We start from the raw sequence: 56167 nt of genomic DNA, 5'->3' as shown, positions 1-56167 counted from the left end.
CTGCAGTTGTCGCCCCGATCGCCATGCGCGGTCCGAAGTGATCTGCCAGGTAGCCGAACAGCGGAGATGCGATGCCTCCCACGGACATCGCGAGTCCGAGCGTCACCCCACTTGCTGTGCCGGGGCGATTCGGTAGGTAGTCCTGCGCCAATGTCACCTGTGGCGCGAAGGGCAGGAACATAGCAAATCCGAGACAGACGATTCCCAATTCGGCAACTGCAACGTTCGGAGCGGCAGCGAGCAGCGCCAGTGAAGGTACCGCAAGCAGGTAGCCGAGTCGGATGGATGCGCGTCGACCACGACGGTCCGCGAGGACTCCTCCCAGTAGCGTTCCGGCCGCTCCTGCCAATGTGAAGGAGGACAACACGATTGCAGCGCTCGAGGACGATCCGTTCAGTGCGTTGAGCACGAACGGTGAGACCAACGACAGTGTGGTCACGTACGGAATTGACCAACAGACCGTTACCAGCACGAGTCGTGTGAACGAGCGCCAATCGTCTGACACGGGACCGTTCGCTGCCAGTTGCGCACTCAACGACTGGGCTGACTCGGCCGCACCCGTGTTGGCCGATCGCGACTGGGCGACCATCCACCAAATAGCCGCCACCACTGCAGGAACTGCGAGTAGATAGCCGCCGGACAAACCGAGTGAGCCAACCACGAGCGTGACAAACGGTGGCGCCAGCGAGGCGCCCAACGTACCGCCCACGGAGAACACGCTCATGGCTTTCTGTGAATGACCTCCAGCCGCGCGTGCCAAATTTGTGGCGGGAGGATGGTATGCGGCGATGCCGATGCCGGCCACGGCAATTGCCAGCCAAGTGACGATGTAGGTGGTGCTCATCGCTGCCACGACAATGCCTGCTGCGGCCGTCACAAAACCTGTGGGTACCAGCCAGTTTCGGCTCTTTCGATCGACCAGCATGCCGAATGCAGGTTGCACGACACTGGATAGTCCGGTCGCGGCGAGCGTGATTCCGGCGACCGCGGAATAGGAATATCCGCGTTCGAGCATCATGAACGGCAACAGCGCAGGCACAGCCCCCTGGTACAGATCGTTCACGACGTGTGTGCCGGTGAGAAATGCAACTTGCCCCTTCTTCATCTCCTTGGGCATCCCTTCGTTCAGGTCTTCAAGTCCTCAGGTCCTCTGAGGACTTGAAAGCTATCACGAACCCGCGGGCGCACGGTTGCGTTGGAGACCTGGATCTCATTCGAGACGACTGACTAACTCTCAGCAGTCGCGGCGTTGCGGGCGGCGAGTTGCGCGAAAGCGTGGGTAAGTTCTGCCGGGCCGACGACATCGATGTCGGTGTCGAATCGGTTGAAGGAGGCTGCCAGCGCCGTCCAAGACCATGATCCGGCTTCGAGACTGCACTGCTCGGGGCCAAGATCTTCGACGATGCCTTCCCCGACAAAGGGAAGAACATAACTGGCTGGTCGATGGAGAACGACCTTGCCATGGCACGGCCAATTGTTGATATGTTCCGATCCTTTGAAGCGCGCGGACACGTATTCGCTGACGTCGCCGCCGGGGATTTCCTTCGGCGTGAACCGGGGACCGTTCGGGGTGCGTGGGGTGATGCGATCGGCGCGGAAGATTCGCCAGTCGTCTCGCGCGAGATCCCACGCGACGAGGTACCAGCGACGCTTGGAGGTCACCAGATGATGCGGCTCCACTCGGCGCGGGGGTGTTATTTCGCTGTTGTCGGTTGAGTGGTCGTTCGAGTAATCGAAGCGGAACACCTCGCGAGCGCGGACTGCAGCGGAAATCGCTACGAGCACCTCTGGGGACACGGAGTCTGCGTCGCCGGAACCGGCCGAAATCGTGGTGAACGTGAGCGCGTCGAGGCGATGGCGCAGACGCGACGGCATCACTTGCCGCACAGTGGTCAACGCTCGAACCGCATCCTCTTCGATACCGACGCCGGTCAGCGTCGCCGCCTGCAGCGCAACTGCCAGTGCGATGACCTGATCGTCGTCGAACAGCAGGGGTGGCAGCTCGCTGCCGGCGTCGAGTCGGTATCCGCCGTCCGGGCCCATGGTCGCCGCAATGCGGTAACCCATCTCCCTGAGCCGGTCGATATCGCGGCGGACCGTGCGATGGCTGATGTCGAGCCGCTCGGCGAGTAGAGCGCCCGGCCAGTCGCGTCTCGTCTGCAAGAGGGACAGCAGATTCAAGAGTCGAGTGGTGGTCGCCATGCGGTGAGACTACGACGAGTCTAGGACGAAAACAGTCCTATACGGCTGTGAGAGTCGACGTTGTCAGGGAAAACCCGAGCGACGTTCGTACCAGGAGCAGACATGAGCATCAAGACAACGACCCACCTCAACTTCCGCGGAGACGCCCGCGAGGCTCTGGAGTTCTACCAGTCCGTCTTCGGTGGCCAGGTCACGATCGCAACCTACGGCGACTTCGGGATGCCCAAGGAGGTGCCCGGCGCTGAGAACGTCGTGTTCGGCCAGGTGGAGACAGAGGACGGCTTCTGTGTGATGGCATACGACATCCCTGGACAGTCGGGCGGCTCGGCCGACAACGCAGGCTCGACACACCGCGAGAACGGCACCACGATCACTGACCAACCGTTCTTCGTCTCGGTTCGCGGTGAAACCCTCGAAGAGGTGCAGAACTACTGGGCCAAACTCTCTGCTGGTGCATCGATCATCGAGGGTCTTGCCGCCGCGGCGTGGAGCCCCGGTTTCGGCATGCTCACCGATGCGTTCGGGGTGACGTGGATCCTCGACGTCGCTGCCGGCGAAAACCCGGCCTGATCATTCAGACGACGAAGCCGCTGGCACCGAAAGGTGTCCAGCGGCTCCAGCGCGTCGGTGCCCGTCTTGCGCCTCTCGGCAAGTGGCCACTCGAAGTGGCAATTCTGGGGTGGTACCCGGGGCAAAGAACCGAACACCGACACCATCTCCAACGAACCTCCACACGGAGTTATTCCATGCTGACTTGTGCCGCGGTCAATCGTGGTCCTGCTCATCGCTCAGCTCCAGCAGAGCTGGCGACAACGGCTTCGATTCTCTGAGGTGCGCGTCGTAGCACCTCGAGGATTGCCTGGGTATGAGATTCCCTGGTCAGTAGGCGAAGCACGAGAACGGCTCAGGCCCTCATCTCGGTGTGAGATGGGGGCCTGAGGTGAGGATCTGAATCAGCCGGTGACACCGGTCAATTCGTTGGGGGCGTGATCGAGAGTGGTCTCGGTCAGGATGCTGCCGTCCTCGAGGTCGACTGCGATCAGCTTCTTCGACGCTGGGTCGGTGACGTAAGCGGTGTGATCTTCTACGAAGAGCGCGGGCCTGGGCTCTTGCCATTTGGTGGGCTCGGTCCATGCGTCTATGACGGCGATCTTCTTGGTGACGACGCCGGTGTTCGGGTCGATGACGTGGATGGCGCCGTCGGTGCCGAGCACCAGTGCCTCTCCGTGTGGTCCGCGGCCGAGTGAGCGGAAGGTGTAGCTGGTGCCGAGGTCGACGAGCTTGAGTTCGGACGTCGTCGTGTTGGTCAGCGAGATCCGTTGCGGACGTTCGAGTTCGGCGTCCTTGTCGGTCTTGTAATCACCCAGCACGATGTCCGACTCCTCCGAGCCTGCCTGATTTCCGATGCGGCCGTATGCATCCGGACTCTGGACCTTGGTGATCGCTCCGTTCTTGTACACGAGCAACCCGTCCTGGCAGCCCAGCACGATGGCTTCGCCGGCAGCGACTGCTTCGCCGTGGACACCGGGGCACTGTTCGTTGCGCAGGATTTCCTTGCGGTCGGCATCGAGGATGGCAATGCCGTTGCGGGACTCCGAATTTCCGATTGTCGTCAACAGACTGCCGTCGGCAAGTGCGACCGCAACGCCGTGATGGGGTTCTGGCGTGGTGTACGTCTCGACGCGGGGTTGGCGTTTTGCCAACTGCGCCGGATCGAAGATCTCGACGAGTCCCGAGCCGTCGTTGAAGAGAACGGTTTTTCCGGCATGGCGTACAACGTGTCCGGGTTCGTTGGCTGCGAACTCGACCTCGGACATCGCGGGATCGGCTGTGTAGTAATGAGAATGATCACCGTGAGCCGAAGACCACGTGCCGGTGTCGAGCACCTTGAATGCTTCGCCGGCAGAGATCATGACGTGGCGACCGTCGCCGGCCGGGTTGAGTCGGGTGAAGCCGTCGATCTCGGTCTCGCCGACCACGTCGAGGGAAGTTGCATCCAGCACCAGGACGCCGCCGTCGTACGACACGGCGAGACGTGGTGTTGCCGAGGCCTGTTCGGTTGGTGCGGCCGACGTCGTGGTCGTGGTTTCGGACTGGGCGGAGTCCTTGTTGTCGGACGAGCAACCCGTAACGAGGGCGAGTGAGAGGCCTACTGATGTGGCAAGGGTGAGGCGCCGCGACATGCGGGTGTTGAGGTGCATGGGTATAGATCTACTGCTTAATGTAAATGATTGTCAAAGTCGAGTATGCGAATATTCGCATGTCAGGTGTAGTCGGCTCGTTCGAGCATGCGCGAGGCGATGACCCCGAAGACGAGTCCCCAGAAAGCGGCTCCGATATTGAGTAGTTCGATGTCGGAGATCGTCACGAGGAACGCGATCAAAGCGCCGAAGGTGAATTTCCCGCCGAATGCGGTCACGAAGGCTCCCTGTAAGGCCTTGAGCATGGCCAGACCACCCAGAGTGACGATGAATGCCGTCGGAGTTCCCAACATCATCGCGACGAAAGTCGGGGCGAACAGTCCGAAGACGACGGCGAGTAAGCCGCAGAAGATTCCGGCGGTGTATTGGCGTGTCCGCTCTCCCGACGCCGTGAGCAATGCGTTCGTCGGCCCGGTAAGGCACGTCGAGACACAACCCACCGCCGCGTTCACGAGAGAGAACACACCGCAGGCAACCGTTGCCGCCCCGATCGGCGGTTGATGACCCGCTGCGCGGAGGACTGCGATTCCTTGGCCGTTCTGGACGACGACGACTGTGATCGCCAGCGGTACAACCAGTTCGATCATGGCCTGCCAAGACCAGGTTGGCGTGGTCAGTATCGGATGCGCCAGCCACTCGTGCGCGTCGCCGGCGGAGTTGAATCTTCCGGCCGCGAGTATCACGACCACGCCGACGATCAACGCGCCGAGAACGGGCGGAACGAATCTTCCCAGCTTGGTGAACACGCTCAGAGCGACAAAGGTGGCGATCATCGGCAGAGCGATCACCGCGTCGTGGGCGGGCGCTTCGACCAAATCCGTTCCGAAATGAAGGAAAACGCCTGCCACCATTGCCATTACGATGGGCAAGGGTAATGCGGCCATGATCGGTGTGACCCACCCTGTCAATCCCAACATCAAGATCAGTGCGCCGGTCGCGAAGAACGCTCCGAGCACTTGCTCCCACGGCAGATGCTCCAACGACGCTCCGACGACAACGGTTCCGGGAATCGTCCAGAAGAAGGCCAGCGGCTGCCGGTACAGCCAGGAAGCCGTGATGGTGAGAATGCCGTTGACGAAGAAGGCACCGAAAAGCCAAGAGGCCAATTGGGCTTGACTCAGTCCACCCGCCAACCCCGCAGCGAGAATGACCGCCACCGGCCCGGTGGCCGAGAAGACGATGCCGATGATTCCGTTGGCAATGGACGTTCCGCCGAAGTCGCGCAAGACCCGCTTCGGGCCGTAGAGCGGTTGCGGGAGTGGCTCGGTGACGACGCGAACGGGCGCGGTCGTCGAAGTGTCCGGCATGTTCTCAGTTCTCCTGATGCGGATCCGAAAGCCCTCGGTCGCGGAACAAAGCCGCGAGTTCGCTCCGTGATCGCAGTCCGAGTTTCGCGTACGCGCGCGTGAGGTGATATTGAATGGTCTTGACGGAGAGGAACAATTCGCCGGCAGCTTCCTTGTTGGACTTGCCCGCTGCGACAAGGTCGGCGACGGCTCGTTCTTGCGGGGTCAGGTCGGTGATTCCCTTCTCCGTCCGCGAGAGGTTCAACCCGCCCGCGCGGAGTTCGCGCTCGCAGCGCTCGACGTAAGTAGCGGCGCCCAACGAGTGATACAGCTCGCGGGCGGCGCGGAGGACGACGTCGGCCTCCGCGCGTTTCCCGGCCCGGCGGAGAGTTTGGCCGTAGGCAAAATTGATTCGGGCTCGGTCGTAGGGGAGCGGCAGCGTCTCGATGCCGAGTAGTGCAGCATCGAAACTTTCTCTTGCCGAGTCGAGTTCGCCCCGTGCGCCGTGGATCCGGCCGCGAACGTAGCCGAGACGTGCCGCAGCTGAGCGGTGCTCCCGACGTCGTGCGGTCTGCTCGTGTGGTTGCAGAAAGGCGTCGGCATCATCAGCTCGCCCGACCATGACCAATGCATTGGCGTAGAGATCGACCCACGGCCAGAAGCCCGGCTCGTCGAGCCATTGTTGCGCCTTGCTCGAGGTGAGCGGAGCCAGCGCCACCAGAACTTCGGCGTAGTCGGCGGCGGCCTCGGCAACCTGGGCCCTGGCGAGAAGTGCAGGAACATACATGATTTCGTAGGCGTGAATGCCGGCGTACGCACGTCGCACATGGTCACGGGCCAGTTCCCAGTTGCCGCGCAGAGCGTGAATCTGTGCTCCCGACCAGTGGACCAACGGCCGGATGATCTCGATCTCGAACCGATCCACCTCGGCACCGGCGCCCTCGACGGTCGAGAGCGCTTCGTCCCAGGCGCCGAGAGCGAATTGAGTGCGGGCGAGCCAGGCCTGTGCCCACAGTGAGATTCTTGCCGAACCACTGGAAAACTCTGTGGACACCGCACTTTCGAGGTCGCGTCTGGCGGACTCCGGGTGGTCCAACGCAAGCTCGAGCCATCCGCGTCCCATCTGGAAGCGCTGTGCTTGGGCTCCGGGGCGGACACGATCGGAGAGTTCGGCGTATGCCGCGAGCGCATTCTCGGTTCTTCCGGTAGCACCGAGCCCGAGACCCTTGATCGCTTCGGACTCCACTGCTGCGGGATCAGAAGGGCCCACCAATTCGACTGCACGGTCAACCCATTCGACGAGCGCCGTGCCATCGAGCCGAGCCAGAGAATGCAGGACCATTCGTTGGGCGATCATCGCAGCGATGCCTGGCTCACGATCCACGCTGCAGCTGTCCCACGCTCTGGTCAGAAGATCGGCGGCCTCGGTCGGTCGCCCTCTATGGATGGCGAGGTAGCCGAGGACGGCGTCGCGGAGAGGCCCGCGCGAAATACTCTCGATCTCCGGCACGAAGACCATGGCGCGGGGGATGTCACCCGATCCGGTCAGCGCGTCGACTCCGCGGAGCAGTCGGTCCTCGTGTTCGGTTCGGGCCGTGGTGAGACGGCTTGCCGTGACCATGGCGTCGGCGACTTCCGACCACGCGCCGTCGGATGCTCGTAGTGATGCGTACGCAACGAGTTCGGCGGCGAGGTCCTCGTCATGGGTGGTGCTGGCAGCGGCAAGGTGGAAAAGCCGTTCACCTTCTCCCCAAGCGATCTCGGCTGCGCGTGTGTGCAGCAGATGCAAGTGCGCGGGTCCCAACGCCCCGCGCACTGCGGCCGTGACCATCGTGCTGCTCAGTGACACCTCGGTGCTGCCGTGCTGCTCGTGGACAGAAAGGAGGCCGCTGGCGAAGGCGCTGTCCAAGGCGCCGACCACGTCGTCGATTTCGGCTAGCTGAGCAAGATGCGACAACGTAGTGCTGCGCCCGACAACTGCTGCAGCTTCGATCAACGTTCGTGCTCCCGCCGAACACGTAGCGAGGGCGGCGGCGATCGACACTGCACGATGGCGAGGGACGGGCAAAGTTCGGTGCCACTGGGTCCAATAGGTAGGTGGCAGCTCGTCGAGAAGCGAGACGATGTCGAGTGTGTTGCCCGCGGTGAAGTCCTGAAGGGCAAGCGCGACGCCGGAACTGAGATCGATTCCGCTTCGCATCCGGGCGATGTCGATGATGACGGGTGCGTCGATCGGGCTGATGTGCAAACGCGTCGACCAGTGCAGGTCGAGAATCTGCCTGACATCCTCGCGCAGGAACGGCGTTTCCTCGGCGACGAGGACGAAGAGCAGTGGTGCCGTTCGGCCTCGATGGAGGGCAGAGGTGATTGCCTGAAGCGAGCTGACATCGCTGTGATGGGCATCGTCGACGACGATCAGGGTCAGTTGCTCCGCTGCGTCGACGATCTCGTGTGCGACGGCGACCGGGTCCGAGTTGGAAACCGGACGTTCGAGTAGTTGTTCGATCACTCCGAAGGCAGTGTTCGATTCCCACTCCAGCCCACGAGCGCGGCGGAGCGTATGAGCGGAAGAGATTTCGGCGAACCGGTCGACGAGAGTGGACTTACCGCTACCGGCATCGCCCTCGACCAGCACGAGAGTCGGCACTCCTGTCTCTGCCGCGGCCAAGGCTCGGCCGAGAACGGCGAGCTCGCGTTCTCGGCCGAGCAACAGGTCACGAAGTGTCACCCGACTACCGTAACGCCGGGCTCACCACGGGTTTCCTTTTCGGCACGGTCTCCATCGGATCGAAGTGCAGTGGCACCCAGGTCGGGTGCTTGCTTCGGCACGAAGAAGGTGACGATGGCGCCAATCACCGCGATGCCGGCGAAGACGTAGAACGCCGATTCGGAACTGATTCCGGCGCTGATCAAACTCCCGCCGATCAGTGGCCCGAATATCCCGCCCAGACGTCCGAATCCGGCGCACCACGCGACACCTGCAGCCCGAGCGGCCGTCGAATAGTAGTTGGACACGAATCCGTAGATCAGAACCTGAGTACCGATGGTTCCGACACCCGCGATGGCAACGGAGGCGAGGAGTACGGGAAGCGGGAACCCGAATGTGAACAGGAGCAGGGCGAGTGCGGCCAGGCCGAAGGTGGTTGCGACAACCCGCTGCGGACCGGTGACGTCCGCGATCTTGGAGGCGAGAAGTCCACCGATGATGGCACCGCCGTTGAGTACCAACAGGAACGAGAGCGAACCCTTCGCGTTGTATCCCGCGTTTTCCATGATCTTGGGCAGCCAGGTGTTCAGTCCGTAGGTCAGGAGGAGGCCGGCGAAGCTCATGAGGCCGAGAAGCGCGGTGCCCCAGACATATTGTCTGCTCGCCAACGCTCGGAAGCCGACCTTCTCAGCTACGGCGTCGTTGGGTCGATCTGTACCGGCAGGCAATGGAATTCCGGTTTTCGAGGAAATGGCGCGAGCTTCGTCGACACGTCCGCGAGCAATCAGCCACGCGGGAGACTCGGGCAGTTTGAACCAGGCGAGTGGGAACAGGAACACCAATGGCAGGGCGCCGATGAGGAACAGTCCGCGCCATCCGATGGAATCACGGAGAACGATCGCCAGGACGGAAGCCATGACGCCACCGGCCGGGACACCGCTGTAGACGATGGCGTTGAACAGATTGCGGCGTCCCGGCGGCGCGAACTCGGCAATCATGGCTCCGGCGGTGGCGACAAGCCCACCGACTCCGATGCCGGTGAAGAACCGCAGCAGACCGAAGGTGGTGATGCTGGTGGCGAACGCTGCCAGTGCCATTCCGACCGAGAACCAGATGATGTTGACCAGCATCATCTTTCGGCGACCGAAGTGATCGCCGATAGCTCCACACGTCAGTGCGCCGACCATCACTCCGACGAGTGCATACGAACCCAACGCGCCGGCCTGAGATGCGGTCAAGGTGCCGATATGGCTGGGGTCGTCCATGAGTACGGGCAGGATCGTGCCGTACACGACCAGGTCGTATCCGTCGAACAGAATGGCAATGGCGGCGATGGTGACCACCCACAACACTGACGAGCGATGGCGGGCACTGGCCCAGGAACCACGTTCGATCGAGGACATGGCGAATCTCCGTTCGAGAGATCAGGAATCGGGGGAGGCTGGATTCAGCCGAGGTCGCCACCGGCGACGGGAAGAACCGTTCCGGTGACATACGAAGCCTCTTCGGAGGCAAGGAAAGTGATAGCAGCAGCCTGTTCGTCCAGGGTGCCGTAACGCTTGAGTAGCGACGAGTCGACGGTCTGGTCGACGATCTGCTGGTACCAGGCTTTCTCCTCGTCGGTCTCGGCACCCGGCCCGCGTGCCACGACGCGTGGTGGCGCCTCGGTTCCGCCGGGAGCGGTTGCCACGACCCGTATTCCGTACTGCGCGACTTCCATCGCCAGTGCAGCGGTGATCGCGCTGACCCCGCCCTTGGCCGCCGCGTAAGGAACACGGTTGACACCGCGGGTGGCGACCGAGGAGACGTTGACGATGGTGCCGCTCGCCTGCTCGATCAGATGGGGCAGTACGGCGCGACACGTCCAGAGCGTGGGGAACAGTGATCGTGTGACCTCGGCTTGTATCTGCTGCGGCGTGTAGTGCTCGTAGGGTTTGGCCCAGATGGTCCCACCGACGTTGTTGATCAGGACGTCGATGCGTCCGAAGCGCTCCAATGCGGAATCTATTGCATTCTGGGCACCTTCGAACGTCTCGAGGTCCGCGGTCACCGAATGGGAACGCTCCAGCGGTGTCGCGATGTCGTGAACCAGTTCAGCTCGATCCACAAGCGCGACGGAACCACCTTCTGCGGAAACTCTTTCGGCAACGCTGCGCCCGATCCCCTGAGCCGCTCCGGTGACGACCACGACCCGGTCGTCGAACCGGCCGGCGAAGAATCTCGTGCTCACGACGCCACACTTTCCCGAGCGTCAGTGATGGCGCGGTGCATCGTCGACTTGGCGTGTTCGCTGTGCTGGACGATCAGATCACGGGCCGCGGTGCGATCATTCTGCTCGAATGCACTCACGATACGTGAGTGATCCTCCGCGACATGTTCGTCCACCCAATCGGCGGTGCGGAGCACTCGGTTCATCAGTTGTGTGACCTCGAGACGGTGGTATGCCTGCAGCAGCACTTCGTTTCCGGTGCAGCGGAAGAGGAAGTCGTGGAACAGGGCATTGGTTTCGGTGAATGCCGCTGCGTCCGTGAAGTGATCGCGGTCGATGGAAGCAGCCGAGTTCTCCGCCAGAATGCGGTACTCCGTCAACTGTGCCGGAGTGAGGCGGCCGATCGTGAGTTCCATTGCTCCGAGTTCGAGGGCCATCCGAGCGTCGAACTGTGCGTCCGACTCCGTGACCGGCAGATGTTCTTCACCGATCTCGTACGTGCCGGCAGCTGATTCTTCGGCCGAGGCTGCCGGTGAATCAGCCGGTGCTGCCGCATTGTTGAACTTTTCGAAGTAGAAGTTCGTGGGTGTGATCGATACGTCCTTGAAGTGCAGACGTACGGCTTCGACCATCGGCGGCGGGCCGCACAGGTAGACGTCTACGTTGCCGTCGTCGAGGTGATCGGGCTCGATCAAGCCCGTGACATAGCCCTTGTTCGGTGCTGTGCTGTCGGGATCGGATACGCAGTAGTCGAAGGTGAACTGGGGTAGAGACTCCGCGTAGTCGTGCAGTTTGTCGAGTTCGACGAGATCGGTGTCGGAGCTGACGCCGTAGACCAGATGGACGGGCCGAGTGGAGCTTTCGGTACGCATCTTCTCCAGTATGGAGAGCAGCGGGGCCAAGCCGGTTCCACCGGCAAGCAGTAGGGCTCTCCGTTGACCTGACCGGAGGAAGAAGCTACCCATCGGTCCGGTCAATTCGAGAGTGTCGCCTACCTGCGCACGCTGACTGAGATACTCGGACATCAGACCACCCGGGGTGATCTTGACCAGGAACGACGCCGACTCGACCTCAGGGCCGGAGCTGAACGAGTACGACCGCGTCGCTTCGGTTCCGGGAACGAGGATGTTCACGTACTGACCGGGGAGGAAGACCAGATCTGCGCGGTTGTCGACTGCGACGGTGAAACCCACCGTGGAATCCGAATGGCGAATGATCTCGGTGATGGTGGACGTGTACGAACCGGCAGTGGTCTTGGCGACCGCCGACGTGGTGGGAATCTGCAGCACGAGATCAGATTCCGGCACCATCTGGCACGGAAGGCAGTATCCCTGCTCGGCCTCGTCGTCCGTCAGGGCCTCCTCGATGTAGTCGCCGGCGTCGAAAGTGCCTGACTCACAGAGTGATTTGCAGGTGCCGCAAGCTCCGTCGCGGCAGTCGAGCGGAATGTTGATTCGTGCGCGGTACGACGCGTCCGCGACGGTCTCGTCGGTGTTGCATTCGACGAAGCGGGTGATGCCGTCTTCGAAACTCAGGGCTACTTGAAAGGTTGGCGCAGCTTGAATGCTCATGGGAAACAGCTCGATTCGAAGGGAAGTCGTGTCAGAAGTGGTAGATGTCGACCACGTGATGGATGTAGTCGTTCTTGAGGACTACCTTCTTCTTCATGATCAACGGCTGCTCGCCCGAGAAGTCGATCGTGTAGTGCGAGGTGCCGAAGTAGGTGTCGACTGTGTTGTAGCGGAAGTACAGCGTGAACCAATTGAAGCGGACGTCGACGACGAAGCCGCGTTCTTCGATCACTTCCACGTTGGTGATGTTGTGACCGGTGCGGGGCTCGGGAAGGCTTGTCGCGCTGGAACGGTCAGTCCTGATTCGGAACACGCGGTCCTCGATACCGCCGCGATTCGGGTAGTAGATCAGGGAGATCTCTGCGGCCGGGTCCGTGGTCAGCTCGCCGTCGTCCGCCCATGCGGGCATCCAGTACTCGGAATCGGGGTGGTAGCACTCGATCCACTTCTCGAACTCGCGATCGTCCAGATAGCGAGCCTCACGGTAGAGAAACTGCTGCACTGTTTCGAGGGCGACGGCATTGGTGGTGGTGACAGTCATGGTGATCGTCCTCAGATGGTCCGGTTGGAAGCGGCTTGCTCGGCATCTACGGCCGCAAGCATGGCGTCGCGCCAGTACCCGTGCTGAATGGGATACAAGCCTTCGTCCTCGGTCTTGGCTCCGCTCGAGAGCACGCGATTCATGCCGAGATCCTTCGCGACGTCGTTCGGACCGGGAATCTGGTGTGTGACGCCACGGCTGAGGTCGTTCCACGGGGCGCCGGCTGCCTGGTAGGTCTTCTGGCAGGAACGGAACTCTTCGAGATCGTCCGGGGTGGCCATACCGCTGGCATTGAAGAAGTCCTCGTACTGACGGATGCGGTTGCTGCGCGCTTCGGCGCTCTCTCCCTTGGGCGCGATGCAGTAGATGGTGACTTCGGTCTGGTCCACGGAGATCGGACGGAAGTGCCGGATCTGGCTGCTGAATTGATCCATGAGGTAGACGTTCGGGTACAGGCAGAGGTTCCTCGACGCACCGACCATGAATTCGGCCTTCTTGGAACCGAACTGAGCCTCCAGTTCTGCTTTGCGTTCGAACAGGGGTCGGTCCTCGGGATTGCCCCACCACATCCAGAGCAGGAGGTGGCCGTAGTCGTAGGAGAAGTATCCACCGCCCTGCTTCCCCCAGGTGCCGGCGTCCATGGCTTTGGTCTCGTTGGACGATTCACCGGCGGTGCGGCGAGCGGTGGTAGCGGCGTAGTTCCAGTGCGTCGAAGACACGTGGTAGCCGTCGGCACCGTTCTCGGTCTGCAACTTCCAGTTGCCGTCGTAGGTGTAGGTGGATGCACCGCGCAGAACTTCGAGTCCGTCAGGTGACTGATCGACGATCATGTCGATGACCTTCGTGGTGTCACCGAGGTGCTCTTCGAGTGGCAGCACGTCGGGGTTGAGGCTGCCGAAGAGGAAGCCGCGATAGTTCTCGAACCGCGCCACCCTGGTCAGGTCGTGTGAGCCGTCTTTGTTGAACTGCTCCGGATAGCCACCGGTGCGAGCGTCCTTGGCCTTGAGGAGTTTTCCGCTGTTGTTGAAGGTCCAGCCGTGGAACGGGCAGGTGAAGGTGGTTCGGTTGTCGGTCTTACGGCGACAGAGCATCGCACCGCGGTGGCTGCATGCGTTGATCAGCGCACCCAATTCGCCGTCCTTGTTGCGGGTGATCACAATGGGCTGACGGCCCATGTAGGTGGTGAAGTAGTCGCCGACGTTCGGGATCTGGCTCTCGTGCGCGAGGTAGATCCAATTGCCTTCGAAGATGTGCGTCATCTCGAGTTCGAACAGTTGCTCGTCCGTGAAGACGCTGCGCCGCACCTGGTAGCGGCCGGTCTCCGGGTCCTCGACGAGCGCGTCGTCGAGGACGGCGCGGATGTTCGCGAACTGGTCGGTGCCGCGGGCAGCATCCAACATATCCGTCATGGGTGTCCTCCAGATAAGAGTGGGCGCCTACCGAGAAAGCCGAGGGCTGTCGGACCAAATCGGTGGGACCCGCTTTCCGGACGGGGCTGCGTCCGGTACTGAATTCACCTTGACATCGTGTGTCTCGGGTCACACTAGGCAATTGCCTAGTCCTGACCAAGGGTGCAGTGTTCGTCGAATTCTGCTGATGGGCCATGCCTGCTGAAGACGACGACCAGGGCGGACTCGACATCGCGAGTCCGCCCTACCTGCCGAGGGGGTTACCGGTTCTTGAAGAACGAGACGTCGTCGTTGCCGATGAGGTCAGGGACCGTCCAGCCGTCGAGGTCGTATTCACTCAGGCACTGCTCGGCCAGTCCCTTCATGGAACTTGCGTGTCCACGATTCTGCGCTGCGAACAGCAGTTCCGCTTTGACGTTCTCGTGATTGCCGGAGTAGTTGCGCTCGTAGAGTTCGTGTCGGCCGCCGAACTCGGTCCCGATCGAATCCCACAGCGCCTTCATGACTTTCACGCGGTCGACAGCGGTGATGCCATCGGAACCGCGAACGTACTTGTCGAGGTACGGACGCACGTCCGGGCTCTTGAAGTCTAGTGAACTCGAAGGCAGGTAGATCAAGCCCGACGCGACGTCCTGTTCGATGATCTCCTTGATCCGCGGGTACCCCTGGATCATGAACATTCGATAGGTGAGGCCGTACTCGAGCTTCGGGATCACCGAATCGCCGACCCACTGTTCGGGATCGCGTGCCATCGATTCGGTCAACGACCAGAAGAGGTTTCGCCACCCGATCACCTCACCGACACGGGTCTGGACTCCGCGGAAGCCGCCGGCGCCGGTGGCTTCGAGTGCCTTCATCAACAGTCCGGCGATGAAGTCGAGCTTGACGGCCAGGCGAGTGCAGCCCTGAAAGGTGAAGCGCGGCAGGAAGCCCGATTGAGGGAAGAATGCGTTGATCCGGTCGACGTCGCCGTACATGAAGACGTTTTCCCACGGAACCAACACCTTGTCGAAGACGAAGATGGTGTCGTTCTCGTCCATGCGACTCGACAGCGGATAATCGAACGGACTGCCCATCACCGCAGCATGTTCGGTGTACGAGGTGCGGCAGATCAGCTTCACACCCGGCGCGTCCATCGGTACCGTGCAGATCAGGGCGAACTGCTTCTTCTTGATCGGCAGACCGTAGTGAGCGATGAAGTTGTAGTTCGTGATCGCCGATCCGGTGGCGACCACTTTGGCGCCGCTGACGATCAAACCTGCGTCGGTTTCCTTCTCCACCTTCATGAAGACGTCACCGACCTCGTCCGGTGGAAGTTGGCGATCCACCGGGGGATTGATGATCGCGTGGTTCCAGTACAGAACCTTCTCCTGCGATTCGCGGTACCAGCGTTCGGCGTTGTCCTGGAACGGTGCGTACAACTCCTTGTTGGCGTGGAGGGTGCCCAGGAAACTCGCCTTGTAGTCGGGGGAACGGCCCATCCAGCCGTAGGTCATACGAGCCCACGTCGCGATGGCGTCGCGTTCCTTGAGCAGATCGGCCGAGGACGTCGGAGTGCGGAAGAATGGCATGGTGACACCGCCGTTGCCCGTGTCCGTCGGAACGGTCAAGGCGTCCACGTGCTCGCCCGTATGCAGAGCGTCGTACAGCCTCGCGGTCATGCGGATCGGATTCCGGAACGCGGGGTGTGTCGTGACGTCCTTGACGCGATCACCGTGAAGCCAGATCTCGCGACCGTCCTGCAGGCTCGAGATGTACTCGTCACCGGTCATCGGTCGGGTGGCGAAGTTCTTCGTGCGGTTGGCTTCGCAATCGGCGGCCGGATTGACCTGTGGCGCTCCGGAATCTGCGGGATCGACGCCGGTGGGAGGAATTTCGGTGGTCGTCATGGCAAAGCCTTTCAGATCGTTTGGGGTGCGGGCTGAAGATGAATCGGGGTGAACGAAGTGGTGGCGTCGAACCAGCCGCTGTGGGGGTCGTCCTGACTTCCGTTCCAGACTGTGGTCGACGAGGTAGCGCCTAGATCGTGAAAAGTGCTTCGGTAGAACAGAAGCGGATCCTTGCCACTCGACTGAGCGTCGACGATCTCGCCGATGAAGATGATGTGGTCACCGCCGTCGTACTCCCTCCACGGGACGCACGAGATGGTTGCTGCGGCGCCGTCGAGCAGGGGAGCGGTCGGTCCGTCGATCCACCTCGGCTCGGTGCGCTGCGGTCGGCCGGCAAAATGCATGGCCGTGTCCACTTGGTCGGAGGCAAGGATGTTGACCGCAAACGGCGCGTTGCCGAGGTAGCCGCACGCCTTGGACTTGCGAGTCATCGTGATCTGGCACAGCCGTGGTTCCAGGGAAATGGCCGTGAATGCGGTGACGGTGGCTCCGTGTGGTTGACCGTCGGCATTGGTACAGGTGATGACGGTGACGCCGCTCGCGAATTGACCGAAGATTCCTCGAAGCTGATTTTGTTCCATGACCGGACCTCCTTGTCGGATGGCGGTTGAGTGAGAGTGCCGCGAAGTGCGGGAGGGAAGTAGTGGGCGACTCGCGCCGGGAGTGAAGACGAACGTACGGCGGGCGCAGGCTTCGGTCGATCCGTACAGCGCGGTGGCTATCCGGATTGCGCACCCGATCGCGGCCCGTACCCGTTTTCTCTTGGAAGTGACCGGGGACACAGTGTTCAATGATGTTCAGCGCCCTTGCTCGGCAATGTGGCTGGTCACGGGTTTGGAAGGTGAAGAAGGACGATGGTCGACTCCATGATCGGTACAGCTCCCCGCGACTGGGACGAGGCGTGTCATGCGGTTTCGGACGCCTACTTTCCGCACTCGCTGACGCCGTTGTCTCGGCATGCGGCCAGTGGAGTCGGGGTGTGCACCACCGAGTTGGGACCGCTGAGGATCGCTCATATTCGGTGGGGAGCTGACGTCGCCGTCGAATCCGATCATCCCGGTGCCTATGGGGTGAACATCCCGCTCTCGGGCGAGCTCGAGTCGGTGTTCGCGGGCTCTCACGTGCTCTCGACGCAGGGTGTTGCGACGGTATGTCCACCCGACATCACGACGAGAATTACGCGGTGGAGTGCGGACTGCGAGATCGTCGGAGTCCGGATGGACCGTCAGTACCTCGACCGTGAGATGGAAAAGGTTCTCGGTCGACCCGGAATGCACTTGCCTGATCAGGTGGATCTTCGGGGCGACGACGGAGCCAGATGGCTGAAATTTGTTCGCTCACTGTCGGATCAGATACTCGGCCCGGTCGGCGTGCTGCACAACGAACTGGTGGCAGGTCAGCTCTCCGGCGCCGTGGTCACGGCATTCGTCCTTGCCGCAATGCCCGAAAGCGAGGACGCGGTGCGAAACGCCAGGCCACGCATCGTCAAGCGGGTGCTCGACGAGATGCACGACGACCCGGCCCGCGTGTGGACCGCAGCCGAGATGGCGGAGGTGGCGGGCGTCAGCGTACGGAGATTGCAGGAGGGATTTCGGCAGTATGTGGGCCGGAGTCCGTCGGAATGCCTGCTCGACATCCGTCTCGAGCGGGTCCATGCAGATCTGGTGGATGCCGACGACGCGACGACGGTCACCGATGTCGCTGTGAGATGGGGTTTCACGCACACCGGACGGTTCGCGTCGTCCTTTCGGCGTAAGTACGGATTGCTGCCTTCCGAGGTGTTGAGGCGCTAGCTTCGGTACCCCATGTCCGCGCTGAGTTGGTTCGCCTTCTCGACGAGGAAAGGCGCGACGTCGGCGCGGAAAGCTTCCGGGGATGTTCGTCCGGCCGAGGTCGAACACGCTGTCACTCCGACGACGCTTCCACCGGCGTCGCGGACGGGAGCAGCGAGGGAAATCAGGCCGTCTTCCAGTTCCTCCGATGTGAGCGCGTATCCCTGCTCGCGCACCACCCGGAGGGCGGTATGGAATGCGCCTTCGTCGGTGATCGTGGTGGGTGTGAGGGCGTCGAACGTGGAGTTCGCGATGACGTTGTCGACGATTTCGGTTGGCGCCCAAGCTAGCAGGGCTCGACCCATGGAGGTGGCATATGCAGGCACTCGGGTGCCGACGCTGACGTTGATGCTCATGATCCGCCGGACGGGTACACGCGCGGCGTAGACCACGTCGACACCGTCGAGCACCCCGAGCGACGCCGACTCGTGGGTGTGTTCTGCGATCTCCAACAGACGAGGGAGCGCCGCCTCTGTCAAAGCATGTGATGCCGAGAAGTGCTGCCCGATACTCAGAACGCGTGGGGTGAGCGACCACCGACTGTTGTTGCCGGTGACGTATCCGAGCTTCTGCAGCGTGAGGAGGATGCGCCGGACCGCGGGGCGGGAGAGACCCGTTTCGGCGGCAAGATCGGCGAGCGACGGGTTGGGGTTCTTCTCGTCGAAGGCCGTCAGCACAGCAAATCCACGCTCGATGCTCTGGATGTAATCGCGATCGTTCTCGCTCACGGAATGGCCTTTCATCTGCGGGTATGCCCGATCGACGCCTTCGAAGGTTGACAAACCTTGTGACTGGGCGCACAGTACAAGCGTACGCACAGCGTAACAGATGTACGCAGAGCGTACAGCCCAAACTTGGGGAGCCGACGCAGCCCAGCAGTACGGCACCCACCCGGTAACAGCCACATACGGCCCCGAGGAGGACCACATGACCACTTCCGAGAGCCCCACCGCAGTAGGTTCGGGTACTGCCGCCACCGACAAGTTCCTCCAGGAACGAGTCAGCGCGGACACCCCGCCCGAACGCGTCTCGGCCATCGCCAAGGACGTGCTCGAGGCACTCGCAGGCGTCATCGACAAGCACGGCATCACCTACCCCGAGTACCGCGTCCTCAAGCAGTGGCTCATCGACATCGGCCAGTTCGGCGAGTGGCCCCTGTGGCTGGACGTCTTCCTCGAGCACAACGTCGAGGAGGTTGCGTACCGCGGCCAGCACGGCACCAAGGGAAGCATCGAGGGCCCGTACTACGTTGCCGATGCCAAGACGTTGCCTGCCAAGTGTGAACTTCCGATGCGTGACAACGAGGTTGGATCGAAGCTGGTCTTCGAGGCCCAGGTTCGCGATCTCGACGGCAAGGGGTTGGGCGGTGCAACCGTCGAACTCTGGCACGCGGACGACGAAGGCTACTACTCCCATTTCGCGCCGCACATCCCCGACGGCAACCTCCGCGGAACGATCGTCGCCGACGACGAGGGACGCTTCGAGATCACCACGATTCAGCCTGCGCCGTACCAGATCCCGACCGACGGCCCCACCGGCTGGTTCATCGAGAAGGCCGGCTGGCACCCGTGGCGTCCGGCTCACCTGCACCTCATGGTGAAGGCTCCCGGTAAGCGCACCATCACCACCCAGCTCTATTTCAAGGATGGAGAGTGGATCGAGAACGACGTGGCAACGGCGACGAAGCCCGAACTGATTCTCGATCCGAAGCCAGGTGCCGACGGAACCAACCGGGTCACATACGACTTCGTGCTCGATCCGGCCTGATCCACAACTGCTCTGAAGAAAGTGATTTGATGACAGACCTGTCGATCGTCTCCATCGAGACGACCATCCTCGACGTTCCGCTGGTTCGCCCCCACAAGTTCGCCACCACGTCGATGACGGCGCAGCCGTTGTTGCTGGTCGCGATTCGCACCTCCGACGGGGTGATCGGATACGGCGAAGGAGTCGTTCCGGGCGGGCCGTGGTGGGGTGGCGAATCGGTGGAGACGATGCAGGTCATCATCGAGAAGTACATCGCGCCGGTGGTGGTCGGCAGGCGCGTGGATCAGATCACCGTGATCATGGCCGACATCGAAAAAGTTGTTGCCAATGCACGATTCGCGAAGGCCGCCGTCGACGTGGCGTTGCACGACGCCTGGGCGCGTAGCCTGGGAGTCCCCGTGCACACGCTCCTCGGCGGGGCTTTCCGCGAGAGTGTCGACGTCACGTGGGCACTGGGTGCTGCGCCGGCGGACGAGATCATCGAGGAAGCTCACGAAAAGCTCGAATCCCGGCTCAATTTCAGCTTCAAACTCAAGATGGGAGCACTCGATCCAGCAGTCGACGTTGCGCGCATCGTCAACATCGCGCAGGCGCTGGACGGCCACGCCGGAGTCCGTGTCGACGTCAACGCACGGTGGGATCGCTTCACTGCCCTGCGGTACTTGCCGCAACTCGCCGAGGGTGGAGTCGAACTGATCGAACAACCCACTCCGGCAGACCAAATCGAGGTCCTCGCCGAACTCAGTAGGCTTCTACCGATTCCGATCATGGCCGACGAGAGTGTGCAGACCCCACACGACGCTCTGGAAATCGCCCGCCGGAGCGCCGCCGATGTCATCGCCCTCAAGACCACCAAATGTGGTGGCCTCCAGCGCAGCCGCGACATCGTCGCGATTGCCAAGGCCGCCGGTATCGCGTGCCACGGTGCGACGTCCATCGAAGGCCCGATCGGCACCGCCGCTTCGTTGCACTTCGCGTGCGCCGAGCCCGGAATCAACTTCGGAACAGAGCTTTTCGGCCCACTGCTCTTCAGTGAAGAGTTGCTTCAGGAACCCCTGAAGTATTCCGAGGGTCAGTTGCACCTCCCCGCCGGACCTGGCCTGGGAGTCGAACTGAACATGGACGCCGTCAAGACCTGGACCAGGAACTAGAGGATAGAAGAACATGGCACTCTTTCACGTTCGGATGGACGTCGATATTCCGCGCGACCTGGATCCGGAAGTCCGCGCCGATACCGTCGCAACGGAGAAGGCGTACTCGCAAGACCTTCAGCGACAGGGAAAGTGGGTGCATCTGTGGCGAATTGTGGGACAGTTCAGCAACATCAGCATCTTCGATGTCGAGTCGGCTGACGAACTCCATGAGATTCTCTGGAACCTGCCCCTGTTCCCGTACATGACCATCGAGGTCATGCCGTTGACGCAGCACGGATCTTCGATCAAGTAGCCCGCCATGTCTGCCGTGTCTGCCACGCCTGCGAGCCTGCCGGAATCTGTGCAGCAGTGGCACTGCGAGATGTCGGAGACCTTCGGTGGCCTGTGCCCCGAGAGTTCCGTCGATGCCGCGCCTGTCGGTACGGTCAGCGGCGTAAGTCTCGGGGACGTAGGCGCTTTCGACATCTCCGGTTCACCGCAGATACTGCGGCGGAGCGCACGCGCAGCAAAGCGACACGGTAGTGATCTGCTCAAGATCTGCACGGTCCGAACCGGGAGCGCGATACTGCGCCAATCGGACCGCGAGTTGACGGCCCCGCCCGGCGCGATGATTCTCTACGACGTCGAGCATTCGTACGCGCTGCGTTTCGACGGTCACTGGTCGTGCACCGTCATGACCCTACCGCGCAGTGCGGTGAGTCTGACCGAGCGAGAACTGAATTGCGCGCTCGAGCGCACCCACGACGGTCGGCGTGGGTCCGGTGCATTGCTGGAAAATTTCATCTCGGGCGCTGTTGCATCCCAGGTCGACGGCAGCGCAGCCGGGCTTCTCGGAGATGCTGGAGTCAATCTCGCTTCGGCAGTTCTGATGCAAGGATCTGCGCCCGCGACACCCGGACGTTCGACGCGAGAGGAGATCTTGCGATATGCGCTTCGGAATCTCGACTCACCAGACCTCTCGGTCGCGTCGATCGCCGGTGCGCTGCACCTGTCGCCGCGAACCGTTCAGCGTCACTTCGGTGACGGGGATCTGACCCTCAGTGCGCTGATTCGCCGCGAACGGTTGATCCGCGTACGCCGCGATCTCACCGACGTCTCACTGCGGGGTCATTCGATCTCCATCCTGGCTGCACGATGGTGTTTCCATGACGCACCAGCGTTTTCGCGTGCGTTCAAAGCGGAATTCGGTGCGGCGCCGTCGGAAGTACGTAACTCGCCTGATCCGAACGCCCGCGAACGTCACTGATCTGTCGCATCCGAACAACAAACGTGTCCGATCACGACAACTGGGAGCCCGAATACCGGGGCAGAGTGTGTTCCAGATCGCTTTTTCAGGCTCGCGAAGAGCTCAGGTCCACGAACAGCGAGGACCGCAGCGAAAGCTACGAATCGAGGAACGCATGACGAATCTGCTCGCTCATCAGCAATGGCACGGAAAGATTTTCGACGGCCAATGGATCGACGGAGGCGGTGACACCGTCGAGTCGCTCGAACCGGCTACCGGCGAGGTGCTCGGTGTGATCGGCACGGCGACTGCTGCGGATATCGATCGAGCGGCACACATCGCGTCGGCCGCGCAGCCGGCGTGGGCGGCGACGATCGGGCAGGCTCGCGCTTCGGTGATCCGTAAGGCAGCGCAGATTTTGGAAGCCGAGCGAGCCGAGGTGGAGCGCTGGTTGATCCGTGAAGGTGGTTCCGTACCAGGGAAAGCCGCATTCGAAGTTGATCTTGTCATCTCCGAACTGTGGGAAGCCTCGGCACTGCCGACACAGCCGTTCGGGCACCTTCTGCCCGCCAGCCAGGAGGGGCGCACGAGCATCGCTCGCCGGGTGCCCCTGGGTGTGGTCGGCGTGATCAGCCCGTGGAATTTCCCGCTTCTCCTCGCCATGCGCGCTGTCGCCCCCGCCTTGGCGCTCGGAAATGGCGTCGTTCTCAAGCCGGATGTTCAAACCGCGATCAGCGGGGGTGCGGTCATCGCGGAATTGTTCACGTCCGCAGGTCTTCCCGAAGGCCTCCTGCATGTGCTCGCCGGTGACGCGGAACCTGGTCAGGCATTGTGCGAGAGCCCGAGCATCGCGATGGTGTCCTTCACGGGTTCGACCGCCGTCGGCCGTCAGGTCGGGGCAACTGCCGGTCGCACGCTCAAGCGTGTCTCGCTGGAACTGGGTGGGAACAATGCGCTGATCGTCCTCGACGACGCAGACCTGGATGCCGCGAGCTCGGCGGGCGCGTGGGGTTCGTTCCTGCATCAGGGGCAGGTCTGCATGACCGCAGGCCGCCACATCGTGTTGGAATCGGTCGCCGATCAGTACCTGGACCTGCTGGCCAAGCGCGCAGCGGTCCTGCCGGTCGGGGATCCCAATACAGGCGACGTCGCTCTCGGACCGCTCATCAACGCGCGGCAGATTGCGAACGTCGATCGAATCGTCCAGGGCACCAAGGCGGCCGGCGCCGAAATCCGCGCCGGTGGAACATACGAAGGGCTCTTCTATCAGCCGACCGTCCTGGCCGGAGTCACCTCGGACATGCCCGCGTTCCGTGAAGAAATCTTCGGGCCCGTGGCGCCCGTCGTGATCGTCAAGGACGAAGACGAGGCAGTCAGGTCGGCCAATGACAGCGAATACGGTCTGGTTGCTGCCATTCAAACAGGATCGGTTGAACGCGGCGAGCGGATCGCGGACCGACTGCGTACCGGCATCGTGCACATCAACGATCAGACTTTGAACAACGATGCCTATGCACCATTCGGTGGCACGGGTGCCTCCGGAAACGGCGCGAGATTCGGAACTCAAAGCAGTTGGGACGAATTCACCACCTGGCAGTGGCGAACCAGCCGGCCAGCGGCGCAGACCTTCCCCTTCTGAAGTCGAAAGGTACTCCTATGCACACCATCTCGGCTCACGATCTTCCCATCGTGTTGCAGGACGGCGAATTCGAATTGCGGATGCGAGAAGAAGGCGACATGATCGTCAACTTCGTCAAAATTCCTGCTGGTGCAGACTTCGCCGAACCGTTCGCACAATTGGAAGGCGGGCGCTGTCAATGTCCGCACTACGGATACGTCTTGAAAGGAAGGATCTACACAGATTCCGAAGCAGGTCGGCAAACCTACGATGCCGGCGACGTGTTCTACTGGGCACCCGGTCACGTTCCCGGAGCGATCGACGACTCGGAGTATGTCGACTTTGCTCCCAAGGCTGAATTCCTCGAACTGATCGACGGAGTGCGTAAGGCGATGGGCGGCTGAGCTGTTCGGCCGCCACCGAGGTCAGCGTATTCCGTCGCGACGTAGTGCGACGGACACTGCGGCAGAGCGGGTATCGACACCGAGTTTGGCGTAGATGTGCCCGAGGTGTGTTTTCACCGTCGCTTCGCTGATGAAGAGTGCTTTACCCAGCTCGCGGTTGGTCATCCCCTCGGCGAGCAGGCTGAGCAGTTCGGACTCACGGGCGGTGAGCGCTTCCTGCGGGCGCTGCATCTGCTGGACGAGACGAGAGGCCACGGCGGGGGAGAGGACGCTGCGCCCGGCGACCGCGCCGCGCACCGCGCCGAAGATCTCGTCAGGAGTCGAGTCCTTGAGTAGGTAACCGATGGCACCGGCGTCCACGGCCCGCACGACGTCGGCGTCGGTGTCATACGTCGTGAAAACCAGTACGGGAACATCGACACCGTCGCTTCGCAGGCGTTTGATCGCTTCTGCACCGTGCATGCCGGTGCCCATGTCCAGATCCATCATCACCAGATCCGGTGAGGCCGACGGTATCGCCGTGGCCGCCTCCTCGCCGGACGATGCTTCGCCTACTACTTCGACGTCCGGCTGAGTGTTCAGCAGCGCTCTCAGCCCGGCTCGCACGACCAGATGATCGTCGACGAGGAACACGCGAATGGTGGTGGTCACCGGATCCTCCGTTCGAGAGGGAACTGGGCCGCGACGACGGTGCCGTCTCCCGGTGCACTTTCCACGGTGAACGATCCGCCGAGCTGTGCGACGCGGCTTCGCATCGCACGCAGGCCGTATCCACCGTACCGAGAATGGTCGGCGAGCTTTCCCGGATCGAAGCCGACGCCGTCGTCGAAGATGTCTACGGAGACGGAGTGGTCGAGATACGTGATCGTCACGCCCGCCGTTTCGGCGCGAGCGTGGCGGGCGATGTTGGAGGACGCGCTCGAGACCACTCGCACGACGGCATGAGCTACGTCCGAGGGCAAGATGACGGCTTCACCGACGGTGCGGATCCGAACGGCCGGGACGAACTGGCGGGCGGCGGCCACGACCAAGGCGTCGAAGTCGCCCGTACCGCCCTTGGTCGGCGCCAGATCGTGGACGAGGTCGCGACTCTGCATCAAGCTCGTTCGGATGTTCTCTGCTGCGGCATCGACATCGGCTCGAGACGGCGAACCCGTTGTATTCCACGTTTGTTCGGCTGCCTCGAGCCGTAGAAGGGCGCTCGCCAGTCCCTGGGTAACGGTGTCGTGGATTTCGCGCGCGAGGCGCTCTCGCTCAGCGGCAACGCCGGCAGCGCGTTCGGTATCTGCCAATGCAGATTGCGCTTCTGCTACCTGACGCAGAAGCCGAAGGCGTTCTCGGGCATCTCGTTCCATCTGCCCATACGCGGCCGCGACCAGTGCCGCGGTGCACAGCGGCCCGAGAAGTGTCACCAATTCGGCACGACCGGTGACCCGGTAGAACGCGACACCGGCGAGGACGCCCAGGATCCCGACGAGGGGGTAGGCGATCTTGCTCGGATACAGACGAATGCAGAGGAAGAGAACGGGAAACGCACACCACGCGAAACTCGGGGCAAGCCAGACCAGCGCTGCCCATGCGCTCAGTACCGGCCACATCCACAGCCGTTGGCGAACGACATCTCGCGAGGACACCGTGGCCATGACGGCGTAGAGCAGGGCGAGGACCACGGCCAGGACGAGTACAACCCCGAACCGACCGCTGGTCCCGTGGACTGTGACGTACCGAACTCCCGATGTAGACAGCAGTACGAAGAACGACGCGTGGATCGCATACGCCAACGGGCCGCGTAGGCCGCGTTCGGCGTCGGCGTTCATGGCTCCGTTACTCATCCCTCGAATGTTACGGAGGGCACCAGGCCGTCGTATCAACCATTCGGATGATATCCGGGTAGCCGTAGGGGGCACGGTTCGTCACCCGAGCGCCCGATGTGCGCACCCGCACCCGGACGCGACGCTGTAGTGGACGGTTTCGAATCATTCGACTGAAAGTGTGCCCGATATGAACCACCGCATTTACACACGACTTCCCCGTACGCTCGCTGTCGCCGTTCCGGTTGTCGCAATCCTTGCCAGCGCCGCATGCTCGACCACCGAAACACCGGTGGCGAACGCATCGAGCACGACGTCGATCACTGCCACGCAGCAGCCTGCCGCGACCGGTGATTCGGCGATTGTCACTCAGAATCGACTCAGTGCCGACGCAGCAGTGAAGGCTGCTGGTGCGGCCCTGGCGAAATGCCGCGCCGACGGTCTCGGCTTCGTCACCGTCTCCGTCGTAGACCGCGCGGGAAATGTCATCGCCATGGTGCGCGGCGACAACGCAGCCCAGCACACGGTGGAAGCCTCACGCGAGAAGGCATACACCTCTGCAGCTTTCGGAGCCGACACCAGTGACCTCTCGCAGCGTACCAAAGGCGAAGGATCAACCATCGCCGACCTTCCCGGCACTCTCTTCCTTGCAGGTGGAGTCACATTGAAGGCTGGAGCCGGGTCGATCGCCGGTATCGGTGTCGGTGGCGCTCCAGACGGAATGCAGGACCAAGCGTGTGCTGCCGCAGGTCGTGATGCGATCGCTTCGTCACTCGGCTGAGTGAGCGCATTCAGCGTGCTTCGTGAATTGTGTTTTTCGCCACCTGGATTCGCTCGGCACGACAGTTGTCCGATTGTTGCGATGACCTCGACTTTGTAACACCGGAGCCCCCGGAAAGGGACAAACACGTCGACAGTGGAACCGACGATGCACTTACCGAAGCGAGTTTCTTGATGCGCAGTTTCGGGGAAAGACACAACCTTGCAGAGAATCAGATTCACGTTGCCCGAACGCAATACACGGCGGGTGCGGGTGCTCGTAGCGGCGTTGTTGTCGATATTCCTGCTCGGCGGTATGTTCGGTCCGACCGCTGCGAGTGCTACTCCGGCGCGCTCGGCGCCATGGGGTGGGTACGACGAGTTGTGGGTCCCGTCTTCGATGGGAAACATCAAGGTTCAGGTGCAGTGGGCCGCGCGCGGTGGCAACGCCGCGTTGTACCTGCTCGACGGTCTTCGCGCGCAAAACGACAGAAATGCTTGGAGTTTCGAAACGAACGCACTCGATCAGTACCGCAATGACAACATCACGTTGGTGATGCCGGTCGGCGGTGAGTCGAGTTTCTACACGGATTGGTACGCGCCGTCCAATTTCAACGCTCAGCCGATAACGTACAGGTGGGAAACGTTCCTCACCCGCGAGCTTCCGGACTTCCTTGCAGGGTATGGTGTTTCACCAACCAACAATGCGATCATCGGGTTGTCGATGGGCGGCAGTGCCGCGTTGAACCTGGCGGGGCATCATCGGGATCAGTTCAAGTTCGCCGGCTCGCTGTCCGGCTACATCAATATCTCGGGTCCGGGTATGCGTGAAGCGATCCGCGTAGCCATGTTCGACGCCGGCCGGTACAACGTCGATTCGATGTGGGGCCCGCCGTGGTCATCCGGATGGCTTCGCAACGACCCGTTCGTCAACGCGGAATCGCTTCGCGGACTGTCGATGTACATTTCGTCGTCCAACGGCATCCCGGGACCGTACGATCATCCCTCTGCGCCGATCGATTACTTCCACACGGCGACGGGTATGGGGCTCGAGGCGCTCTCGTGGGTGCACGCGCGTGCATTCGAAATTCGCCTGAAATCCTTGGGAATCCCAGCGACGTACAGCTTTCCGCCCGCCGGAATTCACTCGTGGCCGTATTGGTCTGCTGAATTGTGGATGGCCAGAGGACAAATCCTCGACACCATGAACGCCTGGTGAAGCTGTAGTTAGGATCTCTCCGGACTTGCTCTCGATCGAAAGTCCGGAGAGAACTCGCTCAGAAGGCGATGATTCCACGGAGGTTGCGACCGGCATGCATGTCGGCGAAACCGTCGTTGATCTGGTCGAGGGTGTATCGGTTGGTGATCAGTCCGTCGAGTTCGAGCTTGCCGCTGGTGTAGAGATCGATCATCCAGGGAATGTCGGCGGTGGGATTGGATGCACCGAACAGGGATCCCTGAATTCTCTTCTGGTACAGCGTGAGTTCCATCAGGCTCACGGGAATTCCGACGTCCGTCATCTTCCCGAGGCCGGTGACGACGCAGGTTCCTGCCTTGCGGATCGACGAGAATGCCTGCGCGACATGTTCTCCGGTGGTGACACCGACGGTGACGATGGCCGAATCCGCGCCCTGGCCGTTGGTGAACGAGCGCGCTATGTCGGTGGCTTCCTCCATGGTGGCCACGGCATGGGTGGCGCCCAACTTCAATGCACTGTCGCGCTTGAACGCAACCGGGTCCACCGCGATCACGTGGGCGGCGCCGGCATGCGAGGCGCCCTGCACCGCGTTGATTCCGATTCCGCCGACGCCCATGACGATGACCGTCTGCCCGGGATACACCTGAGCGGAGTTGACCGCGGCGCCCCAACCGGTTCCGACGCCGCAGCCGAGCAGACACAAAGCGTCGAGTGGCAGGTGCTTGTCGACTTTCACAGCCGAGAGAGTGCTGACCGTGGTGTATTCACTGAAGGTGGACAGGCCGCAGGTTTGTGCGACGGGCTGACCGTCGAGAGAAATTCTGTAACTCGAGGTTTCGCCGGGTCTGCTGCCAGTCATGATGGCGGCGCCGTTGTCGCAGAGGTTCTGGATTCCGCTTGCACACCAACGGCAACGGCCGCAGGCGGCGAGGAACGAGAACACGACATGATCGCCCTCGGACCATCCTTCCGTGTTCGGCCCGACCTCGACGACGATTCCGGCGCCTTCGTGTCCGCCGCAGATGGGGTAGCGGCCGACTCCGTGGTCGCCGCTGGCGATGTGATCGTCCGAGTGGCACAGGCCTGAGGCGACCATTTTGACAGTGAGTTCGCCGCTGCGCGGTGAATCGAGTTCGAGATCGACCACCTCGTATGTGCCTGGTGCTTGGCGAATGACGGCTCCACGAGTGCGCAAGGTATCTCCTGAGGTAAGAGTTGTTCTTCGGCTTCCTCAGTTGTCTACTCGAGAGTTCAGGACGGGCTCGAGGCCTATCTCACTGATCGGACGTTTCGTATCTTTCAGACTCGTCCGGGGTGCGTCCCAAGATGGCGAGTTGCAGTTCGGTGAGCAGTCGCGTATCCGGCTCGTCCAACGAAATGCCCATGATCTGTTCAGCGCGCCGAATGCGGTAGCGCAGCGTGTTCGGATGTACTTTCAGAGACGAGGCGGCCTTCTTCACATCCCCGAAAGCTGTCAGGTAGGCCGTGAGCGTGAACTGCATGTCAGAGGTGTTCTTGTCGTCGTAGGAGACGAGTCTGTCGATACGAGGGTCCCGCAATCGCTCGTGATCAGCAACGAGGTCGAGTATCTCGCCCAGCAACACCGCGGTGCGTGACGCCGCGAGTGTGGTGACCTTCGAGGTTTCGTGATCATCGGTGGTATCGAGCACGCGGTCCACTTCTCGACGCGCCTCGGGTACGCCGTGCAATCGCGCGATCGGGACCGCGACGGCGGCGCGCACGCTGATGCCCGCACGGGCCTCGACTACTCCCACGGTGTCGTAAGCCCAGTCGCTGATCGCGACCTCGTGTTCGGCCTGAGGAAACAGCACGTAGATCCGGTTGTCGATGATCGTTGTGACCGCGTCGCTGCGGAATGCGCTGGCGCGCAGGCGCAAGGCGTTGGTGATTCGATCGAGATTCGATCCGGGCGCGAGTGATGTCGCAAATCCGATGACCGCAGACGGTCCGTCGGTGTTGATGCCGAAGGAGCCGGCCAGCGAGTGCATGTCGACTCCGCCGGAGCGAACGCCGAACAGCCTTTGCAATTGGGCATTCTCGCGGCTGGAGGCGTCCAAGGTTCGCAGGAGAATGCGTGCGGCGACTGCCGCTGCACCCCGCAATACCGCTTGGGCGTCGTCGGAAAGAGGTTCAGAGGCGCGCTGCACCCAGATGCTGCCGAGATTGTGTTGGTGTGCAACAGAACCCGTCGGCGCTGACAGGTCCGGGCGGGTGATGCTCACAGCCAACCTGTGCGCGGCTCCGATGCTCGGCTCGGCGGGCAGACTGATGACCTCGTCCGATCGCCTGAGATGCTCGAACACGCCTCTGCGCTCTATCCATTCGGTGTATTCGATCGGCCACTCCCGGCCCAGTATGGAGAGCTGACGGAGTTCGTCTTCACCTTCGTGAGCAGCTGAATATGCGATGACATGGAGTGCCGTGTCGTCGATCGTCACGAGTCCGCCGGTCAATTCGGCGATCGTCTCCGAGAGCGCGAACAGATCCGAATCGCCACCGGCCACAGCTCCTGAGACGGCCCGCGAACGGTACATGCTCTGTGTCAGAAGTCGTTGTACGAGTGAATAGACGTGTCCGGAACTAGCCTGCGGATGTACCGCGGCCACTGCGATTCCGATGTTGCGTGCGGCGGTGAGAAGCGTCGTCGCCTCGCGCGCATTCTTGACGAGCAAGAGCTTCGGACGACGCCTCGCCGGCCTGCCTTCGAACTTTCGCAACCACTGCGTCAACGTCGATTCGGGAACCCCCACGGGGAGGTAGATGTCGGAGATCGCACCACGGCTGTCGGTGCCGTCGATATCGGAGGACTCGACGAGGGCGATCGAACGGATTTCGACATCGAGTCCGTCCGGGCTTTCCAGAAGCTCGATCACGGACTTGTCCGTGGAATGCATGAGGGCGCCGAGGGTGGTGCCGACACTCGGCCCGTTATTCCTCGGACCTGTCGACGCTTGCGGGAGGGCTACAGAAAGTGGCTGCACATTTGCTCCTCGGCCAGTGGGTCATTACAGGCTAACCCCGACAGACGAAATGCAGAATAAGGAAATAGGGGACAAATTTATTCGTCAGGCATGGTGATGCCGAGTTCCTGCACCTTTTCGGCGACTGCCTCTGGAAAAACGTTCTTGAACAGATAAAGGTCTTGTCCGATCACCCAACCAGGTGCCAACGCCGTCGCATATCGCTCGAAGTATCCGAGTTGTTTACCGAAAAGAACCAATTCCTCGGGACTCGCAACACCCCACTGCTTGCCCAACTGAATCAGTGCCATGATCAATTCACTGAGCTTGAGTTCACCGAGGTCACGGCCGAGAATCGGGGCCAGAGCCGTTGCGACCTGCATACCGAGCTGATCGTCGTCGACTTCGTAGTCGGTTGCATATCCCAAGGATCGAATTCCGCGGGCGACACGGGCGAAATCACCGTCGATGAGGGTGGCTCGGAACATGTCGGAAAGAATGGATCTCCAGGTCTCGGGAAGGACGCCGACGATGCCGAAGTCGAGCATCGCTATCCGGCCGTCGTCGAGGACCCACAAATTTCCCGCGTGTACATCTCCGTGGAACGGACCGTGAACGATGACTGATTCGAGCCAGACCTTCACTCCGCGCCGGATCAGCATGCGGGCTTCGTCGATGCCGTCCGGACCGGCGACGAACCGATCCAGTGGAACGCCGCGCATGCGTTCCATACAGATGACGCGGGGACCACAGTAGTCCCAGTACACCTCCGGTGTCGTGACTCCTTTGTTGTCACCGAATGCACTGATGTTGTTCCGGAAAGTGGTTTGCCGGTCGGCCTCGACCGCGCTGTTCAACTCCGTCATCGTTGCGTTGTGTAGATCGCGAATGATGGCGGTGGCATTGGCAATTCGAAGGAACTCGACAAACTTCTCGAGGATGTTCGCGCCCCAGTACGCCGCCCTCAGGTCGATCAGCATCCGCGCATAGATGTCCGGACGCTGGATCTTGATGACGGCCTCGCGGCCATCGTGCAGAACGCACGCGTGTACCTGCGCTACCGACGCGGCCGCGAGAGGTACGTCGTCGAATTTCGCGAACAGGTCGTCCACGGAGTAACCGAGGTCCTTCTGCACGACGCTTCTGGCCTGCTCGGCCGGGAAAGACGGAACATCGTCGAGGCAGCGTAGGCATGCATTGGCGACGGGGGCCGGGAACAGGCCGGACGACGACGCGACCAGTTGGCCGAGCTTGACGAAGGTGGGCCCCAGCGCGATGAAGCCGTCGACCATCCCGTCGGAAGCAGCGTCAGCCCACGTGCGGCCACGCTTGCGGAAAGGCCACACGATCAGTGCCAGCATGATCGACGTCGACAACACGACGGCGATGATCGCGGAACGCCACAACTGGGCGAGGCCGAAGCGTTCGAGGTCCGGCATGCGGACTTCGAGGGCAGTGGCGGGCACTCCTGACGAGTACGGCCCGACAGGTCGCGTTGGATCCAGCACAGCTCTCCCTCGTTCAACGAGCGCATCCAGCATTTTGCCGTGAGATCACTTACGCGACCCCTTCCGTTAGTCAGTATGCCAAGTCACACATAACTGCCGGAACCGCCTACGCATTCAGCCTACGATCGGTGAATGCGTGAGCACTTGATCCCGATCGGCGAGGTTGCAAAATCGTTCGGAATCGCGGCGTCGACCTTGCGTTATTACGAGGACGAAGGACTGCTGTCCGCGCGGTCGCGAACTGGCGGTAAACGCTGGTACGGGCAGCGTGAGCTGCGCCGGCTGGCATTGATCCGGATGTACGCCGAGACGGGAATGTCATTGGAGCAGGTGCGGTCCTTCATCGAAACCGACACCACGTCCGAGCAGTTCTTCACAGTTCTCGCAGATCAAGTGTCGACGCTCGAGGCACAGATCTCCGCAGCCAACCGAGCGAAACTGATACTCGAGCATCACCTGACGTGTCGGCAAGAGCGTCCGATGCAGTGCCCGTGGTTGCTCGAGCAGCTCGACATTCGTGTCGAAGCGGCGCTTGACTTCAAGTTCACTTGAACCTTCATAGTTAGGGCGCACTTACCGCCCTACCCGGAGGTTGACCATGTCGGCACGACGATGGCTGCCGCTCATCGCCGCATGCATCGGAACTTTCCTGTTACTGACGTACGCCACGATCACAACGATCGCGGTGCCGGCCATCGCAGTCGGTTTGGACGGCAGTACGGGCGCGATGTCATGGGTCGTCGACGCCTACACGCTGGCTCTTGCCGCGCTTCTTGTGGGCATGGGCGCACTCGGCGATGCGTGGGGACGCAAACGCCTCTACATCTGCGGACTGGTCGTGTTCCTGGTTGCAACGGCCGTGTGCGCGATTGCTCCGGACGTCACGGTTCTGGTCGTTGCTCGCGGCGCGCAAGGAATTGCCGGTGCGGCGATGTTCGCGACACTCCTGCCTCTTCTCGGCGACGCATATTCGGGCCGCGATCGGCACGTGGCATTTGCCGCGTGGGGTGCCGTCGCTGGATTGGCGGCGGGAATCGGCAATGTTGCAGGAGGGCTGCTGACGCAGTTCTTCGACTGGCGTGCGGTCTTCTATTCCGGAATCCCCGTGGCCGCAGTGGCGCTCGCAATGGCTGTGTTCTGTTTCGCCGACAGTGAGCGCGGCGACGACAACATCGACTGGGCCGGAATCGTTTTGTTCACCCTCGCTGCCGTTGCCGCGGTTCTCGGCGTGACGTGGGGCGGCGACATCGGGTGGGCTTCGTCGTCGACAGCTCTTGCCTTCCTGATCGCAATCGGTGCGCTGACGGCGTTTGTGTTCTGGCAGCGTCGAGGCAGCAGTCCGATGCTCGATCCGGCATTGTTCCGATCCCTGAAATTCGACGGCGTCCTCGTCGCTGCTTTCGGGTACTACCTCGCGGCCTACGGCCCGCTCGTAGTCCTTTCACTGTGGCTGCAGAACGGGCTGGAACTGTCGGCATCGGCGGCCGCACTCGTGCTCTCGATTCAACCGCTCGCTTTTGTCTTCGTATCGGCCTTGTGTGGATCACGGCTTCAGCGCGTCGACCTTCGACTGTCGCTCGGATTCGGGACGATCCTTTGCGGAATCGGTTGCGTGGCCATGCTGTACGTTCTCGCCGAGCCGGTCTGGCCCGCACTGATCGCCGGGCTGATTCTGACCGGTGTCGGTTCGGCGATGGTGTCGCCGGTGCTGCCGGGTGCCGCGATGTCGGACGCCCCGGCAGAGCGCGCCGGGACGGCTTCGGCAACAGCCAACTCGTCGCGTCAATTCGGGCTTGCCGTCGGAATTGCGTTGTGCGGCTCGCTCTTCGTCGGTCCGGACGAGTTCGCCTTGCTGTGGCCGTTGGTCTTCTGTGCCGGCGTCGGAATGCTCACGGGTTTGGTGTCGATCCTTCTCTTTTCTCGTTCGTCAACTCCTGAAACAGTTCAACCAATCGCCGAAAGGGCACACACATGACCACGCTGTTCACTCCACGACCGCACCGGCGTATCGAGATGGACTGGAATCGCCGCAGGTTCCTCGGCGCTGCAGCAGGATTGGCTGCTGCGCTGGCAGCGGCCGGTTGCTCGCGTTCGGACGCAGACGCCGGGGGCGAAGGCGACGCAGGCTGGTCCTTCACCGATGATCGCGACAATCTGATCGAATTGGATTCACCACCAAGGACATTTGTCACCTACACCGGTATCGCGGGTGCTCTGTGGGATTACGGACTGGTGCCTGTCGGAGTTTTCGGGGCACTGACACGATCGCCGGGATCAACGGACACCAGCATCTCCGGCAATTTGGATTTCGCGAAGACCGACATGGTCGGGCAGCTCTGGGGACAAGTGGAACTCGAGAAGATCGCTTCGCTGGAGCCGGACGTCGTCATAGTCCCTCAGCTGCGTGGTTCGGCACTACTCGACGAGGCGAACTTGGATGCGGTGAAAGGCTTGTCGACAGTACTGTTCGTGGAAACGGCAGCAGGAACCATCGACCGAACCGTGCAAGAGATCGTGGAACTGGCCGTGGAACTCGGGGCGGACCAGGATATGGAGGCTCAGCGAAAAGACTACGACGCTGCGCGTGCACGGATCTCCGAAGTTGCTTCTTCGCTGAATAATTCACAGGTTCTGTTCGCGTCCGCAGATCCGGACACGATTCGTGTCAGTCGTTCGGGCTTCCCGATCCTTGCAGATCTGGCGGGATTGGGCCTTGCCGTCGTCGATCCGGCCGAGGGATCGTCGGTCTACGTCGAGAAACTGGCTTGGGAGATGGCGGACCACTATCCGGCCGACATGATCTTCCTCGACGATCGCCCGTCCAGTTTGCAACTGGATACGCTCGGAACCAATCCTGCGTGGTCCAACTTGCCCGCGGTGAAGGCGGGGAAGATCGGGACCTGGAATCCGGAACCCGTGCTCAGTTATGCCGGGATCGCCCGTACGTACAACGATCTGGCTGACCAGCTGCTGGCATTCTCACATTCCTGACCGCCGCGTCGTCTACGACGTATGGACCTCTTCACCGCTCTGTCTGCTCGTGTTGAATCCCTCGATTGGCCTGCGCTGATCGAGGGAATCGACTCCAGTGGGTGTGCCCAGACGACGCCGATACTCGACGAGTCGGAATGTCGCGAAATTGCTTCCTGGTACTCGGAGGTCGACCGGTTCCGGAGCACCGTCGACATGGCTCGATACCGTTTCGGCCAAGGGGAGTACCGGTACTTCGGTGATCCCGTACCGGAGCCGATCACGGCTATGCGATCCGCCTTCTACCGACACCTCCTGCCCGTGGCGCGGGAGTGGGCGTTCAAGCTGGGCGAGGGTGCACCGTGGCCGGATTCTTTCGAAGAATGGATCGATCAGTGTCACGACGCCGGTCAGAATCGCCCTACCCCGATCCTTCTGTCCTACGGACCTGGTGACTGGAATGCATTGCATCGGGACTTGTACGGAGAGTTGGTGTTTCCCTTGCAAGTCGTGATCGGGCTCGACAGACCTCGCATCGACCACGTCGGCGGCGAGTTCTTGCTCGTGGAACAGCGGCCGCGCGCCCAGTCGAAAGGGACGGTGACAGTTCTCGGGCAAGGTCACGCTTTGATCTTCACCACGCGGGATCGACCGGTGCAGAGTTCTCGTGGGTGGTCGAGAGCCCCTGTGCGACATGGTGTCAGCGTGGTGCACTCGGGTACGCGTCGAACATTGGGATTGGTGCTTCACGATGCCGAGTAAGACGTACATTCTCCGCGACGCTCGCAACAAACCCTACGAGAGTTCGACGCCCGGTGTGCTTGGCGGGCACCGGAAAACGAAGATCTACGGGCGACTCGACTGTCGAGGGGCCGCGCAGGCAATCGCGCGTGGCGGGTATGTCGCCAGTCGGGTGTTCTTCGCGGACGAGCCGACCGCGATTGCGGCCGGCTATCGCCCCTGTGCCGTCTGCATGCCCGAAGGTTACGCAGCCTGGAAGGCAGTTGCTACGCGCCGAAGCGGTCGCGGTACTCCTTCGGAATGAGCGGCTTGTCGCCGCGGACCTTCAGCTGCTGGACAGCCCAGGTATTGCCGTCCGGGTCGGCGAATCCGAAGAAGGTGCCCCCGTCACGCTCGTCGAAGACGGTGACCTCACTGGCATCGACGCCGCGGCCGATGAGCTCTTGGCGAGCCGCTGCAGCGTCGGCCACGACCAACTGCAATCCCTTCAACGAACCAGGGGTCATCTCGGTCTGCGACGGCAGGTTCCCGATGACGATCGAGCAGCCCGAACCACGCGGAGTGAGCTGGGCGACCGTCATGTGTTCGTTGACGGTGTGGTGGTCGAGATCGAAACCGACCTTGTCACGGTAGAACTCGATGGAGCGGTCGAGGTCACTGACGGGAACGATGACTACTTCGAGGGTCCAGTCCATGAAACTGCCTTTCGCTGAGGAGGTTCGGGCAAACAGGTGGTCAGAGTTGCGCGACGATCTTGTCCAGGCGTTCGTAACCTTCGGTGACGCCGAGCTCCATATTGCTCTCGATCATTCCGTCTCGCGCTTCGAGGCTCGGATATACGGAATGGCCGGAGAGGCGGGTGCGTCCGTTGCCCAGATCCTCGAACGTGATCGATTCGATGCTGACGACGTCGGGAAATCCCTCGTATTCGAAGGTCTGGATGGCAAAGTCGTTCTCGCGAACGACGTGAAATACACCGTTGAACCGGAACTCTTCGCCCTCGGGGTTGCGATGGACGTACTTGTATCGACCGCCGCTCACGAACTCGTATTCGTCGATCTCCATCTCGTATCCGTTGGGGCCGAGCCACTGCTTGACCAGATCGGGATTCGAATGAGCTGCGAAGACGGCACTGACGGGTGCGTCGAATTCGCGGGTGATGTCGATGTACGGCACGCCCTCAGGAGCCGTGATGGTGACGGGATTGGTGGTAGCCATGGCTAAGTCTCCTTCTGTGTGGTGCTGAGTAGGTGATCGAGCTTGCGGAACTGTTGTTCGTGGATCAGTCGATAGCGGTCGATCCAGGCGGTCAAAGCCTCGAGAGTTGCGGCGTTGAGATGTACCGGCCGCCTCTGGGCTTCGCGGCTGCGAGTGACCAAACCCGCGGCTTCGAGTACCTGAATATGTTTGGAGATGGCCTGTTTCGTGATCTCGAACGGCTCGGCCAACTCGTTGACCGTTTGGGGGCCGGTGCTCAGGCGGGCGATGATCCGCCGTCGTACCGGGTCGGCAAGCGCCATGAACGCTTTGTCGAGACGCTCGTCTGCCCCTGGATCCACGATCACTTGTCAACCATCTCCTTTATCAACCAACCTGTTGATTACGATACGAGCCCATGCCGAGGGTGTCAATGCTTCGAAACCGATTAGCGTGGAAACCATGAACGCTCTGATTCCTCGGCCACGATTGGAAGTGGCGCCGGGGGCGATCCTCGTTCCGGATTGGCTCAGCGTCGAACAGCAACGCTTCTTGGTGGCCGAGTGCCGACGGTGGGCGACCGCACCCGTACCGATGCGCTCCGCTGTTGTCCCTGGTGGGCACAAGATGTCGGTGCAAACAGTCTGTCTCGGTTGGCATTGGCAGCCGTACAAGTACACGCGCATCGCCGACGACGTGAACGGTGCGCCTGTCGCAGCGGTGCCTGACTGGCTCGTCGATCTCGGCCGGGCCGCAGTTGCCGCTGCCTATGATGATCCGACTGCGGGGGAGCGGTACACGCCGGACACCGCGCTGATCAATTTCTACGACGAGGGCGCTCGGATGGGAATGCACCAGGACAAGGACGAGCGCTGCGACGCTCCCGTCGTCTCACTGAGTGTCGGGCAGAGTTGTGTCTTTCGATTCGGGAATTCCGAGAACCGGAACAAGCCGTACACCGATGTCGAACTCCATTCGGGTGATCTCTTCGTCTTCGGTGGAGAGTCTCGGTTCGCATATCACGGAGTGCCGAAAGTTATTGCGGGAAGTGCAAGTCCCGACATAGGTCTGCCGTCCGGACGGTTGAACATCACGCTGCGCGATACCGGAATGTCGTGACTGTCTCACCCCTGCTGTGCCACTGGTGCAGCAGGGTCGAAGTCTGCGCTCGAAGGTCCGTCCCCGACCATCTCGATCAACTCGGTCGACGGTGGAGTTGGCAGCGTGCGCCAGCGCTCTCGTTCGAGGTTGTGGGGTTGTGTCTCGTTCATGCCCTCATTATCGACTTCCGGCTCCGATCCACCAGTCGGGGATGGGCCGGGTGCAATTCGGTAGGCCGTTGAGCGCCCCGCTCTCTCGTCGACATCCTCGGACCTCAGCACGTCGACGACAGTTCGGGTCGCGGCACGGGTCTGGGGAGGTTGGTGGGTGGATTCGAGGCGACCGTGGTTCGCTTATCCCAGTGTCTTGTTGCGGCCGGCGAGGGAGCCGAAGACGAGTTGCACGGCCAGCAGCACCAGCAACGCGATCAGCGGAGTCGTCCAGGAATCGACGGCGTCGTGCAGTGCACCGAAAACGAGGGGACCGGTGGCGGCCAGAAGGTATCCGACGGACTGTGCCATACCCGAGAGTGCCGCTGCTTGACCGTGATTGACAGTGCGTATTGCGAAGAAGGACAAGGCAATGACAATCGATCCGCCGATGCCGATGCCGAGGAATGCATTCCACAGCAGGGCCCAGGAGGGGAGGAGGAGTTGGCCGAGAACTGCCACTGCGGCGACCGACACCAGCCCGAGGACGGCTCCTCTCTGATCCTTGGGCAGTTTGTGCAGGAGCACTGCTGTGAGGAGGCTGCCGACGATCGAGAATATTTGCATGATGCCTTGATGCAGTCCGGCGGTAGCCGCGGTAGTGCCGTGTGATTCTTCAATGGTGGGCCACCATGTCAGAACGGTGTAGAAGAAGAGAGATTGGACGCCCATGAATATTGTGATCTGCCACCCGAGTGCTGAGCGCCAGGGGGAGCGATGGCCGCCTGGATGGGAATCCAAAGCCGCAGCATGATCGTGTTTCGGAAGCGTGCGTCGGCGAAGTTGGGGAAGGAACACCCCAAATCCTATGAGAGCCATAGCAGCCCAGATTCCGAATGCGATCCGCCAACCGTGATCGGTGAGACCGGCGATCGGCACGGCAAGTCCGGATGCGGTTGCGGCGACGGCTGCAGAGACCGCCGAGAAGATGCCGGTCAAACGGCCGGCTTCGGTCGGGAAGTCTCGTTTGAGGAGCGCCGGCAGTAGAACGTTCATTGTTGCGATGGACATGCCGAGCGATACGGTACCGATCCACAGCGCAGGCATCCACGGAACAGAGCGGATCACGATCGCTAAGGCGAGCATGCCGAGTGCTGCTGCGAGTGTCCGTTCCATTCCCCACCGAGCTGCGATGACCGGGGCAACGGGGGAGAACACTGCGAAGCACAGCAGTGGAAGGCTGATCAGCGCTGATGCTGTTGTCGACGAGATATCGAGATCGGTGCGTACCTCACCGAGTAGCGGGCCGACGACTGTGATTGAGGCTCGAAGATTGGCTGCGATGAGAAGAATGCCAGCGATAACGAGTCCTCGGCGCATTATCGGTATCGCGCTCGGGGCAGACGCCACGTTTTCGGTGTCGGAGATGACGTTAGCCATAGGTGTGCCCTTCTGAGATTGTCTGTGCGCTGAACCTCTTGTGTGTCAGCTACTTCGGCATGTTTTGCAGAAAGAGGGATCGGCTGTGGTCCATCAGTCGGACCACTGCGGCGGCTGCGCCGTCCGGATCGCGGTCACGGATGGCCGCAAGCAGCTGCCGGTGTGGGTCGTCGTCGGTCCAAGGTCCGATGAACAGCTGTCGAGTCTCCTTGTCGGACTTACCTTGTGGGAGGCTCATGGTGTCAGAGCGATCGAGACTGCGGTAGATGTCCGTGATCAGTTGGTTCCCGCTCGCTGCGAACATCTCCAGGTGGAAGTCGAGGTCGTACTCGACGGATTTGGCGACGTCGGGCTCAGCGTCTCGGCCATCCAAAGCCCGAGTCATTCGGTCGATGTCTTCGGGCAGGGCTCGTTCGGCTGCGAGTCGGGCGGCGTAGAGCTCCAAAGCTTCACGGGCTTCGAAGATTTCGAGCACGTTCTCCGCCGCTGCACGTCTTTGAAGTGCAATTTCGAGTTCTGAGCTCGCGCAGACGTAGGTTCCGTCTCCCGGGCGTGCTTCGAGGAGGCCGGCATGGACGAGGCCGCGAATGGCCTCCCGGACCGTATTGCGGCTCGCGCCGGTCATTTCGACAAGTTGATGCTCGCCGGGGATCTTCTCCCCTAATTCCCAGTTGCCAGAAGTGATCTGGGACCGCAGTTGTTCCGCGATCTGCACTGAAAGTGGGATGTTGCGTGCGGTGGGTGCGATACGGGAATCCGGCATGAGTCAAATGTAGGACATTTGGCGATTTGTGGATAGGTTTACCTTTGTGATCTAGGGCACTCGGGTTCGGATCGGCCTGGGCGGGGTACCGCCCTTCCGCATGTCTGCGTGCACGTGAGTGCTCCTGCCGACCGCGCACGGGGCAGTTGACTCGACTCGAAGGGCAACTGCGATCGATTCCTCACGGAACCTCATGCCTAGCAGACCCTCACGTGCGAGTCATTGCTGCGATTCCAGCGTCCATGCGGGCTGGTCGGTCACTTCCGGGCCGTCGTGCAGCACCCAAGCACACGGCTCGGAAATGTAGGTGGCAGCATCGGTGAACCAGTATGTTTCGTCGGGTGCCCAGCCCGCGATGACGCTCGCCGTCTCGGCATCGACCTCGATCGCGGTTCCTGCTGCCGCGAGGTATGCCGTCACGGTAAGGTGCACTCCCTCAAATCTTTCCGCGACCTGCACCCAGTCGGGGATGACCCACCTGCCTGATCGGCCGGTAGTCCGATACCAAACCTGCCGCGTTTCTGCGGTGACCTCGAGCGGGAACCGTCTGCACAGCTCCGACCAGGCTTGCGCGCTGTCGATCTCGTAGATGCGTGCGCCAGTCGGTGGCCGCAATGCTCGGACGACGACCCGTTCCCATCCCATGCTGTCTTCGACGAACCACAAGCCCGCCGGAGTCCCGTCGAACAGCGCCCTCGTCGAACCCTGAGTGGGTGGATTCGACCACCAATAACCTGACCAGTTCGCCGCGGGGTCCACCGGGCGGTCACGTTCAGCTCTCGCTTCCGATTCCAGGGTGCTCGTGCGCCACTCGCTGAGGAGTTGTTGCGCAGCAGGCACTTCGTCTGTGTCCGGAGATTCCTCACCTCTGCTCAGAATCGACCATTGGTCGGATGAGGCGAGCGAGGTTGACCACCACCGCGCGCATTCGGAGCCGGCGATGTGCTCGGCGACGCGTCGAAGCTCATCTCGCATAACTTCGGTGGCGACGAGGACGTCTTCTCCGTCGGGATCCTGCCAGTAACGCGCCGCATCGACCGCTTCTGCGAGGGCGGAGCGTAGATCGACGGCGGTGACGTCGGGGAGCGATATTTCCGTGAGGCTGCGCGCCACGCCCTCCGCGGTGACTATGGTCTGCCGGGCCTCTTCGGCGCCCGGGCCGAACAACACTTGGGAGGTTCCTTGTCCGATGTCGAGGTGATACGCCGCCCGGTGAGCGTTGATGCGGAACATGTCGTCGCCTGGCTCGGGACGCAGGGCGCGTTCGGCGTCGATCGCATACGCGAGCAGCATCCGGCGTCCGCGCGGGCCCGACAGCAAAATATCCGCAGTGAGCATCTGTTCTCCCGTTTTCTGGTTCAGATGACGGTAGCCGAGGTCGTTGAGACGGAGAACTTTCTCCTTTGATGTCGGAAATCCCGACGGTCCCGTCGCGCACGACATGATCGCCACACACTGCATTCGGCGGCGAAGGCGGACGGAAGGGAGCCCCAGGCTGCTGCCAGTCGCGTGAACGCCGCTTCTTTGGTGTGCGCGATCACTGCCGTCTTTGCGTAGCTGTGGTTTTCGTCGATCAGAGCTCTCTGTTTGCCTGTAGTGACTGCGAAATAGGTCGTATTGATTGCTGAGGCTGAACAATAGAGAGGGCTGAAAAAGTTGGGAGACAGGTGTTTTGGCAGGAGTGATCCGTGTGCCATCAGTACAGTCTCGACCGGAACCAGTGATCGAGGCTGATCATGTCGATCTGGTGCATGTCGAGACTCAGCTGGGCAGCAGCTTTCACCGCGTCGGCGCGGGGGATAGAGTTCTGGGGCAGAGTCCAGTTGGTCTCCCGTGCATGTTGCTCGAGAAGGTCGATGACTGTCCGCGGGACAGGCTCGTTGACGTGAAGTGTTGAGCCGTAGCGAAATTGCTGTTCTATCGACAACTCGTAGATGGATCGGGCGAGTAGGTCTACGTCGACTACCGACAGGACAGCGCTACCGCCGTCGATGATCGAGTCGAGGCGAGAGACAATTCGCGTCAGTGTCGGAAGAAACCATCTGTCGCCGGGTCCGTACACGAGATGCGGCCGGACGACCAGGCCTCCGGCGTCGCGCACGAACTTCTCGGCGAGAGCGCGCGTGCGACTGGCAGGTGAGAAGGGGCTGAGAGGTGCGCCGTTGACCGGCAAGTCTCGAAACGGTCCCGGCCCGTACACGGCCGCGGTACTGACGTAGAGCAAGCGTTCGACGCCGACGTCGGCGGCCATCGACGCAACGTTCTGTACGCCGTGTTGGTTGACGTGAACGCACTGTTGTTCGTCGTCGCCCACGTACGACACGCAACAGATGACGGTCGACGCCTGACTCATTGCAAGTCGTAGAGAAGCACTTTCGTTGATGTCGCCGATCACGGTGGCGATTCCTTCACGGCCGAACTGTTTGGCTGCGGTGGCCGTGCGAACGAAACCGATTGCAGCGTTTCCGTCGCGGGAAACCAGCTGTTTCATCACTGCGGAGCCGATGAAACCAGTGGCCCCGAGTACCAGAGTCGTCACGGTGTGTCCGTGTCGAGAGCGTTGCTGCGGGCTCTTTCGACGTATCGTTGAGATTCATTCCGTCGGCAACGAGAGCTGGGTAGATCATGCAGGAGCGTGCTGTCCTGACGCGCCAGGCCGTCATTTTGGGTGCTGCGAAGAGCTTCGAGAAGTTCGGGTACTCCGCCAGTTTGGGCACGATCTTGCAGCACGGGGGTGTGTCGAAGGGGGCGATGTATTTTCATTTCGCGTCCAAGGAGGAGCTTGCGCACGCGGTCATCGCAGCGCAGCACGGTATGGCGATGGAGGGTACCCGGCGGGTTGCTGCGCACTCCGACATCGCGGTCGAAACCCTGGTGCTCGTTTCGCAGGAGATGGCTCGGCAGCTTGTGACCGAGCCCATCGCGCGAGGTGGCATGCGGTTGACGATGGAGATCGGCAGTATTCAAGGCCCCATCGAACAGCCGTACCTCGATTGGATCGAGGCTATCAAGCAGGTGGCAACCCAAGCGGCCGAAGCCGGCGATATCGTCCCGGGCACCGATATAGACGCGTTGGCTCGATTTGTGGTGGGGTCGTTCACCGGAGTGCAGATTCTCTCGGAAATGCTGACGGGCAGAACCGATCTGTACGAGCGGTTGAGTCAGATGTGGAACCTGGTGCTGCCAACGATCGTCCGCGAGGACAAGTTGGCGCACGTCATGCAACTGGCGGCGCTTGCACCGAGAGAGTGGGAAGCACCGAGCGCTTGACGTGGAAGACGCGACGAGAAGAACGTGTTCGTTCCCTCTCATGATTGGTCCGCAACTGTAATTTCGAGTTCCGCGGTGGTTTCCAGTTCTTGAGTGAACCGAACTCGGTGCACATGGCCCGACGCGTCAAGGGGGATCGTTGACATCTCGCACGGCGTTTCCCATTCAGTGAACCTCGGAAAGACCGCCGAGAGTGAGGCGATCTTTGTTGCTGGGTTGCCGATGTGAAATCGGAGCGCTTGTCGGGCGGCCTCGAAAAGTATCATTCCTGGGATGTGGTCGACGGGGTGGTCGAAAAGGGAGTGGTTGCGCGGATCGGGAGCGCAGAACATCGCGTGCCGAGCAGGATCAGTGCTGATGAGCACATCTCCATCGGTTAGGCGTCCGACTCGCTCCGATCCGACCACCGCGGCTCCGGAAGGAAGGATGCGCCGGCTCGGGCGGTGGTCTTCTCGTCCTTGCCGAATTCGACGGTATCCCTCGGGGCTGACTCCTCGCGCAACAGCGTTGCATCTGGCGACGTGCCGGTTGCCCTCGCTGAGGATCCCCGACACTTCGACCCCCGAAACCGCTCCGTCGCGATGAGTGAGGTTGTCCACTGTCATCGAGAAACTCAACGGCTCCGCGACTGATTGCACGTCGAGCGCGTCCAGCATCTCGAAGCTGAACCTTTCCATGAGGAACTTGTAGTGCAGTGGAATCTCGTATCGGGTGTGGCACAGAAGCACCACTGCCTGTCGAAATGCTTCTGCCACCCCGAGCGGATCGTGTTGCTCGCTCGATACGTCGAATATCCGGTGCGAGACCGGGAGTTGCACAGCAACCTGGTACGCCGAGTCCGATTCGATCCGGTAGTCCGTCAAGAAAACCTCGGCAACAGCATGTCTGTGGACAAGATGCCGCGGCACTGTGCGTGTGTATTCCATTGATTGAATGCACCTTTCGATGTTCACTCGTGTCTTCGGTGTCGTGTAGGACCTAATATTCGACGTCCGGGCGCGTCATCGAATCGTCAAAATTGACGATCTTTTCGAAGGTCGAGTTCGATCAGGGGCGGCACCCCATCTCAGCGAGTGTGTCTGGGCACTTCCTGCTAGAAGCGTCCGATCCGAAGTTCCAGTGGGTGTCTGCGTGCGTCGTGACCAGAGCGGCGGAGCATCGCGCATGCCTCCAGCTGGGAATGCACCCCCAGTTTCTGCAGGATGCTTCGGATGTGGGCGCGAACCGTGGTCGGTGCGATGTGGGCGGTTCGAGCAATCGAGTCGACATTCGAGCCTCCGTAGAGAAGGCCCACGATCTCGAACTCGCGATCGGTGAGACTGCTGATTCGTGCGAATTCTTCGGTGCGCAACCGGATGCGTTGTACGAGCGAGGACTTGTCGTGTGCAGACCGAGCGGAGTTGGGGTTGATCGCGGCCTGCAGCTCATCGAGCAGGGATGTGAATGGCAGTTGAGAGTTGAGCACGGCGTGGGCGCCCGCTGCGAGCCCCCGAATCATGGAGTTGCCGCTACTGAGATCGCCGACCAGGACCGATCCCTCGAGCGCGGAGAGCTCCTTCACCTGCCAGTCGACGCCCCCGAGTGGTAGGAGAACGAGCGCTCTACCGTGATCGCTGGTGTGATGCCTTAACAGGCTCATGTCTGCGATTTGTGGCTCGGAATAAGCCCTGGCGCTGATTCCGGCAGCGATTGCATTGGCGAACTCTCGATCGCTATGAGTGGTGTACACGGTGACTGTGCTGGAGAGTGTCATAGCGACTACATCTCCGGTGGAGGTCCGCTCCGCCCGCTCTCTTCGCTGCGGAACCAAAACCGTTGCTTTCAGCGTGGTTTCGTCAGCAGGTTAGCTATCGCAGTGACCTTTCCGCTGATGCGCACGAAGGTTACGGCGATATCGCAGTTGCCCGTCCTCCCATGGAAACTCGCGCGTTCGACGCCTGATCATGGACCTTCGAATTATGCTAGGGCGCTGAATATTTGGGCGATGAGTATCCCGCGTAGACGAGCCATTGGGCGTTCCGTCGACGACGTGAACGACTCTCCAGTGGCTCGAGGCATCCAGGCGTCTCGATCGAGTTTCCGCGAGGCCGGTGCGTCGCACCTCAATGTTCCGTACGCGGCCGGGTCGAGATATTGACTGTTACCGTCAGATGCACATACCCTGTTCATTGGCGCTGACCTTAGGGAACCCGGCCTGAACCGGCCGATCGTTCTCGGTCACTGCCGACGCCAGAAGTAGCTTCGCGACGACCGACGAAACGAGTTTCCTCATGACACAGCATGTCGACGTACTGATCATCGGCGCTGGCTTGTCCGGAATCGGCGCGGCTTGCCACCTCATTCGTGAGCAGACCGGAAGCACTTACGCGATCCTCGAACGCCGCGAGAACATCGGTGGCACCTGGGACCTGTTCAAGTATCCCGGCATCCGTTCGGATTCCGACATGCTCACCTTCGGATTCGGTTTCCGTCCGTGGATCGGAACCAAAGTGCTCGCAGACGGCGCCAGTATCCGTGACTACGTCGAGGAAACCGCCAAGGAATACGGCGTCACCGACCACATCAACTTCGGCCGCAAGGTCGTGGCAATGGACTTCGATCGCGCGACTGCACAGTGGTCCGTGACCGTCCTGGTCGAGGCGACGGGGGAGACCGAGACGTGGACCGCGAACGTCCTCGTCGGCGCCTGTGGTTATTACAACTACGACAAGGGATACCGCCCCGCCTTCCCCGGTGAGGACGACTTCCGCGGTCAGATCGTGCACCCGCAGCACTGGCCGGAGGATCTCGATTACACCGGAAAGAAGGTAGTGGTCATCGGTTCCGGTGCCACCGCGATCACGCTGATCCCGTCGATGGCCCCCACTGCCGGTCACGTCACCATGCTGCAGCGCTCGCCCACGTGGATCCAGGCGCTACCGTCCGAGGACCCTGTGGCCAAGGGTCTCAAGCTTGCACGCGTTCCCGATCAGATCGCTTACAAGATCGGTCGAGCCCGCAATATCGCACTGCAACGCGCCAGCTTTCAGCTCTCACGCACCAATCCGAAGCTGGCGAAGAAGCTGTTCCTCACCCAGATCCGCTTGCAACTCGGCAAGAACGTGGACCTGCGTCACTTCACCCCCAACTACAACCCGTGGGATCAGCGCCTGTGCGTGGTTCCCAACGGGGACCTGTTCAAGGTGCTCAAGAGTGGCAAGGCCGACATCGTCACCGACCGTATCGCCACGTTCACCGAGAAGGGCATCGTGACCGAGTCGGGCCGCGAAATCGAGGCCGACGTCATCGTCACGGCGACCGGCTTGAACGTACAGATCCTGGGCGGGGCGACCATGAGCATCGACGGCGAGCCCGTCAAGCTCAACGAGACGGTCGCCTACAAGAGCGTGCTCTACTCCGACATCCCGAACTTCCTGATGATCCTCGGCTACACCAACGCATCCTGGACGCTCAAGGCCGACCTGGCCGCGTCCTATCTGTGTCGCGTACTCAAGATCATGCGTAAGCGCGACTACACGACTTTCGAGGTTCACGCCGAACCTGAGGACTTCGCCGAAGAATCTCTCATGGGCGGAGCCCTGACCTCGGGCTACATCCAGCGCGGCGACGGAGAGATGCCGCGTCAGGGTGCCCGCGGTGCGTGGAAAGTGGTCAACAATTACTACCGCGACCGCAAGCTGATGCACGACGCCGAGATCGAAGACGGTGTGCTGCAGTTCAGCAAGGTCGATATTGCTGTCGTGCCTGATAGCAAGGTCGCCAGCGCATAGTCGGCTCCACCGGGGGATGGACCGGTCGTACCAGTGGGGACGTCGGAGAATGTGCTGGAGATGTTGCGTCGACGTACCCGCGTCACGGGGTTTGCGATCGGTGAGTTCGCTTCCGTAATCGTCGGTTGTGCACCACCATGGGAAGAACATAGGTAGCGACCATGATCACGGCGAGCAGTCCGAGATAGAGATATGGCCAGGTCCATCCCGCTGCTCGTATGGCCAGCAACGATCCGCCCATGATCAAGGGCATCCCGGCCCCGGCGAGCAGGTCGACGTCACGGGGCGAGACGGGTGGGGTTCCGAGCAGAGGTACGCGGCTGCACGAGTTTTCTCTGATCGTGCGCATCACTGACATGCAGTAGAGGGCGGCGCCGGCGATCGCGATCGCCGCGCCAAGTGCAACTTCGACGACGCCGGTTCTCGCGGACATCAATGCGTAGGCAAACACACCCACCGTTCCCAAAGTGACCGGTGCCGACTTCCAGATCGGCGTCGACTTATGGGTGTCGGCGGGAACACTGACCGGGCGCATCGGTTCGAGAGGCTCCATCAGCTCAGCGTGCCATGCGCCGCTCGGGAAACAAACTGCCTGTGCCGTTTCTGGCAGACTCCGGCTGCCTGGCCTGGATGTCGGGACCCCTCACTACGATTCTCGTCGTGACCGATTACGACGATCTCGACATGTTCGGTGGCCTCGACGCCTCCTCCCTGCCGCTCCGCCAGCAGCAGATTCTGATGACCATCCGGGATCTCGTGGCTGCCAACGGGTGCACGCCGAGCACACGGCAGATCGGAGACGCGGTTGGTCTGCGCTCGACGTCGACGGTGTCCAAGCACCTCAAGAGTCTCGAAGAGAAGGGCTTCCTCCGTAGGGGAGCGGCCATGGCTCGGCAGTTGGACGTGCGGCCGTTCCTCGTAGGCGCGAAGGAACAGTCGTCGTCGAATACGGTGACGGTTCCGGTCGTCGGTGACATCGCGGCCGGCGCGCCGATCCTCGCGGAGGAGCACGCCGACGAGGTGCTTGCGCTTCCTCGTGAGCTTGTCGGCTCTGGCACGGTGTTCGGACTTCGGGTGCGTGGTGAGTCGATGGTCGACGCAGCGATCTGTGACGGTGACGTCGTCGTGGTGCGCCGCCAGGACGAAGCTCATTCCGGTGAGATCGTCGCCGCGATGATCGACGGCGAGGCCACGGTGAAGGTGCTCCGGCGTCGCGACGGTCACGTGTACCTCGAGCCTCGCAATCCCGCGTACAGCGTCATCGACGGCGATCGCGCGGTCATCCTGGGCAAAGTTGTTTCCGTGATGCGCCGTATCTGAGAGGTGTCCGGTCTCAACGACGTTTGGCGCGGGGACCGCCGTATTCCTCATCGGTGACTTTGTCGCCCCATGTAGTTTCGGTGCCTCCGTCGCCGGGTCCTTCCCACAGTGCGAGGTGGCTCATGAAACGGTCGGGTGCCGCGCCGTGCCAGTGTTCCTCTCCCGCTGGGGTGTAGACGGTCTCACCCGGGTGGACTTCGACGATCTCGCCGCCGCGAGCTTGAACCAGCGCGGTACCGGAGACGATGTGGAGGGTCTGTCCGACTGCATGGGAGTGCCAGTCGGTTCGCGCGCACGGTGCAAAGCGAACCATGTTGGCGCGCATCCTCGACGGCTCCTGGCCGGCGTAGATGACGTCCCACCAGACGTCGCCGGTGAACCAGTCGCTGGGTGCTTTGCTGGTGGGCTGGGGCTTCAAGATTTCCATGAGGTCTCCTCGGAATCGAAAGGGGCGGTTCAGTTCTGCGTCAGCGGAACAAGTCGAATGGTGTTGGGTGCGGCGGCGCGGCCGGTGACGGAGCCGACGATCTGCGGGCCGTAGCGGTCGTACTTGGTGTGATAGGCGGAGTCGATCGACGAGTGGGCATCCGGTGCGGCGGACTCGAACGCCACGTCCCGCTCGATTCCTCCTGCTCGGATTCGGCCCGTTCCACTTGCCGTTGCTCGGACGAACCACGGGTTGTCGGTTCCGTAGGCCGAGCGAACGTACAGTTGGTTGTCGGTACGGACAACCCAAATCGTGACGTACGGCCTTGCGGTTCCGTCTCGGCGGTACGAGGAGACCTGCAACTCCTCGGCGTCGCCGATCTTGGTCAGTTCAGCCTCGGTCCACGAGTGCGACATCTCGGCTTCCTTTCTCCTGGTCGAATTGCTTTGCGGTACTTCGCGTTCTCGTAGCCGGGACGATCAGTGCGAGGACGATGACGAGACAAGCGGCGAGCAGGGCGGTGCCTGCGGTGAGAGCCGTTGATACGTGATCGGTGAGTGCCGTTGTAGCGTCGTCGGCAGAGGATCCGGCGCCCGCGGAGACTGCGACGAGGATGCCGAGTCCGAGAGCACTGCCCAGTTGATGTGCAGTGTTGACCAATCCTGATGCGGCACCGGCATCTTCGGCCTGTACCCCGGAGATGCCGGCAGAAGTCAGTGGGGCGAAAGCCAACCCCTGTCCGGCGCCGATCAAGATCATCGGAAGTGCTATCGCAGTGAGGTACGTGCTGCCGGGATGGACCAGACTGAGCCACGCCATCCCGGCTAGGGTGACGGCAATGCCAACCGACAGAATTGCGGAATTTCCGAATCGCGGTGTCAGTCGCGGAATAAGCATCGCCACAGCAAAATTGACGATCGTCATCGGGAAGAAGGCGATGCCTGCTTGGAACGCGCTGAAGCCCATGACGCCTTGGAGTAGCTGAGTCGTGAAGTAGAAGAATCCGATCATGGCACCCAGATAGAGCATTCGGGCGGCGTACGCCCCGGATCGCTCCCGGCTACGGAACAACCTCAGTGGCATGATCGGCTGCTCCGCTCTCGCTTCGTTGAGGAAGAGCAAGGTCAGTAGTATCGCCCCGGCCGCCAGTGTCGCAACGGTGATCGGTGAGGTCCACCCCGCTTCGGCCGAGTTGACGGTGCCGAAGACGAGCGCGGTCATCCCGAGTGTGGCGAGAACAGCGCCGGCCACATCGAAACGTCCGGAGTTGGGCTCGGTTTCCGGAATGAACCGGGGAGCGAGAGCGATCATCGCGATACCGATCGGAACGTTGATGAAAAAGCCTGCGCGCCAAGACACCCAGTCGGCAAGGGCGCCGCCGATCACGAGTCCGAGGCTGGCGCCTATTCCCGCAGCAGCGCCGTACCAGGCAACAGCGCGCGTTCGCTCCGGGCCGGGCGGGAAACTGGCGGTCAGCAGTGACAGCGACGCCGGGGCGACCACTGCTGCTCCGACGCCTTGGAGAGCGCGCGCTGCGATGAGCCACCAACCGTTCGGCGCGACCCCGACGAGAAACGACGCAATCGCGAAAATCGCGAGACCGGCCACGAATACGCGACGACGGCCGAAGATGTCCCCGAGACGAGCACCCAGCAGGAGAAGCCCGCCGAACACCAGGGTGTAGGCGTCCTGGACCCAGGACAGCCCGGTTGCCGAGTAACCCATGCTGCTTTGGATGCTGGGTAGCCCGGTGAAGATGATCGAATTGTCGAGCAGGATCATGAAATAGCTGATCAGAATGATCGCCAGGATCGCGGTGGGATTGATGCGACCGACAACAGGACGGGTGGCAATGTGGGTCACGCGCATCTTCTTCGCAAGTGGTGGACTTTCGCAAGTGGTGGACTACGGGCGGACGAGGACCTTCAACGATTCACGGGAGTCCATGGCTCGGTAGCCTTCCGCTACGTCGTCGAGTCCGACGGTGTGGTCGAAGACCTTGCCCGGCTCGATCTTTCCATCGAGCACATCCGGCATCAGCTCTTCGATGTACGCGCGCACCGGGGCCGGTCCACCGGTGAGTGTGATGTTGGGTCCGAAGAGTGTCCCGAATCCGATTGGAGCTTCTTCGTATTGGGGTACTCCGACTCGGCTGATGACGCCGCCCGGTCGGACAACTCCGAGCGACTGCTCGTAGGCAGGCATGTGACCTACCGCTTCGAGGACGACATGAGTGCCGTCGCCTCCGGTCAGTTCGCGGACTTTCTCGATGCCCTCGTCTCCACGTTCGGCAACCACGTCGGTGGCTCCGAACTCGAGACCGAGATCCGTGCGGGTCTTGTGGCGCCCCATGAGGATGATGCGCTCGGCGCCGAGGCGTTTGGCGGAGAGCACTGCCATCAGCCCCACGGCTCCATCGCCGATGACCGTGACCGTCGTGCGTTGGTTGACGCCACCCTTGACCGCCGCGTGATAGCCGGTGCCGAAGACGTCGGAGAGTGTGAGCAGTGACGGTAGGAGTTCGGAATCCTCACCGACCGGCGCCTTGACCAGGGTGCCGTCTGCCAACGGCACTCGGATGGCCTCTGCCTGACCGCCTCCGATCCCGTTTCCGGCCCAGAATCCACCGTGTCGGCAAGACGTCTGCAAGCCTTCGCGGCAGAAGTCGCACGTCCCGTCGGACCAGGCGAAGGGGGCGATGACGAAGTCGCCCTTCTTCAACGTGGACACCTCGCGACCGGTCTCTTCCACCACTCCGACAAATTCGTGGCCCATCGGGGAGCCACCGGGCGTGGCCGGCATGTTGTGGTAAGGGTGCAGGTCAGAGCCGCAAACGCACGCCCTGACGACCCGCACGATCGCGTCCGTCGGCTGCTGCAGTGCCGGATCGGGCACGGTCTCGACTCGAACGTCTCCGGCGCCGTACATGATGGTTGCTCGCATGGTGTCCCCTCTTGCTTCTGGTGTCGCGTGCTTCGAAGTCGACGTTTCGGCGTGGACCGGTCGACTGCAATCAGTCAACGCCACGCCTCGCGGGCGCGGGAGTGTCTGTTGTTCCAGGTAACGGCAGTACCTCCCTCGGTCTTCTCCGCTCGAGTAACGTGAACTGCATGGACAACCGAGCCGAGATCCGCGAATTCCTCAGCTCCCGTCGTGCTCGCATCACACCCGAGCAGGCAGGGCTGCCGGCCTACGGCGGAAACCGTCGCGTCAAGGGGTTGCGCCGTGAGGAAGTCGCTCTGCTCGCCGGTGTGAGCATCGACTACTACGTGCGCATGGAACGCGGAAATCTGGCGGGAGCGTCGGACTCGGTGCTCGAAAGCCTTTCCCGAGCACTGCAACTCGACGAAGCCGAAACTGCCCACTTGTACGACCTCGCGAAGGCGGCCAGTGCAGGCGCACCGAGTAGAAAGCGGCCCGCCCCCAAGGGCGTGAGCCCGGCGATTCAGCAGATACTCGACGCCATCACCGACGCACCGGCGTGGGTACGTAATGCCAGGCACGACATGCTGGCGGCCAATCGTATGGCGCGCGCGTTGTATTCGCCGGTGTTGGCCGATCCACGTAGGCCGGCGAACAACGCCCGGTTCGTGTACCTGGACCCGGCATCGCAGGACTTCTTCGTGGATTGGGAGCGCGCGGCAGACGACATCGCCGCGATGCTCCGCTCGGAAGCGGGGCGCAATCCCCATGACAAGGCGCTGACCGAGCTCATCGGTGAACTTGCCACTCGCAGTGAGGTATTCCGCACCCGGTGGGCGAAACACAATGTGCGCTTTCATCGGACGGGATTCAAGAAGGTTCGTCACCCCGTCGTCGGAGACCTGGAGCTGAACTTCGAGGCGATGGAACTGCCGTCCAATCCCGGGCTGACACTGCTGGTCTACACCGCGGCGCCGGGGACGCCCACGGCTGATGCACTCAAACTCTTGGCGAGTTGGGCGGCAACCCAGGATCAGCTGGATCCGGCGAACGACAGCGAAGCGGCGCTCTGAATTCGATCGACAGGTAATCGTGTCGATTCAGCTCAGATGCGTTACTGCCCAAGCTACCTGGTCTCCACCTCGTCGTTTCGCCCGATACATCGCGTTGTCGGCATCGGCAAGAATCCGATCGATGGTTCCCGAAGCGTCCGGGATTGTCGAGGACAGCCACACGCTGGCTCCGACGCTCACGGAAATCGACTGCCGGCCGGCGGGCCGCGATATCGAATTGTGAATGTCCACCACGGTTTGTTCGATGCGACGTGGCTCCACGGGCATGAGAATCACGAACTCGTCGCCGCCAGTCCGCGCCACCAGCCCGACCTCTCCGACCACCGAGTTCAGGCGCCGGCCGACTGTCACCAGCATCCGATCGCCTTCCGCGTGACCCAGTTTGTCGTTGACGCTCTTGAACGAATCGACATCGATCACCACCGCAAGGACTACGTGTCCTTGGAGTTCGCCGACACCGAACAACTGTTGCCAGACATTGTGCAGCCCACGTCGATTCAGGGCAGCGGTGAGTGGATCACGCCAAGAGTGTCGTGCGTCGTCGGTCAAATACAGGACGAGGAAATGCACGGTCATCGAGGCTGAAGCGATAACACACCCGATGACGAATCCAGTGGACACCGACAGCGAAGAGTCGGTATCCGGATCGGTTACAGCTCGAATTGTCAGTAGCGCAACGACGAACAGCGCACCGGTGATCTGTGCGGTGACTATTCGAGGGCTGTGGAATACCGACGAATAGTTCGCGACGACCACGAACAGAACGGTGCCGGTCAATGCCAGGAAGCTCGAATGGATTCCGGCGAGAAGTATCAAGGACAAGCAGATATTGGTGAGCGAAACGAAACGAACGGATTGATGGTGACTCGGCCAAGACCGACCGAGTGACCAGCGAATCATGCAGTAGAGCGCGATCATGCATGCTGCGCCCGCCGCGAGCCGTTCAGGGAGCTCGGTTGCGCCACCCTTCACGAATTGAGCCAGTACGGCGAGTGCCACGAACACAGCACACCAAAAGGTGACGACCACCCTGGCTGTCCCCAACATCGATCGAGCAGCCAGGAACCTCGGGAACCATTCGCCGTCGTACGCAAGAGACCACCAGCGACTCAACAGTCCCGTTGTTTGACGAATGTTCTGCCCCAACCCCGCAGCGCCACTGACTCCCATGAAACCCCCTCCGAGATCTTGCGAAAATTCCCGGAAGATTCTTCGTCAAGATTTGATCCCCGAACAAGGTACCCGATAGTTGAACGATGGATTGCCGTCTCGTGGGGTGTGGGCTGCTCTAGGGTGTGATCGGTGTGGTCAGGATCTTTCTGAGTGCCGGAAGGTCCAGGGTTGCAGCAAGATCTGCAATAGTGACCCCCGACAGTGATGCGCGCCAGGCTTTTTCGGCGTCGGCCATGACCTTGGCGATTCCGCAGGCGGAACGGCACTGTTCCGGTGGGGCGGCGAGGATTCCTTGCTGTCGAATCTCCGTGCACCGGAACGCAGGTTCGGTGCCGTCAACGGCCTGTACGACGTCGAGAACGGTGATCTTCTCGGGAGCCCGGGTGAGAACGTACCCGCCGTCTCGGCCCTCGGTCGGATTGACCAGACCGGCGTGCGCGAGCGCTCGCAGATGCTTCGCCAGGTATGTCTTCGACACCCCGTGAAGTTCGGCGAGTCTGGCTGTGGGTACCGGCCCTTCGGACTGGCTCAGAACCACGCAGCAGTGGAGTGACCACTCCACGCCTCCGGAAAGCTTCATGATTGGACTCTATCGACGCCGCGGAAAGCGGTGCGGGCCGGACGTCGCTCGAGTTGTCGACGTCAGGCCTTCTCGGCAAGCCACGCGTCGTATGTTGTCGGCGCGATCCATGCATCTGCACCGGGTGTCGGGGTCAGTGCCGAGTTGTCGAGTTTCGCGCCGAAGTAGCCGGCTTCGGGATCGGAGATAACCGAACGCTTGTCGCCGGTGACGAGGAACAAGCGCCGGACCAGTTCGTCGATGCCCAGCGGTTCGGGTCCGGCAATCTCGACCGTGCCGTTTTGCGGCGCGCCGATCACTACCTCGGCGACGTGGGACACGACGTCTCTAGACGCGATGGGTTGCAGATGTCCCGGCGTTGCGTGGACGGCGCCGTCGGTGGTTCCCGCGTCGGCGATTCCGGCGACGAACTCGAAGAATTGGGTCGATCGGACGATCGTGTAGGGGGTCGGGCCCGCTTTGACCAGGTCTTCCTGGGCGACCTTGGCTCGCATGTACCCGGAATCGGGCAGTCGATCGGCACCCACGATGGACAGGATGACGTGGTGCCCGACGCCTGCCTTCTCCTCCGCGGCGAGGATGTGGCCGGTTCCGTCGCGGAAGAAGGCCAAGACGTCGTCGTCCGACCATGACGGGGAATTGGTCAGATCCACGACGACGTCGGCACCCTCGACTGCCTCGGCGATACCTGCGCCGGTGGTGATGTCGATCCCGTCGCCGCGACCGAGCGCCTTCACGTCGTGCCCGGCGTCAGCGAGCTTGGCGGCGACCTGGCTTCCGATGAGTCCGCTTCCGAAAATGACGATCTTCATGTTTTTCTCCTTTACTCGGATAAGTAGTGTCCAAGTATACTCGGACACTACTTATCCAAGTCAAGGGTTGCCCGGTCAGTCGAAGAGTTCGGCGGCCAGTGCTTCGTAGGTCGCGATCGGATCACCTTCGGCGGGAAGTGCTTGGATCGCAACGTGATCGGCACCCGCCGCGACATGCTCCCGAAGT

At 61.7% G+C, this 56167-nt stretch carries 56 protein-coding genes (1 of these 56 cut by a window edge); 20 read left to right on the top strand and 36 right to left on the bottom strand.

What is annotated here, in order from left to right:
• Both ASU23_RS16795 and ASU23_RS16790 read right to left on the bottom strand, forming a co-directional pair.
• Window positions 1-1105, bottom strand: partial view of an MFS transporter gene (locus ASU23_RS16795; RefSeq protein WP_051649716.1) — the 5' portion only. 101 nt of this gene lie to the left of the window's left edge; 1105 of the gene's 1206 nt are visible here — the first part of the coding sequence; its start codon is at window positions 1103-1105; its stop codon lies off the left edge, out of view.
• Between the two features lie 122 nt (window positions 1106-1227).
• On the bottom strand, window positions 1228-2202 hold the full coding sequence (locus ASU23_RS16790) for a YafY family protein (RefSeq protein ID WP_042925190.1): 975 nt from the start codon (window positions 2200-2202) through the stop codon (window positions 1228-1230).
• 102 nt (window positions 2203-2304) lie between these two features.
• On the opposite strand from ASU23_RS16790, the gene ASU23_RS16785 reads away from it, so the two are divergent.
• Window positions 2305-2772, top strand: a complete 468-nt coding sequence (locus tag ASU23_RS16785; RefSeq protein ID WP_058038302.1) for a VOC family protein — start codon at window positions 2305-2307, stop codon at window positions 2770-2772.
• A gap of 383 nt (window positions 2773-3155) precedes the next feature.
• On the opposite strand, the gene aztD is transcribed toward ASU23_RS16785, so the two are convergent.
• The 10 genes from aztD to ASU23_RS16735 form a co-directional block, all read right to left on the bottom strand.
• The gene (gene aztD, locus ASU23_RS16780) at window positions 3156-4403 is read right to left on the bottom strand and encodes a zinc metallochaperone AztD (protein ID WP_058038301.1); all 1248 of its coding nucleotides are present in this window, start codon (window positions 4401-4403) and stop codon (window positions 3156-3158) included.
• Between the two features lie 62 nt (window positions 4404-4465).
• Window positions 4466-5710 (bottom strand): benzoate/H(+) symporter BenE family transporter, encoded by a 1245-nt coding sequence (locus ASU23_RS16775; RefSeq protein ID WP_058038300.1) that lies wholly within the window; start codon window positions 5708-5710, stop codon window positions 4466-4468.
• Between the two features lie 4 nt (window positions 5711-5714).
• Window positions 5715-8417: a helix-turn-helix transcriptional regulator gene (locus ASU23_RS16770; RefSeq protein ID WP_058038299.1), complete on the bottom strand. Its 2703-nt coding sequence runs from the start codon at window positions 8415-8417 to the stop codon at window positions 5715-5717.
• A complete protein-coding gene (locus tag ASU23_RS16765) occupies window positions 8414-9799 on the bottom strand; it encodes an aromatic acid/H+ symport family MFS transporter (protein ID WP_058038298.1) in 1386 nt (461 codons plus the stop codon). The genes ASU23_RS16770 and ASU23_RS16765 overlap by 4 nt, the downstream gene beginning before the upstream one ends.
• 44 nt (window positions 9800-9843) lie before the next feature.
• Window positions 9844-10626 (bottom strand): 1,6-dihydroxycyclohexa-2,4-diene-1-carboxylate dehydrogenase, encoded by a 783-nt coding sequence (locus ASU23_RS16760; RefSeq protein WP_007729779.1) that lies wholly within the window; start codon window positions 10624-10626, stop codon window positions 9844-9846.
• The gene (benC, locus tag ASU23_RS16755; RefSeq protein WP_042447176.1) at window positions 10623-12176 is read right to left on the bottom strand and encodes a benzoate 1,2-dioxygenase electron transfer component BenC; all 1554 of its coding nucleotides are present in this window, start codon (window positions 12174-12176) and stop codon (window positions 10623-10625) included. Before benC ends, ASU23_RS16760 begins: the two co-directional genes overlap by 4 nt.
• Window positions 12177-12207: 31 nt before the next feature.
• A complete protein-coding gene (gene benB, locus ASU23_RS16750) occupies window positions 12208-12717 on the bottom strand; it encodes a benzoate 1,2-dioxygenase small subunit (protein ID WP_003939939.1) in 510 nt (169 codons plus the stop codon).
• An 11-nt stretch (window positions 12718-12728) separates the two neighbouring features.
• Window positions 12729-14126 (bottom strand): benzoate 1,2-dioxygenase large subunit, encoded by a 1398-nt coding sequence (gene benA / locus ASU23_RS16745; RefSeq protein WP_003940124.1) that lies wholly within the window; start codon window positions 14124-14126, stop codon window positions 12729-12731.
• Window positions 14127-14386: 260 nt separating this feature from the next.
• A complete protein-coding gene (locus ASU23_RS16740) occupies window positions 14387-16015 on the bottom strand; it encodes a 4-hydroxyphenylacetate 3-hydroxylase family protein (RefSeq protein WP_003939685.1) in 1629 nt (542 codons plus the stop codon).
• Between the two features lie 11 nt (window positions 16016-16026).
• Entirely contained in the window at window positions 16027-16596 is a 570-nt protein-coding gene (locus ASU23_RS16735) for a flavin reductase family protein (protein WP_007729773.1), read from the bottom strand.
• Window positions 16597-16869: 273 nt separating this feature from the next.
• Here ASU23_RS16735 and ASU23_RS16730 point away from each other — a divergent pair, with 273 nt between their 5' ends.
• Window positions 16870-17808 (top strand): AraC family transcriptional regulator, encoded by a 939-nt coding sequence (locus ASU23_RS16730; RefSeq protein ID WP_058038297.1) that lies wholly within the window; start codon window positions 16870-16872, stop codon window positions 17806-17808.
• Here the strand turns inward: ASU23_RS16730 and ASU23_RS16725 are convergent.
• Complete coding sequence (locus ASU23_RS16725) at window positions 17805-18575, bottom strand: IclR family transcriptional regulator (RefSeq protein ID WP_003939932.1); 771 nt, start codon at window positions 18573-18575, stop codon at window positions 17805-17807. The two genes, ASU23_RS16730 and ASU23_RS16725, sit on opposite strands and share 4 nt — an antisense overlap.
• Window positions 18576-18774: 199 nt before the next feature.
• Here ASU23_RS16725 and catA point away from each other — a divergent pair, with 199 nt between their 5' ends.
• From catA to ASU23_RS16695, 6 genes are all read left to right on the top strand, one after another.
• The gene (gene catA, locus ASU23_RS16720; RefSeq protein WP_058038296.1) at window positions 18775-19614 is read left to right on the top strand and encodes a catechol 1,2-dioxygenase; all 840 of its coding nucleotides are present in this window, start codon (window positions 18775-18777) and stop codon (window positions 19612-19614) included.
• A 29-nt stretch (window positions 19615-19643) separates the two neighbouring features.
• Window positions 19644-20765 carry a muconate/chloromuconate family cycloisomerase gene (locus ASU23_RS16715; protein WP_058038295.1) on the top strand — a complete coding sequence of 374 codons (1122 nt, stop codon included), beginning with the start codon at window positions 19644-19646 and terminating at the stop codon, window positions 20763-20765.
• Between the two features lie 13 nt (window positions 20766-20778).
• The gene (gene catC / locus ASU23_RS16710) at window positions 20779-21060 is read left to right on the top strand and encodes a muconolactone Delta-isomerase (RefSeq protein ID WP_003940264.1); all 282 of its coding nucleotides are present in this window, start codon (window positions 20779-20781) and stop codon (window positions 21058-21060) included.
• Between the two features lie 6 nt (window positions 21061-21066).
• Entirely contained in the window at window positions 21067-22014 is a 948-nt protein-coding gene (locus ASU23_RS16705) for a helix-turn-helix domain-containing protein (protein WP_042447166.1), read from the top strand.
• 154 nt (window positions 22015-22168) lie between these two features.
• Entirely contained in the window at window positions 22169-23632 is a 1464-nt protein-coding gene (locus ASU23_RS16700; protein WP_058038294.1) for a benzaldehyde dehydrogenase, read from the top strand.
• A 17-nt stretch (window positions 23633-23649) separates the two neighbouring features.
• Window positions 23650-24015 carry a hypothetical protein gene (locus ASU23_RS16695; RefSeq protein WP_003939951.1) on the top strand — a complete coding sequence of 122 codons (366 nt, stop codon included), beginning with the start codon at window positions 23650-23652 and terminating at the stop codon, window positions 24013-24015.
• A 21-nt stretch (window positions 24016-24036) separates the two neighbouring features.
• On the opposite strand, the gene ASU23_RS16690 is transcribed toward ASU23_RS16695, so the two are convergent.
• Both ASU23_RS16690 and ASU23_RS16685 read right to left on the bottom strand, forming a co-directional pair.
• Window positions 24037-24666, bottom strand: a complete 630-nt coding sequence (locus ASU23_RS16690; protein ID WP_058038293.1) for a response regulator transcription factor — start codon at window positions 24664-24666, stop codon at window positions 24037-24039.
• On the bottom strand, window positions 24663-25832 hold the full coding sequence (locus ASU23_RS16685) for a sensor histidine kinase (protein WP_058038292.1): 1170 nt from the start codon (window positions 25830-25832) through the stop codon (window positions 24663-24665). Before ASU23_RS16685 ends, ASU23_RS16690 begins: the two co-directional genes overlap by 4 nt.
• A gap of 184 nt (window positions 25833-26016) precedes the next feature.
• On the opposite strand from ASU23_RS16685, the gene ASU23_RS16680 reads away from it, so the two are divergent.
• Window positions 26017-26607: a heme-binding protein gene (locus ASU23_RS16680; protein ID WP_058038291.1), complete on the top strand. Its 591-nt coding sequence runs from the start codon at window positions 26017-26019 to the stop codon at window positions 26605-26607.
• Between the two features lie 201 nt (window positions 26608-26808).
• A complete protein-coding gene (locus tag ASU23_RS16675; RefSeq protein ID WP_202427084.1) occupies window positions 26809-27804 on the top strand; it encodes an alpha/beta hydrolase family protein in 996 nt (331 codons plus the stop codon).
• 58 nt (window positions 27805-27862) lie between these two features.
• Here the strand turns inward: ASU23_RS16675 and ASU23_RS16670 are convergent, their stop codons facing one another.
• The 3 genes from ASU23_RS16670 to ASU23_RS16660 form a co-directional block, all read right to left on the bottom strand.
• Window positions 27863-28978 (bottom strand): NDMA-dependent alcohol dehydrogenase, encoded by a 1116-nt coding sequence (locus ASU23_RS16670; protein ID WP_058038290.1) that lies wholly within the window; start codon window positions 28976-28978, stop codon window positions 27863-27865.
• 79 nt (window positions 28979-29057) lie between these two features.
• The gene (locus tag ASU23_RS16665) at window positions 29058-30698 is read right to left on the bottom strand and encodes a CdaR family transcriptional regulator (RefSeq protein WP_058038289.1); all 1641 of its coding nucleotides are present in this window, start codon (window positions 30696-30698) and stop codon (window positions 29058-29060) included.
• 164 nt (window positions 30699-30862) lie between these two features.
• Window positions 30863-32272 carry an AarF/ABC1/UbiB kinase family protein gene (locus tag ASU23_RS16660; protein ID WP_003940433.1) on the bottom strand — a complete coding sequence of 470 codons (1410 nt, stop codon included), beginning with the start codon at window positions 32270-32272 and terminating at the stop codon, window positions 30863-30865.
• Between the two features lie 132 nt (window positions 32273-32404).
• Between ASU23_RS16660 and ASU23_RS16655 the strand changes: the two genes are divergently transcribed.
• Genes ASU23_RS16655 through ASU23_RS33460 form a run of 5 tightly spaced genes read left to right on the top strand, consistent with a single transcriptional unit; the run spans window position 32405 to window position 36287 of the window.
• Entirely contained in the window at window positions 32405-32824 is a 420-nt protein-coding gene (locus ASU23_RS16655) for a MerR family transcriptional regulator (RefSeq protein WP_058038288.1), read from the top strand.
• Between the two features lie 46 nt (window positions 32825-32870).
• Window positions 32871-34247, top strand: a complete 1377-nt coding sequence (locus ASU23_RS16650) for an MFS transporter (protein ID WP_058038287.1) — start codon at window positions 32871-32873, stop codon at window positions 34245-34247.
• Window positions 34244-35263, top strand: a complete 1020-nt coding sequence (locus ASU23_RS16645; RefSeq protein WP_058038286.1) for an ABC transporter substrate-binding protein — start codon at window positions 34244-34246, stop codon at window positions 35261-35263. Before ASU23_RS16650 ends, ASU23_RS16645 begins: the two co-directional genes overlap by 4 nt.
• 21 nt (window positions 35264-35284) lie before the next feature.
• Window positions 35285-36004: a 2OG-Fe(II) oxygenase gene (locus ASU23_RS16640; RefSeq protein WP_007729749.1), complete on the top strand. Its 720-nt coding sequence runs from the start codon at window positions 35285-35287 to the stop codon at window positions 36002-36004.
• Window positions 35994-36287 carry an Ada metal-binding domain-containing protein gene (locus ASU23_RS33460; RefSeq protein WP_007729748.1) on the top strand — a complete coding sequence of 98 codons (294 nt, stop codon included), beginning with the start codon at window positions 35994-35996 and terminating at the stop codon, window positions 36285-36287. Before ASU23_RS16640 ends, ASU23_RS33460 begins: the two co-directional genes overlap by 11 nt.
• Here the strand turns inward: ASU23_RS33460 and ASU23_RS16635 are convergent.
• Genes ASU23_RS16635 through ASU23_RS16625 form a run of 3 tightly spaced genes read right to left on the bottom strand, consistent with a single transcriptional unit; the run spans window position 36250 to window position 37548 of the window.
• Window positions 36250-36678, bottom strand: a complete 429-nt coding sequence (locus ASU23_RS16635) for a VOC family protein (protein WP_007729747.1) — start codon at window positions 36676-36678, stop codon at window positions 36250-36252. The genes ASU23_RS33460 and ASU23_RS16635 overlap by 38 nt on opposite strands.
• A 40-nt stretch (window positions 36679-36718) precedes the next feature.
• Window positions 36719-37201, bottom strand: coding sequence for an SRPBCC family protein (locus ASU23_RS16630; protein ID WP_003940319.1), 483 nt, complete (start codon window positions 37199-37201; stop codon window positions 36719-36721).
• Between the two features lie 2 nt (window positions 37202-37203).
• Entirely contained in the window at window positions 37204-37548 is a 345-nt protein-coding gene (locus tag ASU23_RS16625) for a helix-turn-helix transcriptional regulator (protein WP_003939956.1), read from the bottom strand.
• 94 nt (window positions 37549-37642) lie between these two features.
• On the opposite strand from ASU23_RS16625, the gene ASU23_RS16620 reads away from it, so the two are divergent.
• Window positions 37643-38299: an alpha-ketoglutarate-dependent dioxygenase AlkB gene (locus ASU23_RS16620; RefSeq protein ID WP_030536476.1), complete on the top strand. Its 657-nt coding sequence runs from the start codon at window positions 37643-37645 to the stop codon at window positions 38297-38299.
• A gap of 5 nt (window positions 38300-38304) precedes the next feature.
• On the opposite strand, the gene ASU23_RS34270 is transcribed toward ASU23_RS16620, so the two are convergent.
• The 5 genes from ASU23_RS34270 to ASU23_RS16600 all read right to left on the bottom strand — a co-directional run bounded on the left by ASU23_RS34270 (window position 38305) and on the right by ASU23_RS16600 (window position 43172).
• Window positions 38305-38451, bottom strand: a complete 147-nt coding sequence (locus ASU23_RS34270) for a hypothetical protein (RefSeq protein WP_020723613.1) — start codon at window positions 38449-38451, stop codon at window positions 38305-38307.
• A 183-nt stretch (window positions 38452-38634) separates the two neighbouring features.
• The gene (locus ASU23_RS16615; RefSeq protein ID WP_050656055.1) at window positions 38635-39870 is read right to left on the bottom strand and encodes an MFS transporter; all 1236 of its coding nucleotides are present in this window, start codon (window positions 39868-39870) and stop codon (window positions 38635-38637) included.
• Between the two features lie 49 nt (window positions 39871-39919).
• On the bottom strand, window positions 39920-40633 hold the full coding sequence (locus tag ASU23_RS16610) for a FadR/GntR family transcriptional regulator (RefSeq protein ID WP_058038285.1): 714 nt from the start codon (window positions 40631-40633) through the stop codon (window positions 39920-39922).
• Between the two features lie 219 nt (window positions 40634-40852).
• On the bottom strand, window positions 40853-41971 hold the full coding sequence (locus ASU23_RS16605) for a hypothetical protein (RefSeq protein WP_058038469.1): 1119 nt from the start codon (window positions 41969-41971) through the stop codon (window positions 40853-40855).
• 358 nt (window positions 41972-42329) lie between these two features.
• Window positions 42330-43172, bottom strand: coding sequence for an NAD(P)-dependent oxidoreductase (locus ASU23_RS16600; protein WP_030536480.1), 843 nt, complete (start codon window positions 43170-43172; stop codon window positions 42330-42332).
• 86 nt (window positions 43173-43258) lie between these two features.
• Here ASU23_RS16600 and ASU23_RS16595 point away from each other — a divergent pair, with 86 nt between their 5' ends.
• Window positions 43259-43903, top strand: coding sequence for a ScbR family autoregulator-binding transcription factor (locus ASU23_RS16595; RefSeq protein ID WP_003940238.1), 645 nt, complete (start codon window positions 43259-43261; stop codon window positions 43901-43903).
• Between the two features lie 38 nt (window positions 43904-43941).
• Here ASU23_RS16595 and ASU23_RS16590 read toward each other — a convergent pair whose 3' ends face one another.
• On the bottom strand, window positions 43942-44829 hold the full coding sequence (locus ASU23_RS16590; protein WP_058038284.1) for a ScbA/BarX family gamma-butyrolactone biosynthesis protein: 888 nt from the start codon (window positions 44827-44829) through the stop codon (window positions 43942-43944).
• 167 nt (window positions 44830-44996) lie between these two features.
• Window positions 44997-45656 (bottom strand): LuxR C-terminal-related transcriptional regulator, encoded by a 660-nt coding sequence (locus tag ASU23_RS16585; protein WP_058038283.1) that lies wholly within the window; start codon window positions 45654-45656, stop codon window positions 44997-44999.
• 517 nt (window positions 45657-46173) lie between these two features.
• On the opposite strand from ASU23_RS16585, the gene ASU23_RS16580 reads away from it, so the two are divergent.
• Window positions 46174-47673: an NAD(P)/FAD-dependent oxidoreductase gene (locus tag ASU23_RS16580; RefSeq protein ID WP_003940522.1), complete on the top strand. Its 1500-nt coding sequence runs from the start codon at window positions 46174-46176 to the stop codon at window positions 47671-47673.
• A gap of 82 nt (window positions 47674-47755) precedes the next feature.
• On the opposite strand, the gene ASU23_RS16575 is transcribed toward ASU23_RS16580, so the two are convergent.
• Window positions 47756-48226: a hypothetical protein gene (locus tag ASU23_RS16575; RefSeq protein WP_058038282.1), complete on the bottom strand. Its 471-nt coding sequence runs from the start codon at window positions 48224-48226 to the stop codon at window positions 47756-47758.
• A gap of 77 nt (window positions 48227-48303) precedes the next feature.
• On the opposite strand from ASU23_RS16575, the gene lexA reads away from it, so the two are divergent.
• Window positions 48304-48993: a transcriptional repressor LexA gene (lexA, locus tag ASU23_RS16570; protein WP_172827072.1), complete on the top strand. Its 690-nt coding sequence runs from the start codon at window positions 48304-48306 to the stop codon at window positions 48991-48993.
• Between the two features lie 13 nt (window positions 48994-49006).
• On the opposite strand, the gene ASU23_RS16565 is transcribed toward lexA, so the two are convergent.
• The 4 genes from ASU23_RS16565 to ASU23_RS16550 are packed head-to-tail and all read right to left on the bottom strand — an operon-like array spanning window position 49007 to window position 52363.
• Window positions 49007-49420 (bottom strand): cupin domain-containing protein, encoded by a 414-nt coding sequence (locus ASU23_RS16565; protein ID WP_007729736.1) that lies wholly within the window; start codon window positions 49418-49420, stop codon window positions 49007-49009.
• A 29-nt stretch (window positions 49421-49449) separates the two neighbouring features.
• Entirely contained in the window at window positions 49450-49836 is a 387-nt protein-coding gene (locus tag ASU23_RS16560; RefSeq protein ID WP_007729735.1) for a DUF2255 family protein, read from the bottom strand.
• Window positions 49811-51289 (bottom strand): MFS transporter, encoded by a 1479-nt coding sequence (locus ASU23_RS16555; protein ID WP_253741373.1) that lies wholly within the window; start codon window positions 51287-51289, stop codon window positions 49811-49813. Before ASU23_RS16555 ends, ASU23_RS16560 begins: the two co-directional genes overlap by 26 nt.
• Before the next feature lie 36 nt (window positions 51290-51325).
• Window positions 51326-52363, bottom strand: a complete 1038-nt coding sequence (locus ASU23_RS16550; protein WP_030536486.1) for a zinc-dependent alcohol dehydrogenase family protein — start codon at window positions 52361-52363, stop codon at window positions 51326-51328.
• 167 nt (window positions 52364-52530) lie between these two features.
• Here ASU23_RS16550 and ASU23_RS16545 point away from each other — a divergent pair, with 167 nt between their 5' ends.
• Window positions 52531-53415, top strand: a complete 885-nt coding sequence (locus ASU23_RS16545) for a helix-turn-helix transcriptional regulator (protein WP_007729733.1) — start codon at window positions 52531-52533, stop codon at window positions 53413-53415.
• Window positions 53416-53442: 27 nt separating this feature from the next.
• Here the strand turns inward: ASU23_RS16545 and ASU23_RS16540 are convergent, their stop codons facing one another.
• The 3 genes from ASU23_RS16540 to ASU23_RS16530 all read right to left on the bottom strand — a co-directional run bounded on the left by ASU23_RS16540 (window position 53443) and on the right by ASU23_RS16530 (window position 55980).
• Window positions 53443-54585 carry a diguanylate cyclase gene (locus ASU23_RS16540; protein WP_007729732.1) on the bottom strand — a complete coding sequence of 381 codons (1143 nt, stop codon included), beginning with the start codon at window positions 54583-54585 and terminating at the stop codon, window positions 53443-53445.
• 118 nt (window positions 54586-54703) lie between these two features.
• Window positions 54704-55168 carry an Rrf2 family transcriptional regulator gene (locus tag ASU23_RS16535; protein ID WP_039973110.1) on the bottom strand — a complete coding sequence of 155 codons (465 nt, stop codon included), beginning with the start codon at window positions 55166-55168 and terminating at the stop codon, window positions 54704-54706.
• A gap of 62 nt (window positions 55169-55230) precedes the next feature.
• Entirely contained in the window at window positions 55231-55980 is a 750-nt protein-coding gene (locus ASU23_RS16530; RefSeq protein ID WP_007729730.1) for an SDR family oxidoreductase, read from the bottom strand.
• Window positions 55981-56167: the final 187 nt, after the last annotated feature.

Origin of the sequence: Rhodococcus sp. KB6 (assembly GCF_001445685.1) — a bacterium.
Taxonomy (GTDB): domain Bacteria; phylum Actinomycetota; class Actinomycetes; order Mycobacteriales; family Mycobacteriaceae; genus Rhodococcus_F; species Rhodococcus_F qingshengii.
This window is presented reverse-complemented; position numbering and strand designations above follow the sequence as displayed.

Coding starts and splice junctions, on each gene's coding strand:
- ASU23_RS16790 (WP_042925190.1), bottom strand. CDS start 2,202: ATGGCGACCACCACTCGACTCTTGAATCTGCTGTCCCTCTTGCAGACG.
- ASU23_RS16785 (WP_058038302.1), top strand. CDS start 2,305: ATGAGCATCAAGACAACGACCCACCTCAACTTCCGCGGAGACGCCCGC.
- aztD (WP_058038301.1), bottom strand. CDS start 4,403: ATGCACCTCAACACCCGCATGTCGCGGCGCCTCACCCTTGCCACATCA.
- ASU23_RS16775 (WP_058038300.1), bottom strand. CDS start 5,710: ATGCCGGACACTTCGACGACCGCGCCCGTTCGCGTCGTCACCGAGCCA.
- ASU23_RS16765 (WP_058038298.1), bottom strand. CDS start 9,799: ATGTCCTCGATCGAACGTGGTTCCTGGGCCAGTGCCCGCCATCGCTCG.
- benC (WP_042447176.1), bottom strand. CDS start 12,176: ATGAGCATTCAAGCTGCGCCAACCTTTCAAGTAGCCCTGAGTTTCGAA.
- benB (WP_003939939.1), bottom strand. CDS start 12,717: ATGACTGTCACCACCACCAATGCCGTCGCCCTCGAAACAGTGCAGCAG.
- benA (WP_003940124.1), bottom strand. CDS start 14,126: ATGACGGATATGTTGGATGCTGCCCGCGGCACCGACCAGTTCGCGAAC.
- ASU23_RS16740 (WP_003939685.1), bottom strand. CDS start 16,015: ATGACGACCACCGAAATTCCTCCCACCGGCGTCGATCCCGCAGATTCC.
- ASU23_RS16735 (WP_007729773.1), bottom strand. CDS start 16,596: ATGGAACAAAATCAGCTTCGAGGAATCTTCGGTCAATTCGCGAGCGGC.
- ASU23_RS16730 (WP_058038297.1), top strand. CDS start 16,870: ATGGTCGACTCCATGATCGGTACAGCTCCCCGCGACTGGGACGAGGCG.
- catA (WP_058038296.1), top strand. CDS start 18,775: ATGACCACTTCCGAGAGCCCCACCGCAGTAGGTTCGGGTACTGCCGCC.
- ASU23_RS16715 (WP_058038295.1), top strand. CDS start 19,644: ATGACAGACCTGTCGATCGTCTCCATCGAGACGACCATCCTCGACGTT.
- catC (WP_003940264.1), top strand. CDS start 20,779: ATGGCACTCTTTCACGTTCGGATGGACGTCGATATTCCGCGCGACCTG.
- ASU23_RS16705 (WP_042447166.1), top strand. CDS start 21,067: ATGTCTGCCGTGTCTGCCACGCCTGCGAGCCTGCCGGAATCTGTGCAG.
- ASU23_RS16700 (WP_058038294.1), top strand. CDS start 22,169: ATGACGAATCTGCTCGCTCATCAGCAATGGCACGGAAAGATTTTCGAC.
- ASU23_RS16695 (WP_003939951.1), top strand. CDS start 23,650: ATGCACACCATCTCGGCTCACGATCTTCCCATCGTGTTGCAGGACGGC.
- ASU23_RS16685 (WP_058038292.1), bottom strand. CDS start 25,832: ATGAACGCCGACGCCGAACGCGGCCTACGCGGCCCGTTGGCGTATGCG.
- ASU23_RS16680 (WP_058038291.1), top strand. CDS start 26,017: ATGAACCACCGCATTTACACACGACTTCCCCGTACGCTCGCTGTCGCC.
- ASU23_RS16665 (WP_058038289.1), bottom strand. CDS start 30,698: ATGCATTCCACGGACAAGTCCGTGATCGAGCTTCTGGAAAGCCCGGAC.
- ASU23_RS16655 (WP_058038288.1), top strand. CDS start 32,405: ATGCGTGAGCACTTGATCCCGATCGGCGAGGTTGCAAAATCGTTCGGA.
- ASU23_RS16650 (WP_058038287.1), top strand. CDS start 32,871: ATGTCGGCACGACGATGGCTGCCGCTCATCGCCGCATGCATCGGAACT.
- ASU23_RS16645 (WP_058038286.1), top strand. CDS start 34,244: ATGACCACGCTGTTCACTCCACGACCGCACCGGCGTATCGAGATGGAC.
- ASU23_RS16640 (WP_007729749.1), top strand. CDS start 35,285: ATGGACCTCTTCACCGCTCTGTCTGCTCGTGTTGAATCCCTCGATTGG.
- ASU23_RS33460 (WP_007729748.1), top strand. CDS start 35,994: ATGCCGAGTAAGACGTACATTCTCCGCGACGCTCGCAACAAACCCTAC.
- ASU23_RS16635 (WP_007729747.1), bottom strand. CDS start 36,678: ATGGACTGGACCCTCGAAGTAGTCATCGTTCCCGTCAGTGACCTCGAC.
- ASU23_RS16630 (WP_003940319.1), bottom strand. CDS start 37,201: ATGGCTACCACCAATCCCGTCACCATCACGGCTCCTGAGGGCGTGCCG.
- ASU23_RS16620 (WP_030536476.1), top strand. CDS start 37,643: ATGAACGCTCTGATTCCTCGGCCACGATTGGAAGTGGCGCCGGGGGCG.
- ASU23_RS34270 (WP_020723613.1), bottom strand. CDS start 38,451: ATGAACGAGACACAACCCCACAACCTCGAACGAGAGCGCTGGCGCACG.
- ASU23_RS16615 (WP_050656055.1), bottom strand. CDS start 39,870: ATGGCTAACGTCATCTCCGACACCGAAAACGTGGCGTCTGCCCCGAGC.
- ASU23_RS16610 (WP_058038285.1), bottom strand. CDS start 40,633: ATGCCGGATTCCCGTATCGCACCCACCGCACGCAACATCCCACTTTCA.
- ASU23_RS16605 (WP_058038469.1), bottom strand. CDS start 41,971: ATGCTCACTGCGGATATTTTGCTGTCGGGCCCGCGCGGACGCCGGATG.
- ASU23_RS16595 (WP_003940238.1), top strand. CDS start 43,259: ATGCAGGAGCGTGCTGTCCTGACGCGCCAGGCCGTCATTTTGGGTGCT.
- ASU23_RS16590 (WP_058038284.1), bottom strand. CDS start 44,829: ATGGAATACACACGCACAGTGCCGCGGCATCTTGTCCACAGACATGCT.
- ASU23_RS16585 (WP_058038283.1), bottom strand. CDS start 45,656: ATGACACTCTCCAGCACAGTCACCGTGTACACCACTCATAGCGATCGA.
- ASU23_RS16580 (WP_003940522.1), top strand. CDS start 46,174: ATGACACAGCATGTCGACGTACTGATCATCGGCGCTGGCTTGTCCGGA.
- ASU23_RS16575 (WP_058038282.1), bottom strand. CDS start 48,226: ATGGAGCCTCTCGAACCGATGCGCCCGGTCAGTGTTCCCGCCGACACC.
- lexA (WP_172827072.1), top strand. CDS start 48,304: ATGTCGGGACCCCTCACTACGATTCTCGTCGTGACCGATTACGACGAT.
- ASU23_RS16565 (WP_007729736.1), bottom strand. CDS start 49,420: ATGGAAATCTTGAAGCCCCAGCCCACCAGCAAAGCACCCAGCGACTGG.
- ASU23_RS16560 (WP_007729735.1), bottom strand. CDS start 49,836: ATGTCGCACTCGTGGACCGAGGCTGAACTGACCAAGATCGGCGACGCC.
- ASU23_RS16555 (WP_253741373.1), bottom strand. CDS start 51,289: ATGCGCGTGACCCACATTGCCACCCGTCCTGTTGTCGGTCGCATCAAT.
- ASU23_RS16550 (WP_030536486.1), bottom strand. CDS start 52,363: ATGCGAGCAACCATCATGTACGGCGCCGGAGACGTTCGAGTCGAGACC.
- ASU23_RS16545 (WP_007729733.1), top strand. CDS start 52,531: ATGGACAACCGAGCCGAGATCCGCGAATTCCTCAGCTCCCGTCGTGCT.
- ASU23_RS16540 (WP_007729732.1), bottom strand. CDS start 54,585: ATGGGAGTCAGTGGCGCTGCGGGGTTGGGGCAGAACATTCGTCAAACA.
- ASU23_RS16535 (WP_039973110.1), bottom strand. CDS start 55,168: ATGAAGCTTTCCGGAGGCGTGGAGTGGTCACTCCACTGCTGCGTGGTT.
- ASU23_RS16530 (WP_007729730.1), bottom strand. CDS start 55,980: ATGAAGATCGTCATTTTCGGAAGCGGACTCATCGGAAGCCAGGTCGCC.